The sequence below is a fragment of the Metabacillus sp. 22489 genome (assembly GCF_052044855.1).
Taxonomy (GTDB): domain Bacteria; phylum Bacillota; class Bacilli; order Bacillales; family Bacillaceae; genus Metabacillus; species Metabacillus niabensis.
On record NZ_JBQENT010000002.1, the window covers coordinates 1 to 57,082 of the forward strand.

61 protein-coding genes (1 of these 61 cut by a window edge) are annotated in these 57,082 nt (G+C 35.5%); 20 read left to right on the forward strand and 41 right to left on the reverse strand.

Annotated elements, in window-relative coordinates; genetic code table 11:
- Nucleotides 1-156: 156 nt before the first annotated feature.
- Complete coding sequence (locus tag ACTJJ9_RS01150; RefSeq protein ID WP_145581691.1) at nt 157-1,683, reverse strand: multicopper oxidase; 1,527 nt, start codon at nt 1,681-1,683, stop codon at nt 157-159.
- Between the two features lie 133 nt (nt 1,684-1,816).
- Nucleotides 1,817-2,755 carry a hypothetical protein gene (locus tag ACTJJ9_RS01155; RefSeq protein ID WP_145581690.1) on the reverse strand — a complete coding sequence of 313 codons (939 nt, stop codon included), beginning with the start codon at nt 2,753-2,755 and terminating at the stop codon, nt 1,817-1,819.
- Between the two features lie 274 nt (nt 2,756-3,029).
- Between ACTJJ9_RS01155 and ACTJJ9_RS01160 the strand changes: the two genes are divergently transcribed.
- Genes ACTJJ9_RS01160 through ACTJJ9_RS01175 form a run of 4 tightly spaced genes read left to right on the forward strand, consistent with a single transcriptional unit; the run spans nt 3,030 to nt 6,911 of the window.
- Entirely contained in the window at nt 3,030-4,016 is a 987-nt protein-coding gene (locus ACTJJ9_RS01160; RefSeq protein WP_440768362.1) for an iron-hydroxamate ABC transporter substrate-binding protein, read from the forward strand.
- A gap of 20 nt (nt 4,017-4,036) precedes the next feature.
- Nucleotides 4,037-5,044 carry an iron ABC transporter permease gene (locus ACTJJ9_RS01165; protein WP_145581720.1) on the forward strand — a complete coding sequence of 336 codons (1,008 nt, stop codon included), beginning with the start codon at nt 4,037-4,039 and terminating at the stop codon, nt 5,042-5,044.
- Nucleotides 5,037-6,068 (forward strand): iron ABC transporter permease, encoded by a 1,032-nt coding sequence (locus ACTJJ9_RS01170; RefSeq protein ID WP_145581688.1) that lies wholly within the window; start codon nt 5,037-5,039, stop codon nt 6,066-6,068. The genes ACTJJ9_RS01165 and ACTJJ9_RS01170 overlap by 8 nt, the downstream gene beginning before the upstream one ends.
- Nucleotides 6,069-6,116: 48 nt before the next feature.
- Nucleotides 6,117-6,911: an alpha/beta hydrolase-fold protein gene (locus tag ACTJJ9_RS01175; protein WP_255451859.1), complete on the forward strand. Its 795-nt coding sequence runs from the start codon at nt 6,117-6,119 to the stop codon at nt 6,909-6,911.
- Between the two features lie 150 nt (nt 6,912-7,061).
- On the opposite strand, the gene ACTJJ9_RS01180 is transcribed toward ACTJJ9_RS01175, so the two are convergent.
- Both ACTJJ9_RS01180 and ACTJJ9_RS01185 read right to left on the reverse strand, forming a co-directional pair.
- Nucleotides 7,062-7,616 carry a DUF1697 domain-containing protein gene (locus ACTJJ9_RS01180; protein ID WP_145581687.1) on the reverse strand — a complete coding sequence of 185 codons (555 nt, stop codon included), beginning with the start codon at nt 7,614-7,616 and terminating at the stop codon, nt 7,062-7,064.
- 121 nt (nt 7,617-7,737) lie between these two features.
- Entirely contained in the window at nt 7,738-9,207 is a 1,470-nt protein-coding gene (locus ACTJJ9_RS01185) for an alpha/beta fold hydrolase (RefSeq protein ID WP_186324185.1), read from the reverse strand.
- A 447-nt stretch (nt 9,208-9,654) separates the two neighbouring features.
- On the opposite strand from ACTJJ9_RS01185, the gene ACTJJ9_RS01190 reads away from it, so the two are divergent.
- Nucleotides 9,655-10,794, forward strand: coding sequence for a YibE/F family protein (locus ACTJJ9_RS01190; RefSeq protein WP_440768363.1), 1,140 nt, complete (start codon nt 9,655-9,657; stop codon nt 10,792-10,794).
- Nucleotides 10,791-11,567: a YibE/F family protein gene (locus ACTJJ9_RS01195; protein ID WP_145581685.1), complete on the forward strand. Its 777-nt coding sequence runs from the start codon at nt 10,791-10,793 to the stop codon at nt 11,565-11,567. Before ACTJJ9_RS01190 ends, ACTJJ9_RS01195 begins: the two co-directional genes overlap by 4 nt.
- Before the next feature lie 104 nt (nt 11,568-11,671).
- Here ACTJJ9_RS01195 and ACTJJ9_RS01200 read toward each other — a convergent pair whose 3' ends face one another.
- Both ACTJJ9_RS01200 and ACTJJ9_RS01205 read right to left on the reverse strand, forming a co-directional pair.
- Complete coding sequence (locus ACTJJ9_RS01200; protein WP_145581684.1) at nt 11,672-12,289, reverse strand: histidine phosphatase family protein; 618 nt, start codon at nt 12,287-12,289, stop codon at nt 11,672-11,674.
- Between the two features lie 38 nt (nt 12,290-12,327).
- Nucleotides 12,328-14,271 carry an elongation factor G gene (locus ACTJJ9_RS01205; protein ID WP_145581683.1) on the reverse strand — a complete coding sequence of 648 codons (1,944 nt, stop codon included), beginning with the start codon at nt 14,269-14,271 and terminating at the stop codon, nt 12,328-12,330.
- A gap of 159 nt (nt 14,272-14,430) precedes the next feature.
- On the opposite strand from ACTJJ9_RS01205, the gene ACTJJ9_RS01210 reads away from it, so the two are divergent.
- Nucleotides 14,431-15,324 (forward strand): 3-hydroxyacyl-CoA dehydrogenase, encoded by an 894-nt coding sequence (locus ACTJJ9_RS01210; protein WP_440768364.1) that lies wholly within the window; start codon nt 14,431-14,433, stop codon nt 15,322-15,324.
- A gap of 84 nt (nt 15,325-15,408) precedes the next feature.
- Here ACTJJ9_RS01210 and ACTJJ9_RS01215 read toward each other — a convergent pair whose 3' ends face one another.
- The 3 genes from ACTJJ9_RS01215 to ACTJJ9_RS01225 form a co-directional block, all read right to left on the reverse strand.
- Complete coding sequence (locus ACTJJ9_RS01215) at nt 15,409-16,824, reverse strand: DUF4179 domain-containing protein (protein WP_145581682.1); 1,416 nt, start codon at nt 16,822-16,824, stop codon at nt 15,409-15,411.
- Nucleotides 16,817-17,347 (reverse strand): sigma-70 family RNA polymerase sigma factor, encoded by a 531-nt coding sequence (locus ACTJJ9_RS01220; protein ID WP_145581681.1) that lies wholly within the window; start codon nt 17,345-17,347, stop codon nt 16,817-16,819. Before ACTJJ9_RS01220 ends, ACTJJ9_RS01215 begins: the two co-directional genes overlap by 8 nt.
- Before the next feature lie 146 nt (nt 17,348-17,493).
- The gene (locus ACTJJ9_RS01225) at nt 17,494-18,600 is read right to left on the reverse strand and encodes an SGNH/GDSL hydrolase family protein (RefSeq protein ID WP_145581717.1); all 1,107 of its coding nucleotides are present in this window, start codon (nt 18,598-18,600) and stop codon (nt 17,494-17,496) included.
- A 181-nt stretch (nt 18,601-18,781) separates the two neighbouring features.
- Between ACTJJ9_RS01225 and ACTJJ9_RS01230 the strand changes: the two genes are divergently transcribed.
- Together ACTJJ9_RS01230 and ACTJJ9_RS01235 are read left to right on the forward strand one after the other, a co-directional pair.
- The gene (locus ACTJJ9_RS01230) at nt 18,782-19,471 is read left to right on the forward strand and encodes an ABC transporter permease (RefSeq protein ID WP_145581680.1); all 690 of its coding nucleotides are present in this window, start codon (nt 18,782-18,784) and stop codon (nt 19,469-19,471) included.
- The gene (locus tag ACTJJ9_RS01235; protein WP_145581679.1) at nt 19,471-20,397 is read left to right on the forward strand and encodes an ABC transporter ATP-binding protein; all 927 of its coding nucleotides are present in this window, start codon (nt 19,471-19,473) and stop codon (nt 20,395-20,397) included. The genes ACTJJ9_RS01230 and ACTJJ9_RS01235 overlap by 1 nt, the downstream gene beginning before the upstream one ends.
- A gap of 189 nt (nt 20,398-20,586) precedes the next feature.
- Here ACTJJ9_RS01235 and ACTJJ9_RS01240 read toward each other — a convergent pair whose 3' ends face one another.
- The 8 genes from ACTJJ9_RS01240 to ACTJJ9_RS01275 form a co-directional block, all read right to left on the reverse strand.
- Nucleotides 20,587-21,489 carry a sensor domain-containing diguanylate cyclase gene (locus tag ACTJJ9_RS01240; RefSeq protein WP_145581678.1) on the reverse strand — a complete coding sequence of 301 codons (903 nt, stop codon included), beginning with the start codon at nt 21,487-21,489 and terminating at the stop codon, nt 20,587-20,589.
- Nucleotides 21,490-21,726: 237 nt separating this feature from the next.
- Complete coding sequence (locus ACTJJ9_RS01245) at nt 21,727-21,882, reverse strand: hypothetical protein (RefSeq protein ID WP_170944277.1); 156 nt, start codon at nt 21,880-21,882, stop codon at nt 21,727-21,729.
- A 468-nt stretch (nt 21,883-22,350) separates the two neighbouring features.
- Nucleotides 22,351-23,202, reverse strand: coding sequence for an aminoglycoside 6-adenylyltransferase (gene ant(6), locus ACTJJ9_RS01250; protein WP_145581677.1), 852 nt, complete (start codon nt 23,200-23,202; stop codon nt 22,351-22,353).
- 148 nt (nt 23,203-23,350) lie between these two features.
- Nucleotides 23,351-24,097 (reverse strand): tyrosine-protein phosphatase, encoded by a 747-nt coding sequence (locus tag ACTJJ9_RS01255; protein WP_145581676.1) that lies wholly within the window; start codon nt 24,095-24,097, stop codon nt 23,351-23,353.
- Nucleotides 24,098-24,118: 21 nt separating this feature from the next.
- On the reverse strand, nt 24,119-24,913 hold the full coding sequence (locus ACTJJ9_RS01260) for an ABC transporter permease subunit (protein WP_145581675.1): 795 nt from the start codon (nt 24,911-24,913) through the stop codon (nt 24,119-24,121).
- Nucleotides 24,914-24,937: 24 nt separating this feature from the next.
- Entirely contained in the window at nt 24,938-25,735 is a 798-nt protein-coding gene (gene phnE, locus ACTJJ9_RS01265; protein WP_145581674.1) for a phosphonate ABC transporter, permease protein PhnE, read from the reverse strand.
- Complete coding sequence (gene phnC / locus ACTJJ9_RS01270; protein ID WP_170944275.1) at nt 25,728-26,540, reverse strand: phosphonate ABC transporter ATP-binding protein; 813 nt, start codon at nt 26,538-26,540, stop codon at nt 25,728-25,730. The genes phnE and phnC overlap by 8 nt, the downstream gene beginning before the upstream one ends.
- Entirely contained in the window at nt 26,540-27,475 is a 936-nt protein-coding gene (locus ACTJJ9_RS01275) for a phosphate/phosphite/phosphonate ABC transporter substrate-binding protein (protein ID WP_145581673.1), read from the reverse strand. The genes phnC and ACTJJ9_RS01275 overlap by 1 nt, the downstream gene beginning before the upstream one ends.
- Nucleotides 27,476-27,925: 450 nt before the next feature.
- On the opposite strand from ACTJJ9_RS01275, the gene ACTJJ9_RS01280 reads away from it, so the two are divergent.
- The gene (locus ACTJJ9_RS01280) at nt 27,926-28,573 is read left to right on the forward strand and encodes a GntR family transcriptional regulator (RefSeq protein ID WP_145581672.1); all 648 of its coding nucleotides are present in this window, start codon (nt 27,926-27,928) and stop codon (nt 28,571-28,573) included.
- A 221-nt stretch (nt 28,574-28,794) separates the two neighbouring features.
- Here the strand turns inward: ACTJJ9_RS01280 and ACTJJ9_RS01285 are convergent, their stop codons facing one another.
- Both ACTJJ9_RS01285 and ACTJJ9_RS01290 read right to left on the reverse strand, forming a co-directional pair.
- On the reverse strand, nt 28,795-29,529 hold the full coding sequence (locus ACTJJ9_RS01285) for a hypothetical protein (protein ID WP_145581671.1): 735 nt from the start codon (nt 29,527-29,529) through the stop codon (nt 28,795-28,797).
- Nucleotides 29,492-30,040: an RNA polymerase sigma factor gene (locus tag ACTJJ9_RS01290; protein WP_095299336.1), complete on the reverse strand. Its 549-nt coding sequence runs from the start codon at nt 30,038-30,040 to the stop codon at nt 29,492-29,494. The genes ACTJJ9_RS01285 and ACTJJ9_RS01290 overlap by 38 nt, the downstream gene beginning before the upstream one ends.
- 441 nt (nt 30,041-30,481) lie before the next feature.
- Here ACTJJ9_RS01290 and ACTJJ9_RS01295 point away from each other — a divergent pair, with 441 nt between their 5' ends.
- Nucleotides 30,482-31,237 carry an AAA family ATPase gene (locus ACTJJ9_RS01295; RefSeq protein ID WP_145581670.1) on the forward strand — a complete coding sequence of 252 codons (756 nt, stop codon included), beginning with the start codon at nt 30,482-30,484 and terminating at the stop codon, nt 31,235-31,237.
- Nucleotides 31,238-31,311: 74 nt separating this feature from the next.
- Here the strand turns inward: ACTJJ9_RS01295 and ACTJJ9_RS01300 are convergent, their stop codons facing one another.
- The 3 genes from ACTJJ9_RS01300 to ACTJJ9_RS01310 all read right to left on the reverse strand — a co-directional run bounded on the left by ACTJJ9_RS01300 (nt 31,312) and on the right by ACTJJ9_RS01310 (nt 33,423).
- Nucleotides 31,312-31,455: a hypothetical protein gene (locus ACTJJ9_RS01300; RefSeq protein WP_186324184.1), complete on the reverse strand. Its 144-nt coding sequence runs from the start codon at nt 31,453-31,455 to the stop codon at nt 31,312-31,314.
- Between the two features lie 27 nt (nt 31,456-31,482).
- Nucleotides 31,483-32,364, reverse strand: a complete 882-nt coding sequence (locus ACTJJ9_RS01305; RefSeq protein WP_145581669.1) for a helix-turn-helix domain-containing protein — start codon at nt 32,362-32,364, stop codon at nt 31,483-31,485.
- Between the two features lie 153 nt (nt 32,365-32,517).
- A complete protein-coding gene (locus tag ACTJJ9_RS01310; RefSeq protein WP_255451858.1) occupies nt 32,518-33,423 on the reverse strand; it encodes a hypothetical protein in 906 nt (301 codons plus the stop codon).
- Between the two features lie 190 nt (nt 33,424-33,613).
- On the opposite strand from ACTJJ9_RS01310, the gene ACTJJ9_RS01315 reads away from it, so the two are divergent.
- Together ACTJJ9_RS01315 and ACTJJ9_RS01320 are read left to right on the forward strand one after the other, a co-directional pair.
- Entirely contained in the window at nt 33,614-33,871 is a 258-nt protein-coding gene (locus ACTJJ9_RS01315; protein WP_255451857.1) for a hypothetical protein, read from the forward strand.
- A gap of 274 nt (nt 33,872-34,145) precedes the next feature.
- Nucleotides 34,146-34,793: a hypothetical protein gene (locus ACTJJ9_RS01320; RefSeq protein WP_145581668.1), complete on the forward strand. Its 648-nt coding sequence runs from the start codon at nt 34,146-34,148 to the stop codon at nt 34,791-34,793.
- 355 nt (nt 34,794-35,148) lie between these two features.
- Here the strand turns inward: ACTJJ9_RS01320 and ACTJJ9_RS01325 are convergent, their stop codons facing one another.
- Entirely contained in the window at nt 35,149-36,009 is an 861-nt protein-coding gene (locus tag ACTJJ9_RS01325; RefSeq protein WP_440768428.1) for a metallophosphoesterase, read from the reverse strand.
- Between the two features lie 208 nt (nt 36,010-36,217).
- A complete protein-coding gene (locus ACTJJ9_RS01330) occupies nt 36,218-36,610 on the reverse strand; it encodes a DUF3997 domain-containing protein (RefSeq protein ID WP_174879519.1) in 393 nt (130 codons plus the stop codon).
- 1,172 nt (nt 36,611-37,782) lie between these two features.
- Here ACTJJ9_RS01330 and ACTJJ9_RS01335 point away from each other — a divergent pair.
- The gene (locus ACTJJ9_RS01335; protein ID WP_440768365.1) at nt 37,783-37,935 is read left to right on the forward strand and encodes a hypothetical protein; all 153 of its coding nucleotides are present in this window, start codon (nt 37,783-37,785) and stop codon (nt 37,933-37,935) included.
- Nucleotides 37,936-38,157: 222 nt separating this feature from the next.
- On the opposite strand, the gene ACTJJ9_RS01340 is transcribed toward ACTJJ9_RS01335, so the two are convergent.
- Both ACTJJ9_RS01340 and ACTJJ9_RS01345 read right to left on the reverse strand, forming a co-directional pair.
- Nucleotides 38,158-38,418: a YolD-like family protein gene (locus ACTJJ9_RS01340; RefSeq protein WP_440768366.1), complete on the reverse strand. Its 261-nt coding sequence runs from the start codon at nt 38,416-38,418 to the stop codon at nt 38,158-38,160.
- Nucleotides 38,419-38,420: 2 nt separating this feature from the next.
- The gene (locus ACTJJ9_RS01345; protein WP_440768367.1) at nt 38,421-38,639 is read right to left on the reverse strand and encodes a hypothetical protein; all 219 of its coding nucleotides are present in this window, start codon (nt 38,637-38,639) and stop codon (nt 38,421-38,423) included.
- 114 nt (nt 38,640-38,753) lie between these two features.
- Between ACTJJ9_RS01345 and ACTJJ9_RS01350 the strand changes: the two genes are divergently transcribed.
- From ACTJJ9_RS01350 to ACTJJ9_RS01365, 4 genes are all read left to right on the forward strand, one after another.
- Nucleotides 38,754-39,095: a YolD-like family protein gene (locus ACTJJ9_RS01350; RefSeq protein WP_440768368.1), complete on the forward strand. Its 342-nt coding sequence runs from the start codon at nt 38,754-38,756 to the stop codon at nt 39,093-39,095.
- Nucleotides 39,092-39,451: a hypothetical protein gene (locus tag ACTJJ9_RS01355; protein WP_440768369.1), complete on the forward strand. Its 360-nt coding sequence runs from the start codon at nt 39,092-39,094 to the stop codon at nt 39,449-39,451. The genes ACTJJ9_RS01350 and ACTJJ9_RS01355 overlap by 4 nt, the downstream gene beginning before the upstream one ends.
- A 105-nt stretch (nt 39,452-39,556) precedes the next feature.
- On the forward strand, nt 39,557-40,009 hold the full coding sequence (locus tag ACTJJ9_RS01360; protein ID WP_440768370.1) for a DUF6978 family protein: 453 nt from the start codon (nt 39,557-39,559) through the stop codon (nt 40,007-40,009).
- On the forward strand, nt 39,999-40,784 hold the full coding sequence (locus tag ACTJJ9_RS01365; RefSeq protein WP_440768429.1) for a DUF1829 domain-containing protein: 786 nt from the start codon (nt 39,999-40,001) through the stop codon (nt 40,782-40,784). Before ACTJJ9_RS01360 ends, ACTJJ9_RS01365 begins: the two co-directional genes overlap by 11 nt.
- Nucleotides 40,785-41,051: 267 nt before the next feature.
- Here the strand turns inward: ACTJJ9_RS01365 and ACTJJ9_RS01370 are convergent, their stop codons facing one another.
- On the reverse strand, nt 41,052-41,297 hold the full coding sequence (locus tag ACTJJ9_RS01370; RefSeq protein ID WP_440768371.1) for a helix-turn-helix domain-containing protein: 246 nt from the start codon (nt 41,295-41,297) through the stop codon (nt 41,052-41,054).
- Between the two features lie 237 nt (nt 41,298-41,534).
- Between ACTJJ9_RS01370 and ACTJJ9_RS01375 the strand changes: the two genes are divergently transcribed.
- The gene (locus tag ACTJJ9_RS01375; RefSeq protein ID WP_440768372.1) at nt 41,535-42,404 is read left to right on the forward strand and encodes a DNA-processing protein DprA; all 870 of its coding nucleotides are present in this window, start codon (nt 41,535-41,537) and stop codon (nt 42,402-42,404) included.
- A gap of 30 nt (nt 42,405-42,434) precedes the next feature.
- Entirely contained in the window at nt 42,435-43,574 is a 1,140-nt protein-coding gene (locus ACTJJ9_RS01380) for a phosphoribosyltransferase (protein WP_440768373.1), read from the forward strand.
- A gap of 99 nt (nt 43,575-43,673) precedes the next feature.
- Here the strand turns inward: ACTJJ9_RS01380 and ACTJJ9_RS01385 are convergent, their stop codons facing one another.
- From ACTJJ9_RS01385 to ACTJJ9_RS01450, 14 genes are all read right to left on the reverse strand, one after another.
- A complete protein-coding gene (locus tag ACTJJ9_RS01385; protein ID WP_440768374.1) occupies nt 43,674-44,438 on the reverse strand; it encodes an N-acetylmuramoyl-L-alanine amidase in 765 nt (254 codons plus the stop codon).
- A gap of 49 nt (nt 44,439-44,487) precedes the next feature.
- Nucleotides 44,488-44,733, reverse strand: coding sequence for a phage holin (locus tag ACTJJ9_RS01390; protein WP_440768375.1), 246 nt, complete (start codon nt 44,731-44,733; stop codon nt 44,488-44,490).
- A 13-nt stretch (nt 44,734-44,746) separates the two neighbouring features.
- A complete protein-coding gene (locus ACTJJ9_RS01395) occupies nt 44,747-45,019 on the reverse strand; it encodes a hypothetical protein (RefSeq protein WP_440768376.1) in 273 nt (90 codons plus the stop codon).
- A 27-nt stretch (nt 45,020-45,046) separates the two neighbouring features.
- The gene (locus ACTJJ9_RS01400) at nt 45,047-45,238 is read right to left on the reverse strand and encodes a hypothetical protein (protein ID WP_440768377.1); all 192 of its coding nucleotides are present in this window, start codon (nt 45,236-45,238) and stop codon (nt 45,047-45,049) included.
- 33 nt (nt 45,239-45,271) lie between these two features.
- The gene (locus tag ACTJJ9_RS01405) at nt 45,272-45,409 is read right to left on the reverse strand and encodes a CD1375 family protein (RefSeq protein WP_174879919.1); all 138 of its coding nucleotides are present in this window, start codon (nt 45,407-45,409) and stop codon (nt 45,272-45,274) included.
- A gap of 3 nt (nt 45,410-45,412) precedes the next feature.
- Nucleotides 45,413-45,712 (reverse strand): hypothetical protein, encoded by a 300-nt coding sequence (locus ACTJJ9_RS01410; protein WP_440768378.1) that lies wholly within the window; start codon nt 45,710-45,712, stop codon nt 45,413-45,415.
- 16 nt (nt 45,713-45,728) lie between these two features.
- Nucleotides 45,729-49,409 carry a phage tail spike protein gene (locus tag ACTJJ9_RS01415; RefSeq protein ID WP_440768379.1) on the reverse strand — a complete coding sequence of 1,227 codons (3,681 nt, stop codon included), beginning with the start codon at nt 49,407-49,409 and terminating at the stop codon, nt 45,729-45,731.
- Complete coding sequence (locus ACTJJ9_RS01420; protein WP_440768380.1) at nt 49,406-50,839, reverse strand: distal tail protein Dit; 1,434 nt, start codon at nt 50,837-50,839, stop codon at nt 49,406-49,408. Before ACTJJ9_RS01420 ends, ACTJJ9_RS01415 begins: the two co-directional genes overlap by 4 nt.
- Before the next feature lie 6 nt (nt 50,840-50,845).
- The gene (locus ACTJJ9_RS01425) at nt 50,846-54,934 is read right to left on the reverse strand and encodes a phage tail tape measure protein (protein ID WP_440768381.1); all 4,089 of its coding nucleotides are present in this window, start codon (nt 54,932-54,934) and stop codon (nt 50,846-50,848) included.
- A 205-nt stretch (nt 54,935-55,139) separates the two neighbouring features.
- A complete protein-coding gene (gpG, locus tag ACTJJ9_RS01430; protein ID WP_440768382.1) occupies nt 55,140-55,487 on the reverse strand; it encodes a phage tail assembly chaperone G in 348 nt (115 codons plus the stop codon).
- Between the two features lie 62 nt (nt 55,488-55,549).
- On the reverse strand, nt 55,550-56,128 hold the full coding sequence (locus ACTJJ9_RS01435; protein ID WP_440768383.1) for a major tail protein: 579 nt from the start codon (nt 56,126-56,128) through the stop codon (nt 55,550-55,552).
- A 1-nt stretch (nt 56,129) separates the two neighbouring features.
- Complete coding sequence (gene gp17, locus ACTJJ9_RS01440; protein ID WP_440768384.1) at nt 56,130-56,504, reverse strand: tail completion protein gp17; 375 nt, start codon at nt 56,502-56,504, stop codon at nt 56,130-56,132.
- Nucleotides 56,501-56,932: an HK97-gp10 family putative phage morphogenesis protein gene (locus tag ACTJJ9_RS01445; protein WP_440768385.1), complete on the reverse strand. Its 432-nt coding sequence runs from the start codon at nt 56,930-56,932 to the stop codon at nt 56,501-56,503. The genes gp17 and ACTJJ9_RS01445 overlap by 4 nt, the downstream gene beginning before the upstream one ends.
- Nucleotides 56,932-57,082 carry the 3' end of a phage head closure protein gene (locus tag ACTJJ9_RS01450; protein ID WP_440768386.1) on the reverse strand. It continues 170 nt past the right edge of the window, so the window shows 151 of its 321 coding nt (coding positions 171-321); its start codon lies beyond the right edge, outside the window; it ends in the stop codon at nt 56,932-56,934. The genes ACTJJ9_RS01445 and ACTJJ9_RS01450 overlap by 1 nt, the downstream gene beginning before the upstream one ends.

Here is a 57,082-nt window from a genome sequence, read left to right on the forward strand (position 1 = left end):
TGTGGTAACTTAATTTTAACAGAAAGTGTCCTTTTTTAAATGCAAAAATTAAAGCCGATGACATTTTACTTTCGTAAAATGCCACCGGCTTTTTCATTTGAAAAGGTAGGGTTTTGTCCCAGCCCCTTTTCTTCTTATATTTGCTAGTCGGAACAATTAATCGATTATAAGATATGGCCGCATCATATCATAATCCTCATGCTCAAGAACGTGGCAATGCCACACATATTGACCTGAATAAGGAGCAAAACGGACAATAACACGAGTTACTTCACCAGAATGTGCAGCAACTGTATCCTTATATCCCCGTTCATTAAGTTCCGGAGGTCGAGCTGGCCCTGTATATTTGATTTCTCCAGTCTCATTATAATGCGCCAAATCAAATGGTATCCGATCTAAAATTTGAAATTGAATTAAATGGAGATGTATTGGATGAGTAAAGCCCATGATATTAATAAATGACCATATTTCTGTCGTACCTAAACCTGGCTTTTCTGTAACTGGATCCGCCCATTTTTTCCCGTTAAGCAATGGAAGTGGACGACCATATTCATCCGTTGTTCCAGTTAACTTTAAATTCCGATGTGCAGTAATTCGATTTCCCTTAAGTGAAGGGATGTAAGATAAACGCTTTGGAATGTTGTTAGTACCCTCTTCTGAAAGAGGTAGGCTAACTTTAAATTTCATCACATCAAATGTTTCATCCGCAGGATCTGGATTTGGACCTAAATCATTTTTCAAAATAATCTCTTCACCAGCATAATTTGAAAAATCAATTAGTAAATCAGCTCGTTCCGCTGGCTCTAGTGTGAACCTATCAAGCTTCACAGGCTTACGCAATAACCCTCCATCTGTACCAATTTGAAAAAAGGATTGGCCTGAATCAAGGTATAATTGATAGGAACGGCCATTCGATGCATTCAATAGGCGAAATCGGTATAAACGGGGTTCAACCTCAAGATAAGGCCATACCTTGCCATTTACTAAAAGCGTATCACCTTGAAAAAACGGAACAATCGATGGATTTGGCAGATTTTCCGAGGCATTATCAGGCTGGTTAGGATAAAGCAAAGACCCATCATCATGAAAGGAACGATCTAATAGAATGAGAGGAATTTCATACTCCCCTTTTGGAAGCTTCAAGCTTTCCTCCCTTTTATCACGTAAAATATACATCCCAACAAGACCTGCATAGACGTTAAGCCTAGTCATCCCCATAGCATGATCATGGTACCATAACGTAGCTCCACGCTGATGATTTGGATAATGATAAATCTCCCTTTTGAAAAACGGACCTACATGTTGAAAGTCCTTTGTAAACCAAGCTTCTGGATAGCCGTCACTATCAGGCTCCGTCTCCATGCCATGTAAATGTGTCACCGTTCGAACTTCCGCATCATGCCCGTCATGAAAAATAGAATGATCAACCGGGAGGAAATGGTTATCTGGAAGCTGATTTATCCATTTCACATCAACAGGCTCTCCTTGTTTAACATCGAACAACGGACCTGGGAACTGACGATTATACCCCCATAGTTTAGTTTCTTCTAAATCTCTATGCAGCTTTTGTGTAAACTCCTCCATCGTCACTTCATAATATGCTGTATGATTATCCTTCTTAAGAGGAGTAGCTACTGACATTTTAGGAAGCATATCAACAAATTTTTCAAGTTTTCTTGTCATCATACTCAACTCCACTCCATTATGCTCTATATAGTAGATGACAAAAATACCCATTTGTAGATAGGCTATTTCACTAAAAACACTTTATCGTAACGGCAAGAAATTTACGTTATTCTGTTTAGATGTATTTATCTTATAAACTGATTATCATCTCGTTCTTTTCTAATTGAATATTCTTTAATTCACTTTCCTTTTGGTCAATTTGGTTCGATAACTTTATTAAAATTTGATTTACTTTTTCATAATGCTCTCTTGTTTGTTTTAGTGATTCAGTAATCTTCCCTTGAACCATATAATCAGTGATAAATCCATCAAAGAAGAAATCAGCGAACTTTAGCATCTCAGATATATTTACTTCCACTTGAACAGCTTCTTTGACATCTAATAGTTCCTTTTGGAATTGGCGCATTCTTGTTTGAGCTTCATGTAAATCCTTTTCAGCTTGATCAATATGCTGATGCTTTACAAATCCTGATATTGTCCCCCCGCCGAACATGTCTAAAGCTCCCCAATTTTCTGCGTTTTCCAGCGATGTAATTGCTTGTTTAAGAGAGTGCTTAACCCGCTCTCCAGCGATTTTTGCTTCTTCAAGCTCTGCTATGTATGCTTTTAAATTACCTTCCTTTTCACTTAATTCAAACACATCATTCGCATAAGACAACGAACTCGCTTTAATAAGAGTTTCTTTTTGCAGCAATAACTGTTGATATTCGTATTCCGTATTTTTTAAATGGAATAGCTTTTGCTTGAGCGTTTGTATTGCTTCTTCAATTTCCATTTTCGATTTTGCCGCCTCTTCAAGCTTATGCTGGGCAGCAAGCAAATCCTGTTTTTCCTTTGATAATTTATCATGCTTCGTTCCAGATAATGTTGCAAATAAGTTCGTTAAACTAAAGCCTTCTAGCTTCTCAACATCTACCTGCTCTTCCTCAAATTGGATTCTAAGCTCTGATAATCGTTCATCAAGTAGTTCTGCTTCCTTATAATAATCTGCTAGTTGGAGCTCATACTTCTCTTTCTTCCGTAAATCCCCTCGTATTTCAACTAGCCTTTCATTTATTTCTGTGAACATGGAGATCCCTCCTATTAGTACTAGTAATTAATACGCAAATAGGGGAAAAAGGTTTCATCAATCGTCAGCCTTATTTCCTATCAATCTGCTATTCTTAATAATTTCTTTATTAAACATTTCACAATTTCATATTGTGTAAGTTTTTCCAATAGTTTATCATTGATAATGATTATCGATATCACTTAGAGAGTTACTTCTCATATTTATTACCGTTACCAACTAGTTGGAACCTAACAATCAAAAAAATAAAATCTTTATGCGACGGAGGATGAAAATGAAAGGGAAAAAATATTGGCTTATAGGTGGAACAGCATTACTAGCAATTAGCTTATCAGCATGTAGTGATAACAAGGAGACCACTCCTGCGACAGCAAAGGAGGATGTAACAACAGAAAAGGAAACAAAAGAGGGTCAAGCTACTGAACAGACTACTTCCTACTTAGGAGAAAATTATACGCTACCAGCGGAGGTTAATAATATTGTCACTGCTAGCCTTGAATCAATGGAGGATGCAGCAATTTTAGGGGTGAAACCAGTCGGTGTACTAGCGATTGCCAACGAAATTCCTACATATCTAGCAAATGAATTAGAAGGTGCAGAGTTAATCGGTGATAAATTCGCTCCAAATAACGAGGCTATCCTTGCATTAAAACCAGACGTCATTATCGGCTCATCAAAGTTTCAGGAGGAAGTTGTAACTCAATTAAATAAAATTCAAACGATGATCCCTTATTCTCATATTTCATCAAATTGGAAAGACAATTTAAAGCTATTAGGACAGCTTTCTGGAAAGGAATCTGAGGCTGATAGCATCATTGCTGATTATGAAAAAAAGGCAGCTGAGGCAAGAGAAAAAATAGAAGGCTCAATAAAGGATAAGCAAATCCTTATTATTCGTGTACGCCAAGGTATTATGAACGTTTATCCTGCAAATGTTTATTTAAATCCAGTACTATATGAAGATTTAGGTGCGCAAATTCCAGAGGTTATTAGCAACACAAAGGCACAGGCAGAAATTTCATTAGAGGCTTTAGCAGAGGTCAATCCAGATTATATCTTTTTACAATTTGAGACAAGTGAAAACAGTGAAAATCCAACTGCACTTGATGAATTAATGGAAAATCCAATTTTCCAAAGTATTGAGGCCGCAAAAAATGATCATGTTTTCGTAAATGTCGTTGATCCGTTAGCACAAGGTGGAACTGCTTGGTCAAAAGTTAAATTTTTAGATGCTGCCATCGAAAGCCTCTCAAAGGAATGACGAAGGTGTGAAGAATGGTCATGACGAAAAACAATTGGCTTGCAACGATGATTCTCGTCATTTCTCCATTATTCATTGTTTTAGCGATTATCGTTTCTATCTCATATGGTGCAAAGGATATTTCTCCTTTCACTATTTGGGAGGCGCTAACACATTTCAATGGAAATAATGTCGATCATAATATCATTTCAACAGCCCGATTACCTCGTGTAATCGCCGCATTATTAGTAGGGGCATTTTTAGCGGTTTCCGGTGCAGTCATGCAAGGAATGACGCGAAATTACCTTGCCTCACCTTCAATTATGGGAGTAAATGACGGATCAGCCTTTGTTATTACGTTGGCAACCGTCTTTATCCCCGGGCTTTCAAATGTACAGATGATTTTATTATCAATGGTTGGCTCTGCTATAGGTGCTGGCTTAGTTTTTGGCTTTGGCTCCCTTGTAAAAAAAGGGCTCTCACCTGTCCGCCTCGCCATTATTGGAACGGTAATTGGGACCTTTTTAAGCAGCATTGCTCAAGCGATCGCTATGTATTTCCAAGTTTCCCAAACGATTAGTGTTTGGTATAATGTAAAGCTTCAAACAGTAAACCCAGATTTATTGCTCGTATCAATTCCTTTTGGGATAGTCGGTCTTCTTCTCGCTTTACTCATAGCAAAATCAGTTACGATCGCTTCTTTAGGAGAAGATGTTGCTCTCGGATTAGGCTTACGAACAAAATGGGTGAAAGCAATTAGCATACTCTCTGTCATTTGTCTGACCGGAACAGCTGTTGCATTAGTTGGGAAAATTGCCTTTGTCGGACTTGTCATCCCACATATTACCCGCTTTATTGTTGGCGTTGATTATCGTTTAATCATCCCGTGCTCAGCTGTGATTGGCGCGGTTTTCCTAGCGTTTTGCGACATATTTAGCCGATTCATTAATTATCCTTTTGAAACCCCAGTCGGTGTTGTAACTGCGATGATTGGCATTCCCTTCTTTCTTTATTTAATAAAGACAAAAGGAGGAGGACGCCATGGGTAAGCAAGCACTAGGTAGATTTATCATTACAATGCTCGTTTTTTTAGGATTAACCTTTATCGCCTTTTATTTTCATTTAACAAATGGCGCGTTTGATATGTCTGTTGCCGACGTTATCAAAACAATCCTTCACATTGATGCAAATGAACATCACCAATTAGTTATTTTTGAATTTCGCTTACCGCGAATTATCATTGCTGCAATAGTTGGAATAGGGTTAGGGATTGCCGGAACTGTCATTCAAGGAATCACGCGAAATGGCTTAGCCGATCCTGGAATATTAGGTATTAATGCCGGCGCTAGCGCTTCAATTGTTTTGTTTATGTTTTTCTTTCAATTCGCTTATACAAACATGAGTGAAAACAATTGGACATCGATCTTGATGATGCCTCTTTTTGGCTTTGTTGGCGGTTGCCTTGCCGCACTAATCATCTTTCTTTTTGCCATGCGTCGAGGCGTTCTAGATATGCAAAGGCTCATTCTTACAGGAATAGCCATTAGCAGCGGCTTTAGTGCAGTTACTCTTTATCTATCATTAAAAATGAATGAAAAGGATTACGAAATGGCTGCTGTTTGGATATCTGGAAGCATCTATCATGCGAATTGGACCTTTATCATTGCCATTCTCCCTTGGATTATCCTATTAGGATCAATCATTATAAGAAAAAGCTATTTACTCAATTATTTTCAATTAGAAGAAACAAGTGTAAGAAGCTTAGGAATTTCGGTAAATAAAGAAAGGGCGATCCTCTTACTATGCAGCATTGGCATTGTAAGTGCATGTGTCTCTGTATCAGGTGGAATCGGATTTATCGGTTTAATCGCCCCACATATTGCGAGAAGATTAGTCGGAATTGATCATCGCTTCATTGTCCCAGCAAGTGCAATAATTGGGATGTTCTTGCTCATTGTCTCAGACTTTTTTGCGAAAACATTATTTGAACCATCAGAGCTCCCAGTAGGAATTGTTATTTCAATTGTCGGCATCCCGTACTTTTTATATTTATTAGCTAAGGCAAAGGCATAAAATTTCCGGCTATCTATAGGAGGATAGTCTAAAAGAGGTGATATTTCTTTGAAAACTAACGTTCAGTTAGCTCAAACAGAAGCATGGGAAATCTACTCGCAAATCATGGACTACACATATGAGATTAAGGTTTATCTTCCAGATGAGGAGCCACCTGAAAAAGGATTTCCGGTTTATTACCTGTTGGATGGAAATGATTATTTTCAATTCGGACGTGACATTGTTAAGCTACAATCTCGAAACACACAAAAAACAGCGATTTCTCCTGCCATCGTCATTGGTATTGGACATAAGCATCTTGAGGAAAGGGTAAAAATGCGGTTTTATGATTTTACACCCCCTGCACCACAATATGTTTATCCTGATCGGATAAAGGAAAAGAACTTACACTTAGGAAAACACGGTGGAGCAGAAAAGTTTCTCACCTTTTTAGAAAGTGAATTACTGCCAATCATTTCGAAAACCTATCACATCGCTCGTGAAAAACAAGCATTATTTGGTCATTCACTAGGTGGCTTATTCGTACTTTGGACGCTATTTACTCGACCAGAGCTTTTTCAAGTCTATTTGGCCTCAAGCCCTTCAACATGGTGGAATGATTATGAAATAAGAAAGTACGCAGAGAAATTCTGTGAAAAGAAAATAAACGTTGATCGTAAGCTATTTGTGTCAGTTGGCAGCGAGGAAATGTTTATGGTGGAAGATGCGAAACAAATTGTTTCAAGCTTAAATGATTATAACATCGAAAAATTACATAAAAGCATCTATGTGGCACCGGATGAAAATCATGCATCTGTCGTGCCAACAATTATGAGTCGGGCCTTTCGCTTTGCCGCCTTTTGATAAAGCAATTTAATGAGAAAAGAGGGTGACTCAAAAGGGTCTGACCCACTTGTATATTGAGTTTGAGGGGTCTGAACCTTTGGTTTTGAGCGACCCTCTTTTTTTAGAAAGCTTTATTTAGATACAATGGATGTGATAATGAAATGATCCTCAGGAGAACGAACTGTTTTGCGCTTGCATCAGTTCATAAATTTTGCGAGCAGTGTTGACATTTCTCACCGTAACTTGTTTGTATATCTTTGTACCAATGATTTTTGACTTTCCGCTTTTGGTTACATTTTGCTTATCGACTGACCAAAGGATTGCACCTGGGACATATTTGACTGTGTCAATATTCGGTTTAATGACAAGATTCTCAAGAACAGATTCATCATCGATTTCATCCCATAAAAACATGACATCACTTGACATGTCTTTGTCATTTTTCCATATGTCAGGAATCGCGTTAATTATTCCCCCGACATCATCGATACTGCGAACTACTACTTTAATTTGCAATCCGAAATCACGCTCGATTGCCTCTTCCAAAATGCCAGATAGTTCCGTCTTTGATAGGTCTTTATTTGAAAAAATAATATTACCTGTATTGATGTATGTTATAACATCTTTCATTCCGGCTTGTTCAAACGTTTGTTTAAGCAGCTTCATGTCAATTTTATTTTTTCCACCAACATTAATCCCCCGAAGCAAAGCAACATAAACCATACCCATCCACCTTTCAACTTTTTACATATAAATCCATTATATTATTAGTGATGATACTTGTCATACTAATCCTTTGACTCTCATCTCTTCATTTTATTCTAGTAATTAATAGATCAAAATATCATTCCTCTATAGAATGGAAGCGAACCTCGGGATAGTTAGCGTTTTGCTTATATATTAACCTTCCATCTATCCCTTGCAAATGGATAGAAAAGAAATCGACTACATATTTGTTTATAATTTCGGTACCTCGTTTTCCATCGATTGAGCCTGTATAGCCAATTAAGCTTAATAGATTAGAAAAAAGCTGGAAGTCTGTAAAATTATAATGCTTCGTTCCCTTAATAGACATCATTACCCCTCGTGAAGCGAGAGATTGATTAATTACTTCAAATTCTTTTCGCTTATAATTCATTAATTCATTCCATTCTTCCTCTGTCATATTACTTGTATTTGTCACTTGATTCTTTTCAATTTCTTCCTTCTGAACGATAAATTCTTCAGGCTGAATGAACATAAATGGTTTTGTTGAACTAGGTATACTATCCATGTTATACAGCGTACCATCCATATTGATCCCTGCCTTTATTCGTTCATTTGTAGCTACCGCATTGAAAGCTGTTGCTCCTCCAAACGAATGCCCCATCATGCCAATATTGTTTAAGTCTAGCTTTCCTTCAAATTTACTTCGAATTGCTCCGTTATTTATTTTCTCTAGATTATCAAGAACAAATTGTAAATCCGCCATCCAAACTTCTCCGTATTTCTTGCTAGTGCCAAAAAAGTCGGTTAGCGCATCCTTTGCTTTAAATCCAGTGACTGTTCCATCAGGAAAAGCAGTTGCTGCTGTAAAATACGTATGATCAATTGCGATCGCAATAAAGCCGTTGCTGGCAAGATTCTCAGCCTGAGTTGTATGCAATACCCTACTCGTACCACCACCATGACTAATAAGAACAACCGGAAGCGATGTCTTTGTATCTATTAAACGTGCATCCTCATAAGCATTGCTTTTTATATATTTCCAATAGTCGAGCATAAATGAAGGAACCCCTAATGATTCTGCAAAAGCCTTTTTATACTTTTGTAAAATTTCTTTATTCTGAGGAATCAGATATTGCCTTTTTCTCTTATTAACATTTTCTGCTGGATACCAAACCTGTACGATAAGCTCTCTCTTTCCATTCTCGCTTTTACTAAATGGATCCACTCTTTTTTCATCAATAAAATGAAATGTCTGTGTACCTACTTTATATGGTCCCTGAACCTCTGGCAGGTTAAACACTGGAAAAGATAAAGATAAAAAAATGGAGACCGCTATGAGCAGTACTGCAAAGAAATGGCAGCAACCCCTTATAAACCTCACCTTTATTTTTAATCGAAGGAACGAAATAATTATTAGCAGGAAGGTGAGAAAATAAAGAAACACCATTTGCCAACGATAGCCTTCAAAGATGAGCTGACAAACGAATATTCCAAGGCTAAAGCATATTGTCGCTATCCTTATGTTACGGCTAATCTTCATACGAAACCAAACATTTACTAACAAGCTTATACATGATAAAACTAGTAGCAATTCTAATATTCTCATCTTTTCATTCTCCTTATAGGAATTCTCCATTTACTTTGATATCAATCATAATGTCCCGAGTTTAAAAACGACTCCTAAGTTTGGTTAAAATTCGGTTAAATAGCTAAAAAGGCAATAGATAAAGTGGTAACCTCCACCATCTATTGCCTTGCTTTTTTGTAGATTTTAAAGTTTGCCATTGTAAAGCCCAGACTACTACTCTCCTTCGCTAAGAAGATAAGCGACAACTGCATAACTTCACGTATTGCTCACAACCCACTCTGCTAAAAAGCTCAATCTCATTAATTACATTCTATTAAAATTCATCAATTGTCTACATTTCTGTTACATAGCTCCCTTGACGGTTAAAGGATATTCTTGTTATTCTAAGTCATTGTTATTAGTTAATCTAGTTAACAATTCATATCTTTGATCTTCCTAAAATCGGTTTTACGTGGAGGTTATCACTTGAAAATATTCATAAATTATCTAAAAGGAATGTCCTATAAGCGTGTTGCTTTTTATATTCTTTTAGGTCTTTGTTTCGTTATTTCCGTATATTTTGTTCACCACAACCATTCTTTTTATGACCGGACAATTGCGGAGGTCATCAAAACAAATGTTGAAAAATCATCAGAAATACGAGATGAACATCAAAATCATGACAAGCTTTATACTCAGCATATCGTTGCGAAAATAAAAAATGGAGAAGATAAAGGAAAGTTCATTCATTTAACGAATGAATTCACATCATCTGGAGCCTATGATCAGGAATACGTTGTCGGGAATGAGCTATTTGTTTCAATCGATAAAAAAGCTGACGGAACGAAGGATTTAACTGGAACAATAAAAGATGTTAAACGAGATAAATATGTTTTAACGGTAGGATGGATTTTTATCTTCATTTTACTTTTCGTAGCAAAAAAGCAAGGGTTATTTTCGATCATTAGCTTAGTTGTTAATGCGATTTTGTTATCGTATGCTTTAGACATTTACTTAAATACATCACATATTAGCCTGCTTTTCATTTGCAGTATAAGTGCGATTTTGTTTACAGTCATCTCTTTACTACTCGTTAGTGGTTTTAAAGAAAAAACCTATGCAGCTATTATTGCTACATTGCTAGGAACCTTCATTACGATGGTCATCACCTATTTTGTGATGAAAATCACGATGGGAAACGGCCTTCGCTATGAAGAAATGCAATTTTTAACTCGTCCACCTCAAGTAGTATTTATAGCCGGAGTATTAGTTGGTTCATTGGGAGCAGTGATGGATGTTGCGATTACGATGTCATCTTCCTTATTTGAGCTATATGAAAAAAATAACGATATACCAGTTAAAGCGTTGAAAGCCTCAGGAAGGGATATTGGAAAAGATGTGATGGGAATCATGACGAATATTCTATTTTTCGCCTATATAAGCGGATCTATTCCAATGCTTATCCTTTATTTTAAAAATTCCTCATCATTGTCGTTTACTCTATCGATGAACCTTTCTTTAGAAATAGCACGGGCCCTTGCAGGGGGAATCGGTATTGTCTTAACGATTCCAATCGCTTTATATACGACTATTTTTTTCATTAATCGAAAGAGGGAAAGAGTATGAATGTACTAGTTATCCTAACAGCTATTTTATTTATATCGATGATTTGTATCGGTGGTAAAGAAGGAGCTCGGTCTTTTGTTGCAGTTTTCATAAATTTTGCGGTGCTTTTTTTAACGATCCTTTTCATGGCGGATCCAAATGTTGATCCAATATTGTTAACGATAATCGCATGTATTATCATTAGCTGCACCAATTTATTTTACATTAACCAAGTGAACAAAAAAACAACGATCGCTTTCCTATCTACCATAATTACGACTTCTATTTTAATCCTCATGATTGTGATTATAACTGAGAAAGCAATGATTCAAGGCTTCGGGGAAGAGGAGGCTGGTGAGCTGGACGCATTCTCCCTGTACATTGGAGTTGATTTTGTTAAAATAGGTGCTTCCATGATAATTATGAGTACAATTGGTGCGATTACCGATGTTGCCATTTCGATTACTTCTCCTATGCGTGAAATTGTGCTTCATAATCCAGAGATTAGTAGGAAGGCATTATTTAAATCTGGAATCAGTATTGGCAAAGATATTTTAGGCTCTACGACAAATACATTATTTTTTGCTTTCTTCGGCGGCTATTTAGGTTTACTAATATGGTTCAAGGATTTATCTTATTCATTTGGAGATATTGTTAATTCAAAAGTATTTAGTGCCGAAATGATAACGATCCTTTTTGGTGGAATTGGTGTAGCGTTAGTTATTCCGATTACATCATGTATCACAGCATATTTTATCTTAAATACAAGAAATACTAAAAAGTTGATGAAATAATTCTAACGGAGCTGACCGAATCATCCTAAAGTCAGCTCCGTTTTCTATAGCTTATGAGGAATAAATACGAGGAGCTCTTTTTCGTTCACTTAAACAAGCGGCGCCTAATACGCGTCAGAACGGTGAGAAATATCTCCTTCCAATTTTATATCTACCTTACCATCGTTCACCTCTATAATCGTCAAACTAGTATCATGTATAAATGGCGGTGCCCACAATTGTTCGATAGGAGCGTTTTTACAATGTGCCAACAATGCCTTTATAAAAACAGAGTGTGTTACAAGTAATACATTCCCTTCCTCATGCTCTCCCATAATCCGAGTTAACACCTTTTTCGCTCTAGCTTGCAGCTGATAAAAGTCTTCACCAGACTTTGTCTTATAAAGATGTGGCGTATTCCAAAAAGCATGGTATTCTTCAGGATAAGCTTCTTCTAAGTCGTTATGTGTTCGCCCCTCCCATTCGCCTAAATTGATTTCTCTAAGGTTTTCTTCTTCTCGTATGATTAGCTTTCTATCCCCTTTAATTAACTCTGCTGTCATCCTCGCCCTTGTACTAGGACTCGCATAAATCATATCGAACTCTGTATCCTTTAACCTTTCTCCCAATAATTTTGCATTTTCAACCCCATTTTCAGTTAAGGCAGAATCCTTCCATCCTTGGAGCCTTTTTTCTGTATTCCATATTGTTTCACCATGTCTTGTAATATAAAGGTTCAGCATCAAATTCATCTCCCCGCAATTTATCAATCTATCACTCTTTATAAGCAATGCATCATCGCTTCGGCCTCATCCCATTTGACAGTAAAGCCCTGCCCCTTCGCACAAAAAATCGAGGACGATGTATACTCTGGATCTGCATTCTTATCATAGCCAATTCGTTCGATAACCTCTTCTTCATTATGGCAACGATGATAGCCTCCAAACGTTAAACTTATCCTCCCTTTTCCATGTGTAAAGGAAGCAAGAACTGTACTATAGTCCATAAACGTAGCAACAGGAGCAAATCCGGTAATTATCGCTTTATCTCCTTCCGTTTCCGGTGCTTCAAACCGTCCATTTGCAGCCTGAATATCTGATAACACCCTACCCATTTGGTCTAAATCTACCTTTATCTTAAACTTGTAAAATGGTTCGAGCAAAATATTACTTGCTTTTTCCAAGCCTTGTCTTAACGCGCGATATGTTGCCTCGCGGAAATCGCCGCCGTGTGTATGCTTATTATGGTCTCTGCCTGTTAGCAATGTGACCTTTATATCCGTTACCTGTGAACCTGTAAGCAAACCGTGATGCTCCCGTTCCAATACATGCTGACCGACTAAGTTTTGTAAGCCAACCGATAAGTTATCCGTATGGCATGTGCTTTCAAAAACAATGCCGCTATTCCGTTCCCCAGGCGTTAATTTCAGATGCACCTCAGCATAGTGTCGCAATGGCTCAAAATGTCCGTATCCAACTACTTCATTTTTAATCGTTTCCTTATAAAGAATCTCTGGCTGTTCAAAATGAATTTTTAACGAAAAACGTTCCAACACCATTTGTTCTAGTACCTCTAATTGGATCGTGCCCATTACATGAAGCTGAATTTCCTGAAGCCGTTCCTCCCAAGTAACATTTAAGGAAGGGTCCTCCGCTTCAAGAATGCGAAAATACCTTAAAGCCTCTTTTGCGTTTACTCCAGGCTCAAAAACAACCTTCGATTTTAAGGCTGGAACCATTTCATACATGGAGGCTTCCTTTAGAACACCGACCCCATCTCCAACTACAGCATTCGAAAGACCTACCACAGCAATGAGCTCACCTGCATTTGCTTGATTCACTTGCTGAAATTGCTTGCCATTATATTTGCGAATTTGTGTAACCTTTTCGATATCTCCATTACCATATACTAAATCATCTCTAACCTTCAACGTTCCACATAATGCTTTTATATACGTTACTCTTGTACCGGCTTCATCATAGCGAATTTTATAGACACGGCCACCAAACGGCTCACTTGTCGAATAATTTGTGACAGTTAATAAGTGAAACTTCTCTAGAAATTCCTTTACACCAATATCTTGTAATGCTGAGCCGCTTGAGCATGGATAAATTTTCGACGACTTAATCATTTCTTTCATTTTCAATAGCCATAGCTTAGAATCATAGCCATTTTCTATATAGTAGGCAAGCAGCTCTTCATCTCGCTCAGCGATAAATTCAATTAATTCTTCCGTCATTTTTTCATCTGAAAAGCCTTCGGAAAGATCAATCATATTTTCTGTAAGCTGACTCCGAATTTCGCCCAAGACCATCTCGACATTTGCACCAGTACGATCTGTTTTATTTATAAAGAAAAAGGTCGGAATGTTATGTTTCTTTAATAGGTTCCAAACCGTTTCTGTATGTCCCTCGATTCCTTCTACTGCACTTACAATGACTATCGCAAAGTCCATCACCTGAATAGCCCGCTCCATTTCAGGGGAAAAGTCGACATGACCAGGAGTATCGATTAAATAGTATGTACAGTCCTCATATTGAAACATTCCTTGGTCAGCAAACACCGTAATGCCACGCTGTTTTTCGATTTCATGGCTGTCAAGAAATGCATTTTGGTGGTCGACACGTCCGCGCGTTTTAATACTTTTCGTATGATAAAGCAGTTGCTCTGAAAACGTTGTCTTTCCTGCATCTACATGTGCTAATATCCCAATCGTTTTGTTCATTGTTCATCTATTGCTCCTATTCTGTAGCTTGTTACTTATCAGTCATTATACCAGACTAATAGCATATTACGCTTACAAGAGATAGTAATAATCACTCCTCATGTATTTAAGATGAATGTACATAATAAAGGAGACATTCAGTAAAAAAGGAGGATAAAAATGAATTATCAGCATATTACAGTTGCCGGAAGTGGTGTTTTAGGCAGTCAAATTGCCTTTCAAACTGCTTTTAAAGGATTTGTGGTATCAATTTATGACATTAATGATGATGCAATTGAACGTGCAAAGGAAAGAATCACAAAGCTTAAAAAACGTTATCAGGAGGATCTAGGAGCAACAGGTGATGCAGTTAATGATGCTTTTAACCGAATTTCCTTTCATAGTGACCTAGCTAAAGCCGTTGCTTATGCTGATCTCGTTATTGAAGCTGTTCCTGAGGTTGTAAATATTAAAACCAATTTTTACAAACAACTTGCAGAAGTTGCACCTGATAAAACAATTTTCGTTACGAATTCCTCGACAATGCTACCTAGTCAATTTGCAGAAGCAACAGGCCGTCCTGAGAAATTCCTTGCTCTCCACTTCGCAAATGAAATTTGGAAAAACAATACAGCAGAAATTATGAAGCATCCTGGGACAGATATGGATGTTTTTCAAGACGTCATCGAATTTGCAAAAGCAATTGGCATGGTCGCTTTACCATTACAAAAGGAGCAGCCAGGCTATATTTTAAATTCGCTATTAGTTCCACTTTTAGAGGCAGCCCAAATGCTATTAATAAATGAAGTAGCCGCCCCTGAAACAATTGATAAAACATGGATGATCGCAACAGGCTCTCCTAAAGGTCCATTTGCCATTTTAGACGTAGTTGGAATTACTACAGCCTATAATATCGCTAACGGTAAAGCTCAAGCAGGCAAAAAAGAATTCGAAAAATTAGCTGCATACTTAAAAACGGAATATATTGATAAAGGAAAGCTAGGAACTGCATCTGGTGAAGGATTTTATACTTATCCAAATCCAAGCTATATGAAGCCTGACTTTTTACAATAAAACAGAAAAGGGCATGGAGATGAGGAATCCCTCATCTTCATGCCCTCCTTCTTATTGTAACTTCATCAGGTTCGTTCATTTCATTTATCTTTGATTTAATTCAATAGTAAATGGTCTTAACTGCTTTGCTTCAATTAAGGATGTAAAATCTACTTGTACAACCGTGTTTTCCAACTTAAATTGTTTGATTTTTTCTTCACCATTAAGCTGAAATTCTGAGCGAAACCTTGCATTCTTTTTATCTATTATTTTAACCGTATTTCTTGACACACTGTGGTTTTCAGGTGGAAATGGGTTATCCTTATCTATTTCATCTACGTACTCCTTGTCAACTAACGTAAACATATAACCTAAATTATGTGATACTAAATCTAGCTTATGTTTACTTAATGAGTATGGTAGCCCTAATAACTGATAATCTAACGTTAACTTATCACCAACATGCTTAACCTGATTAACCTTTAACATCAAGTCTGTTCTCTCGCTTTTTAATGTAAAGGAATTAGTATTGAGTAAATGTTCAACTTTTGGATCTGCAATTGATAATTGTGGATAGAAGGTAAGTGCTGTAATATCTTTATCGATTTTTTTAGTCGTTCCTCGTAATGTTTTATGGTACTTTTCGTCTTGATACCCTTCAGATAAGATGGTTCCTCCTTCTATCCCCAATATCCGTCCTTTATTGTCTATTACTTTAACAAAGTCAATTGCATCCTCTTTATAGGTCGTAATCGTTTCATATACGAGAGAAGAAGATGCTTGGGCTATGCTTACCTCTTTTACACTGATCGCTGCCCCTTCTTCTTGGTATGTTATGGCATCTTCATCGAAGGAAATCAAATTAGATTTCTTTTGAGAAATAGGAATCGTAAAATTCCATTCACCTTTGATCCCATTAATCGAATGGATTGAAATTGGAACTGTTAGGTTTTCGCTAATCTCTTTATAAGGATATGCCATAATCCATTGAAAATCATATCCATCTTTATTAGGCTTTACATCTGTACTTTTCCCATCTAGCCATGGATCTTGATCACCCTGATTATTGTCAAAGTTGACATCAAAGCTTATTTCACCTGGCTCATTATGTCCTTTCTCTAGCTCACCTTTAACATGTCCAGTTATTGAAACCACATTCCCATCAAAATAAGCACTCGTCATTTTTACTGTTACACCATTTTTTGTTAACGCTTGGTTAAGCTCTGTTACCATGTTCTGATTGGCAAGATTGATTCCTAAAGAATCCCCAAAATCGACAAATAGTTGACCTATGAAAGGAGCCTTTGCAAGAACTTTATTCATACTAGGATGGACAAAACCAGAAATGACTGTTCCTCCAATTAATAATAATGCTGCGACTGAACTAATAAGGAGCTTTCTATTATTGGATAATTTTTTTTGTTCATGCCCCCTCCTAAGACCCCTATCTATTGCTTCGAATACCTTATCTCTCGGAACTGGTATTTGCTCCATTGCATGTTTTATCTCTTTTTCACCCATAGCTTTCTTCCTCCTGTAAATACTTTTTTAACATTGCCTTGCCTCGACTTAGATTTGTCTTTACCGTACCTTCAGGAATCCCCATAAACTCACTAATCATTTTTATCGAATAATCATGATAGTAGAAAAGAATAATTGTCATTCGGTAATTCTCTTTCAATTGTCTAACAGCATCCAAAATATGAATGGAATCATCATATTGAATAAGTTGCTGTTGAAGTTGGTTTTGCACCTCTTCTGACATTTGTACAACATTCGTTCTTTTCTTTATTATCTTCGATGAACAACGGATAACAATTTTAGTGAACCAGGTAAGAAAATACTCGGGTTTCTTTAAAGTATGAATGGATATGATTGCTTGATATGTCGCCTCTTGCACAGCATCTAGAGCATCTGCCTCATTATGCACATATAAAAAAGCCGTCCGATAAATTTGTTCATAATGCTCTTTGATTAACTTTTCAAAGGCCTGTCGATTACCCTTAATCGCTTTTTTTACTAAACGCTGTTCTTTTTCTCTCATTACTTTTCCTCCCTTCTTCTTATTAGTGGATAAGATGGAAAGAAAAAGTTTCAATAAAGGATTATTTTTTTCATAAAAATAACCCGGAGTTCGAAACGACTGCCTTCTCAAACTCCGGGGATGATACAAAACGAGCTATGTAACGACTATTTTAAAAACTCCTGCAAATACGCTGACAATTCAGCTGCTGCTTTTTCATGTGCTAGCTTGCCTGGATGACTTCTTGCACCTACTGTTTCGTCCGTCATATTTGGAAGCTGAAAAACTGAAACCATAAGGTCCCCTGTTGTCCTCTTATACGAATCAACAGCACGGTATATCGACGGAATCATCTTGTTACCTAACATGCCATAGGCCCAAACAATTTGTGCTTTTTTGTTATAGGCTCGTAGCTTAGTAAGAAACTTCTCTGCTGCTGCTTCAAACCGTTTTACGTCCTCTTCATTGAACGTACCATCTTCATTCAAACGTTGCTTATAAATCTTTCCTGTCGCTTCATCCTTCCATTCTGGTGAATAGAAGGCTCCGCAGTCATTTGTTCCTAGATTTACAACAACAATATCAGGCTGCCACGCATCGAAATCATGTTCCTGTAAAGCTCCTAATCTTTCATTTTTCTCTCCAGTAAGCAGACCACATACTTTTTCATAGTAGTCAGGTAGATTATAGTTAGGGTTGTTATCCCAGCTTGTTAAAACTCCCCATCCACTTTGAGAAATGACCCGATAATCTGCATTCAACGCATTCGCTGTTAAAGCCGTATAATTGTCGATGGCACTAAACCACATGGAAATCCAGTCTTCTTCAGCCTTTGCTCCTATTGTTCCTTCACCAGAAGTAATGCTATCTCCGATAAATTCAATCTTATATTGTTTATCTTCAACAGGTAAAAATTGCCCATCAAATTTCACAGCATGTATTTGTAATGAAGAGATTGCATCTCCGTTCATTGCTTGGACATCTCTTATAACGCGAATATTTTTTACAACGCTTTCATTCATTCCTCTAAAAAGACAAATCCAATATCTTCCCTTTGTTAGCATCTGTCTCCCAACAGGTGCCGAATTAATGATAATACTTATCCATGGCTCATATAAATCGTAATCTACCTCAACTTCCATCCAAAGCTCTGATCCTTTTGCATTTAATTCAAGTGCACTTCCTGTCCAAAACAATGTTAATGGTGAAAGTGAATTTGTTGTTCGACCATGGACCTTTAAATGTTCGATGTTCGCTAAAGCATGTATCTTCATATTTTGCAACGTATTCCACTCCTAAAGTTATCTGTCTATTTACTATTTATTATAATGAATCGATTTGCAAGTTGTACATATTCCTTAAACGCGTTTCCTATTTATTAAGGTTCTGTTAATATCCCCTTCATGTAGTGATAATCCACCCCCTATATAATAGGAAATGGAAGGAGATGTTAACATGACAGCTATTTGTTTACGAGAATTCAAGAGCCTTTTTAAAAGCGTTCGTTCTATTATCATTATTTTCATTTTGCTTGGCGGGACATTAGGTACAGCAAAGTTACTTAGCCAATTTAACTCAGAGTTAAAGGAGTTTGGTCTTGATAATGCCTATGTGGCGGGACTATTTTTTCTATTGTTAGTTCTCGGTCCATTATTTGTGACAAGCCTATCACATGATGTGATAAATAGAGAGACACATTCTCGAACAATAAGATTTTTAGTAACAAAGCTATCAAGAGATAAAATTGTCATTGCAAAGTTTTTGGGGATTTCCTTTTTCTGGTTTATCTGTATTTTCGTTTCATTACTATTGCTAATTCCTTTTTCTAAAACGTTTTACTTTTTTGATTTAATCGTAGCATTTTTATTCATTACCTATTTTATTGCCCTATCCTTACTTTTTTCGACTGTTATTAGCAAGCCTGGACTAAGTATGTTTATCGGTATTACACTATCAATCGCTTTTCCGATTCTCGGTTTTTGGGGGATGCTTTCTAAAGATTTAATTGTATTAAAAATCTTTAGTTACGTTACACCTTATTTTTACGTTGGACAGGAAGAAACCTTTTACGTATTTTTCATTCCAATATGGACGCTTTTATTTCTTATCACAAGTGTCATCATTAATAGAAGGAGGGATTTTTAATGTATGCGTTCGAAACAAATCAGCTAACAAAAACCTATGGATTTCGTACAGTTGTCAATCATGTTGATTTAAAAGTTACCCAAGGGCATATATTTGGCTTCTTAGGGAAAAACGGTGCCGGTAAGTCGACCTTTATTAATATGGTAACAGGTATTATTAAGCCAACCTCTGGTAGCTTTAAAATTTTAGGAATAGAAGGTACAGATGATAAAGTGAAGAAAAAAATTGGTGTTCTACCAGACTATTCAACCTTTTATGATGATTTAACAGGGATTGAACATTTGCGGTATTTCGGAAAAATATTAGGAGTATCCCATTCCCAAGCAGACTTAATCAAGCTGTTAGAAGCAACTGAACTAGGAGATGCCATAAAAACAAAAACGAAAAAATACTCGTTCGGTATGAAAAAAAAACTAGGGATTGCTCAAGCTCTTATCAATAATCCTGATTTAGTCTTTCTTGATGAGCCAACCTCTGGTGTAGATGCAAACGCCGTTCTAACAATTCACTCCTTAATTAAAAGCGTAGCAGCAAGTGGAAAAACAATATTTTTAACATCCCATAACTTAGATGAAGTCGAAAAACTATGTGATGAAATTGCAATAATGGATAAAGGGATGATACAAGAGCAAGGAAGCATGGCTCAATTAAGAAAAAAATATCAATCACAAGTGACAGTAAAAGTGAAACATCATAAAATTCCGAGCGAACAGAAAACAGTTTTAAGCGAAATCTTTAGCAAAATTGCAAGGGATATCGTATGGGATACAGAATATACGACATTAGTAGCAGATGAAGAATCGATTATCCCAATTATTCACCGGGCATTTGCTAGATTAAACATTGATGTATATCGGATAGAAGTTGACGAGCCCTCTCTTGAAGAAATATTCCTTAATCTAAACACGAGCAACAAAAGCGCTTAGTAAGTTATCAAAACATGAGGTTCAGTAAGAATATGTGGTGGTAAATCTTGTTGGGAAATACATTTACAGGTAGGCAAAATTGATTGAGATAAAAAGAAAGGTTCAAAACATACAAAGATCTAAATATGGTTAAAACGAGAACAAAGTCAACTCTTATAAAAGTTGACTTTGTTCTCGTTTTTTCGATCTTCATTCATAATACATATAAGAATTTTTCCCTCTTTGTTTCGAACGGTACATTGCAATATCCGCATGCTTTAATACTTTTTGCAATTCAGTTCCATCCTGAGGGAACTTAGCAATTCCTATGCTTACAGTTATATCAATTGGATATTTAAAGCTATCCCAGTTAGATAATGTTGTTAATATCTGCTTTGCAGCCACATCTATTTTTTTGTTATCTAATAAGTTTGGAAATAAAATGACAAACTCATCTCCCCCTAATCGAAAAGGGATATTGAATTGTTTGATTTTGTTTAATCTTTGACCAATCTCCATCAGGACTGAATCCCCTACATCATGGCCATAGCTATCATTAACTTGTTTAAACCCATCAAGATCAAGCAGCATAAGCGTCCCCTTATCTGCAATATAGTCAAAGTTATCAAATAAGTAGCCACGATTATATAGGTTAGTCAATGTATCAAGATTAACTCGCTTTTCTAATTCAATAACATATGAGAAAAGCTTAGAAAATCTCTCTAAAATTTTGATATCCTTTTCAGTAAAGTTTGATATTTTGGAGTCTATTGCACATAATGTGCCGTACATTTCACCATTTTGATAGAATACTGGAACACCTAGATAGGAACGGATGTTTAGTTCAGAAGTTAAGGGTAATTTGCTTGTTATTGGATGAGTACGAGTGTCGTTAATAATAAGAGGTGTTTGACTACCAAAGAAAATTTGCTGACAATACGATTCTTTAATATCCATTGATTGAATATCCGATATTGTCACTTCAGAATTACCTAAATTTATCGATTGAATAATCGTAAAGGTTTCTTCAGTCGTTTTCCCCAAGAAAAGGATCTTTCCATCGATCGTTAAATTGATTAAATTTAATAAATCATATGCTGCTTTATATGCCATTCATTCAACCTCACCTTTACGTACATCGTTAGACAAATGCAACAATATATATTGTATCATTTTAGGAAGGGATGACAAAGTTTTCTTATATAGGAAAATAGGTATGTTCATTTTGTGAAGGGCCATTTCCACGAGGATGTTCTGACCACTGTCTAATGGATATAGACTATCTAGAATAGTTAGCTTTTTTAGAAGTAGTGGCACTTCCTTCAGCAACTTCAAACTTCATGTTACTACCTAAAAATCATTCCCCTTCCTCAGCAGATATAGATAATCAGTTGCTACAACAACTGGTGTATCTGTTTCATCTGGACCATTTTCATTATCAACAATACTTACCGCATTTTGTGGAGCCATGACAGTAGGGTATATACAACAATTCCACCTATACATAACGGACTCCTTCTAGCTAAGAAAACTTGCAGTTAAGAAAACTACTAAATTAGCTTTTTCCTTCCCCACTTATTATTCTCACCCCAATCTTTTCAATTTTTGGACTAATAAAAAAGCGCCCGATCACTTTAAAAGGACTAATCCAAAATCCACACACTGAACGAAATATACCAAAAGCCCCTCTACAAAAACTCTACAAATATTTCTTTTTTCACATCTTTTCCTAAATTTTTCTCCAATACAACAACTTAAAGTATGATATTTTTTCAATAATAATAGTCAGAAAGTATTGTTTTCTCTAAAAAAGTAAAATCATTTATTTTTAAAGAAGTATGAATACAGGACATAATTTCAAGATTATAAGAGGATGCTGCTTCTATAAACAACATCCTCTTATAGTAGAAAAATCTTAATTCGTTATTATTTGTTCAAAAAGGGGATGAAGGTGGATGAATCATTATTACACCTCTAATACGATTGATAAATCTCTCGAGTATACTTTGTAATTGCTTCATCATAATGAGGATAAGTATATCCAAGCTCTCCTGCTACAGATTTAGCGTATTTTCTAAATAACTCATAGCATGTAAATAATGCTTGCCACGTATTTTTGTAGGAATTAACAGAATATGTTGAAAGCAATGTCTCCCAATCTTCTTTACATAAATATTGATTAATAAATTTATAGTTTTTGCCTAAACTAAATGAATATCCCTGCTCTAGGCCAATTTTCCAAGACATCATTCTTAATAAATTGGGCCTAGCAATTTCATTTAAATGATCGATGGCAAAAAGAATTTCCTGTCTCGCTAAGCCTTTTACTACATAGGTTGAAACCATCCAAAATTCATTGCAGCAATCATCAAACTCCCTCGCTGTCGGCTCTTTTATCCAATATTTTCTGTCATTAGCATGGATTTCGTTTATGACTAAACCATCTTTATCAAGAAGAACTTCAACTAACCCATCGCTGGTCGAAAAATAATTCTCAACCTCATCTATCGGAATTAAGGTTAAATCTAGCTTATTTCCATCCTCGAACAAAATTATATAGGAAAACCAATTGCCTAATTCAGGAGGGAAAAGCTCCATATCCTCAGGCTTTTGCATCATCATTCTTTTCCCAAAACAATCCAACCATTGATCATTTTCTTTAAAGGAATTCATATCTGTTACAAAAAAGGAAATATCATAATCTTGGAAGGAATCACGAGGTATGTTTTTATTCGTCCGTGATCCTTCCAACGTAACTAAGCGAATTCGTTCGTTATTTTTTGCAAATTCAACAAATAAACTCATCATTTCTCGTTCACTTCTCATTTTACTAGTCCTCCTTTTATCATCTGTAACCATCAATTAGCTCCTACTTCTTTATGATTAAGTGTAATCTATACAGGAAGACTAGAGAATGACAAAATAAAAAAAGAAGCACTAATTCACTAGCACTTCTTCTCAAGTCTTTAAAGCATTAATTGGATTTCACAGTTTCACTTAGTCCTAGTAACCGACCCTTGACACGATCGATTACTTCCTGTTCTACACCTTTTGCGATTAAATAATTGTCAAATGTTTGATACGTATTTTGAATATACTCATATGCCTTTAAAATGTAGTCTCGGTCAGAATACAAAAGCTCGATTGGAAATTTCCGATTCACGCTTCCCATCTCGTGAAACGATTCCAAGTTTGTATATGTAACTTCATAATTCGAGATAATATCCTTTTTCTCCACTCCTGCTAATCCTAGCAGTAGCATTGCCAAGACCCCTGTGCGATCTTTTCCAGCCATGCAATGAAAGACGATGCAGCCTTCTTCAGCCTGACCGATGACTTCAAAAATCCTTTTCACTGACTCACATTGCTCTAATAATTCAATGTAAAAATCCCCCATAAATATCGTTTCTGTCGAAAAAGTAATATCCGATACATTCTTAGTTAAAAATGGAATATTATAATAAGCACAAAAGCTCTCTTCTTTAAGCGGATTTTTATGAGTTTGTATCTCATCCTCTCCACGCAAATCAATGACGGTTTTCACACCGTACTCCTTTAAAAATTCGGTGTCATCTTTAGTAAGCTTGCTCATATCCGCCGATCTTAAAAAAGCGTGCCACATTGTTTGTTCACCATGCTTCGTATTATAGCCACCTAATTCCCGACAGTTTTCAATGCTATCTAGTGGCAAACGAACCCAATTTAATTTTGCATTTTTCATTAACGAACGTCCTCCTAAGGATCAAATGTTCCCAAATTTTATTTTGTTTTTAATTTTCGTAGCCATAAGCTCAATCATAAACATCAGCAAACAAATCATAATGATAATTGTCGTTGTTTGCCCGTAATTATACGTACTAATAGACTGTGTCAATAAAAGACCAATCCCTCCGACACCAATGATTCCTAAACCAATGGACTCTTCAACATTGCCCTCAAACCGAACTGTAATCCAGGAGACAAAAGAAGTTATACAAAGCGGAAGCAATCCATGAAAGATAATGCTTAACCAGGAGGCCCCGGTTGACCTCATCGCTTCAATAATCTCACTGCCAACCTCTTCTATACTCCCTGTAAAGCTTTTAAAAAGATAACCTACGGCTGGGAGCAGCATCGCAATAAAGCCCGACGTATAACCAAATCCTAAGCTTGCAATCACCATTAATCCCCAGACAAGGGAAGGAACAGCACGGATTATGGCAAAAAAACCTTTAATAAAAATCGCTAAATACCGATTTGGTGTAATCGTAGACGCAGCTAAAAAACTTAACAGCATCGCTACAAAAACAGCGACAACTAATGTTAAAAAAGCCAATGCTAGACTTGTCACAATACTTAAAAGTGCATCTGGAATAACCGACAAATCAATGGCCATCATATTACTTAGAACTCCAGGCACATTTTCTAGCCGTTCAAAAAATTTAGTCATATCTAAGTTAATTAAGCTTATAGCTGTAAAAAACACAGCTCCTAAAATAAAAACAAATAATATCGCTTTAATGACACTTCCCTTTGAAGTGACTCGAATATGATTCATTTTGATTCAATCCCTTACAATAAGTTAAATGAAACGTTTACGAATCGAATTAGTTACAAATTCTGTTAGCAGGATAATGCTGACAACGACAGCAATAATCGTTAATGCTTCACCATATTTAAATAGGTTTATGTTTGTATCGATTAAAACACCTATTCCTCCTGCACCGACTAATCCTAAAACAACGGAGGCACGGACATTAATTTCAAAGGAAAATAACGTCCAATTTATCCATGCAGGAACAAACTGTGGAATCACTCCATGGAACAAGATTTGAAAATAAGAAGCCCCATTGGCACGTAACGCTTCAAGCTTATCCCCGGATATTTCGTCAATTGATTCGGCATAGCTCTTACTTAAAAACCCGATCGTGACCAGTATTAATGCCAAAACACCAACAATCCCACCAAGACCGAAAATATAAACGAGTAAGGAGCCCCAAATAATAAAAGGAATATTTCGCAAAACCGATACAAAACCACGGGTCAATACCCTTAACGTTTTAAACTTATTCGTATTCTCAGAAATCAAGATGCCAAAAATAAACGCTAATATCGTAGAAAAATAGGTTGCGATAATCGCATAGCCAAGTGTATCAATTACTGATGGAATATATTGCTTTAAATTGTCCGTATTGGCTGGAAGAAATTTTTCAAAGAAAAACATCACAAATTGAGGCAGTCCCATAAGCATTTCTAAAACTGAGATTTCCAGATAAATGACGGAAAATAGTAGAGCTGCCATAATGATAAGCACAATCGCAACGATTTTTTTATAATCGTTTTGTTCAATTGGGATCTTATACACACTCTTTTTATTCATTGTTTTGCCCCACAGCCAATGACACCGGATGATTGTCAGCTTGGAGTGTCATTTGTGATTCTTTTCCTTCGTAAATGTTCCGAACCATCTCATCTGTTAATTGGGAAGGTGCTCCATCAAAGACAACCATTCCTTGTTTAATCCCAATAATTCTAGTTGCATACTTTTTTGCGTAGTCCACTTGATGAAGATTCACGATACACGTTAATTTCTTTTCGATTGAAATAGTATGAAGCTTCTGCATAACAATATTGGCTGATATTGGATCTAGCGAAGCAATTGGTTCGTCAGCAAGCAGCAGCTTTGGTCGCTGTAAGATAGCTCGACAAATTCCGACCCGCTGCATTTGTCCACCAGATAGCTCATCAGCTCTTTTATAAATTTGGTCCTCAAGGCCAACCTTTTTTAGCAGTTCAACTGCTTCCTTCTTATCTTCATATGGATAGAGCCCAAGTAAGCTCTTGTATAATGGAATATTACTTAATTGGCCATGGAGAACATTTTTTATTACATTTGTTCTGCCAACTAAATTATAATGCTGAAAAATCATCCCTATTTGTGCTCGCTGTTTTCGCAATTTCCTCCCACTCAGCTTCTCCATATGAAGTCCATCAAAAATCAATTCTCCCTCTGACGGATCCACAAGTCGATTAATACAGCGGATAAAAGTCGATTTTCCAGCACCAGATGGTCCTATTACGACAATAAACTCACCTGGATAAAAATCTAATGAGATTCCATTCAAAGCACGAGTATCTTTCCCATACACTTTTACTAAATTTTTAATCGATAATAATGGCTTCATTATTCTTGCACTTCCTCTAAAGCATTAATGGCATCAAGCATTTCAATTGCTGGATCGTAATAATCCTGCTCAACTGCAACAAAGCGCGTTTTTGGATCCTCATGAATCGCTTCAAAGTACTCTTCGTTTTCAAATGAAATGAACGCTTCCTTTAGAGACTCCTTGAAGTCATCAGGTAAATCACCACGAACAATATACGATGCATCGGGAATATCCGCTGTACGACCTACTTCCTTAATATCCCCTTCCTTAATATTTCCCGCTTCTATCATGCTATCGATGACACTAGCAGCAACTGCCGCTGCCTCAAAGTCACCCATCGCCACTCCCATAAGACTATTAGGATGTGATTCTGAAAAGGTTACATTTTCGAAAAAGTAGTCTGATTGTTCGACTAAATCTGGATCAAGGTCAAATTCTTGAACCAATGTTCCTTTTGGATAAAGATAGCCTGAGGAAGATGCCGCATTTACAAATGCAAAGTTCGTCCCTTTTAAATCTTCCATACTGTTAATCTTTTCATTGTCCCCTTGTGTAATAAAGGCCGTATAATAGTTATGTTTCTCTGATGATGTTTGAGGTGAAACGAGTAATTCTGCTCCCGCACGTTCTTTCGCTTGATAATAGCTCATTGGCGAAGCTAGCATCACATCTAAATTCCCGCTCGCCATCGCTTCAATTCCTACAGCATAGCTGCCTCCTTCTAGCTCATTTACTTTAATCCCTAATTCTTCTGAAAGATGTTCTCTAAGCTGAGTATGCAGAGAAGCCGCTTGTGGATTGTTTTCATTCGGCATTTGTACCAACGTAATTTCTTCTGGCCACCCTTTGTTTTCCGTATTAGCGGAAGCGGACGATGAGCTCCCTTCATTGCCACATGCCGCCAAAGTAGAAACTAGTCCAACAGTTAAAAAGAATTTTGATATTTTATTCATTGTTTTGTCAGTCTCCTTTTAAAATTTATCGAACAATCATGATTTGGTACTTGCTTCGATTAAGTTGGTTCCTATCATTCTATTAAGTATCGTCACATATATTTTCTTCTTCACTATCTTTACTAAAGGCTTCGTTTCTCCTCCTCTTAGTGGTATTCAACTTGTATACAACTCTCAATGAACAATATACACACCGATTATTAAGTGGATATTTTCCTTGTGTAAAGATTTAGAAAATAATTGTAAATTGATAATCGGCCCATCTTATTTAATAACTAAAATTGGAATTTTTTATAAAAACATCTTGTATACAACTAAAATAATGATAAGATTTTAAAGTAATTGTTAAATAATTTTTGTGCTTTTTTATAAGCTCCTATGGAGTTTTACTAATTTAGATTCTGTATATTTGAAGAAGAATTTATAAATTCATTGAAAGGAAATAAACGTATGCAATCGAAATCTTTGGCAGAAAAAGCATACCAGGAAATTCGTAAAAAAATTATTACCGGAAAACATCTACCAGGAGATGTGTTATCAGAGAACGGACTATCAAAGGAATTGGAAATGAGCAGAACACCAATAAGGGATGCTTTACTCCGTTTGGACTCAGAGGGTTTTATTGTTACATTAAAAAATCGAGGAATTCTTGTAAAGGAACTTTCTTACAAGGAGCTATTTGAAATTAACGAACTGAATAACTGTATGAGTAGTTTTGCTATTGATTTAGTAAATGAGGGAAATTCCACATTTAATTTAGAAAAGCTTCAGCTACATCTGGAAAATCAACTAAACGCGGAAAAGCACGACAACTATTATGAATATGTTCAGCAAACGATTCTATTTGGTCGGACGATAATTGAAGCAACAAATAATCATGTAATGCTACAAACCTACGATTCGTTCCGTGACAAAACGTTGCGAATTGCTATGGTTAACTGGAAGCTAAGGCCAAACGAAAAGCATTATTCTGCAAACGAAATCAATTCAAAAATATTTGAAGCAATCGTTGCAAAGAAATACGAGCATGCGAAAACAGTTATAAAGGAATATCACGCCTATAATTTAAAGCGATTTATCACAAGAGGAATCATATAGCCATAAATGAATTGGACCACGGTTTTTAACGAATACAAGGCCACTGAAAAAAGTCCATTTAAAAAAAGAATGCGGTCCAAAAGCCTCCCCACTGCGTGCCTGTGGGGTCTCCTTTGGACCGCTATTCTCACAAGGGGCAAACTATAGCATCAAAAATTCCCCTCTCACTTGTTCAGGTTTACGGCTGTATTTCACACCTACTTCTTTCTCATAGCATTTTATTAATAGAATGTAATCAATTCAGCAAGCCGAATTAAATCATCACTACTTTGTCCACCTTCAATGTAATAAATACATTCATCACCAACAATAACCAATTGCTGTAATCCATCATCCTCTGACTTAACAAGCATCGCCTGATGATCCGATATCATTAATTGCTGACCAGTATTAAAGTGCCTTCTCATTAAAGCTTCATATGCTTCTCTGGCAGTCCCCTCATGATTAAGCTCCGAACGAATAGATAGCTTCGTACCTCCCATAAGCAAATAATTGACATTTACTAAAACATGTTGATTTTCTTTCCTCGCGATAATCTCAGGTTTCTCCTCTATAGTAGGAATCCTTAACGGCACGGTTGCTTCTCCAGACAAAATCACTGTTTCAACCCCATTTACCGATTTCGTCAGCTCCTGCTCCGCTCTAGTGAAAAAAACCACTTGATCCTCTGCATCGAATGAAGATAGATCACTCTGGTATGAACCGTGTGAGGTTGTGTGTTCTTTAAAATCATCCTGCTTTATAAGAATAAATGCTATTCCTAATGCGACAGCACATGCACTTATTCGAACAAAGTAAGTAGACAAATAATATAGCTTTGATTTTATATGTCGTTTTTTCATATCCCTTACAAGCTTAAATTTCAAATCTTCACTATTCGCTTGTTTCCATACAATATCTGTTTCTAACCTACATAAATCAATGTCTAGCATACTTCTCTCGAATTGTTCCTTCATGAACATACCCCTCCTTCATTAACTGCTTTTCCAATGCTTGTATTGCTCTAAACAATGTTGACTTCACCTTGCTTGCTGACCACCCTAAAATTGCCGCTGTTTCTTCAATCGTGAATTCTTTTATTTTCCTTAAAATAATGACTTCCCTGTACGAATCCTTTAATCTCGCCAATGCTTCATAAAGCTCATACGAACTTTCTTTTATTTCGATCAATTCATCAGGTAATGGATGCTCATCTCTTTTTAAGAAAAAGACCTCTTTAAAAAACATGAGCGGCTTTCGCTTCCTAATAAAATCTATTGTTACATTATGTGCAATACTAAATAGCCACGTTTTCACTTGTGAGTTCCCTTTAAACGAATCATAATGAACAAATGCCTTGATAAATGTCTCATGCCTTAAATCCTCTGCTGACTGATAATCTTGAATCATCATAAAAATATACTTAAAGATTGGTTCATTAAAATCCTCATACAATTTTAATATTTCTTCATCTCTATTATCTGACACTCATATCCCCCATTTAATAAAATTTCAATGTTTAGACGTCCATCTCTATTAAAAGTTTTACTTTTTTTGCAATTTCTTCACATAATAAAAAAGACCCTTAAATCTCTAAAGGGCCTATAAAAAAATTTATTAAAATAGACTTTTCTATCCAGTACGTAAATATAGCATTAGCATTTTTCTCTTCAAATGTTTTCATTTTTAAATAATGATAATTTATAGTTAACTTCCATTATATTTTCTTATATTCGATTGAACTGTTCCATATATTCACCTGTTTTTTTAGTGATAAAAACAGTTGCCCTAGATATTGTTACCATCAGCTTATTATAATGATTAAAAAGGAATCTTCCTATCAATTTTTTCGATTGTTTCATTAATCCACGATCATAATATGTTATCATTTGGTAATAAGAGGAAATGCAACATAACGGAGGAGTTTCGATGGAGAATTCAAAGAGCCACTATATAAGAGGGTTAAGACTTGAACGTGAAAAAGTTCGTTCCTTTAATACATATCCCTTTCATTTACCGAGCATTAAAACATTGGATGAATTATCGCTTCATCCAAATGTAACCTATCTTGTCGGTGAAAATGGGATGGGTAAATCAACCTTATTAGAAGCAATTGCAATTGCTGCAGGATTTAATCCAGAAGGAGGGTCATTTCATTTTAACTTTACGACCTATGACTCTCACTCTTCATTAGAACAGTATATTAAACTTGTAAAAGGAATCCAAAAGCCAAAGGATGGATTCTTCCTTCGTGCAGAAACTTTTTATAATGTCGCAACGCACATTGAAGAATTAGATAGTGAACCAGCACCAGGTGGGCGAATTATTGATTCATTCGGAGGAGTATCACTTCATGAGCAATCACACGGTGAGTCGTTTTGGGCTACATTTATGAATCGCTTCCGGGGCAATGGCATTTATCTATTAGATGAGCCTGAGGCTGCCTTATCACCTATAAGACAGCTATCGATGCTAGCACATATCCATGAATTAGTCGGTCAACATTCACAATTTATTATTGCCACCCATTCTCCGATCATTATGGCATATCCAAATTCGAAGATTATCGAATTTACAGATGAGGGTGCAAAGGAAACAACACTCGAAGAAACGAGCCACTATCATATTATGAAGCAATTTTTCGATGATAGAAATAGAATCCTCCACCACCTATTCAATGAGTAACCAAATTCAGATAATACCCAGCCTGTAGAAGTCATACGCCAACTTGATTCATACAATTACAGGCTGAATCCTATTTAAAAACTATCAATTACTTTAAGAAAATAATCCCTTAAAAAACTGACTATTGCATTTCCAACAAACAACTTTGCTAGAAAGATACCCGCCATTATAAAGAGACCCAATCCGATAGTTACCACTTGTTTTCTATCAGTAGACATTATCTTACCCCCTAAACAATTTCATCTCTATTCCTCAAAAGATAAATTTGTCGGCTCATCTAGTAGGTAACCTGAAAAGTCTAAATTTGTAGTCGGAATCCGTTCATCAACTTCCTCAAACTTCAGTTCATCGATCCATACTTTTCCATTTCCTGAAAGCAATACGCCAAAAGCAATAACTGCACTATTTTCAGGTACATCTAAAACAATACTGTAATGATTCCATTCATTATTACCTACAATCGGCCGATCCCCCATGTTATCAAATTGCAATACATCCCCAAGAGAATCATCAACCCGCATCCAAAATCCACAAAATCCATTAACATCTTGTGATTTTAAAAAGCCTGATAATTTTAATCGTTTGCCAACGAATTTATCTGCTTTGAATTGCTGCATCATTGTGGCAAATTCATTATGAGATTCAACTGTAACTGATTTTAAAAATCCTGATGCCTTCCCTTTATGAAAGATTTCTCGGTCAATACCCATTTTATAATTAAATGGATGACTACCACTTAATTGCCAGCCGTTAATTAACTGTTCGTTTTTCAACATAACTTCCTCCCTTTGAATAGTTAATTTGCTCATAATTTTCCGATACTGTCCTGGTGGTAATTGATAATATTTTTTAAAGGAACGAGTAAATGATTCTTGAGATTCAAACCGATAATACAGAGCAATATCAATAATCTTTTCATCTGAATAAAGCAACAGATTGGCTGCATTTGCAATTCTTCGATAGCGAATATATTCAGATACAGTGACACCAACCTCTTTTTGAAAAATGCGGTGATAGTGAAACTTTGAAAATCCAGCATGCTGGGCAGTGTTCTCTAAGGTTAGTTCTTCATGTAAATTTTTCTCAATATATTCAATTGTCTCTTGTATGATGGGACTGTAACTCATTTCCGAACCTCCTTACCATTAAGATAACAAAAGAAACAAGTCTTTTTTTGATTTATCTTGCTTTGTTTAAACCTCTTCAAAATCAATCTTTCAACATAAAAAAAGAGAGGGGTACTCTCCCTCTTTCCTTGATAAACCACAGTCTTCAAGCGATTATACAAGTTCTCCACCATGCATGGAAAACAAGAAGAAATCCTCTTTATCTGTAATAAACCAGCCATCAAAATTAGAGCTTGCATGAAATACATCTAAAAATAGATTTCCAAATTGCACGATGAGAAGTGGACATTGTTCGAGCGCTTGAACATCTTCAATTTTTTTGCCAACTAGTAGATCTTTGATCGTCTTCCATTCTCTCTCGTTAGATTGAAGATCTGTTTCTCCTAACACTATTCCATCAGCATCACGAATTCTCCATGGGCATTCAATTTTAATTGCTCCTTTTTCCAGCTCAATGAGAAAATCGGTCTTTGTATCAATTGCGATAACTCTTTGTCCAATTATACGTTCAAAGGAAATTTCACTCATTTTCAAATGCCATAGCTTACGTGCATGTGCCATAATCATTTCATTCAAATTATCACTTGTATAGCCATGAATATTATCCCCATACTGGAAATCATCAATTATATCGCTAATTTCCTGCCACTTCTGCTGTTCCACAAATAACTCATTTTCAATGATGCATTTATAAATCTCTTTAACAATCGAAATAGCATGTTTATTCGGCTGTAGCAACTGTGAATGAAGCTGTTTCAAATGGTAGTCTAAGCATTGTTTTTTCGTAGGCGGTTCTCTAAGTAATGCCTTCATGGCAGCTGCAAACATCTCCTCTATTTCAAACAAATTGAGCTCCCGATTCATTCCCATACTAGCTAATTTATTAATCTCAAGTACATCCATATACAAATAAGCGATTGCCCAATCTACATAATCAGATGCCTGTACAGTATTTGTATATTTCTTATAATACAATTCTAATAATTCGATCTTGTTCCCCTCCTTGTATTTAAATACTAGACAGTTAGATTCAAAAAATTCATCTCTACATGTTGACAAACATTGAGACTCTTCATAATGATCCTTATGGTGTGTTTGATATATAATAGATGTAAATCTTTCACAAAAGGTGTGATTTACCTTGAACCTTCTTACTAATTTTATTGCCATCATACTCAGCCTGTAATGGTTTTATCGTTCTTTGGGGACTTTTACAGGCTGAGCCTTATCCCAAGGAGTGTGATGGTAAATGAAACCACATCATAAAAATCGAGGTCGTGCCTATTATCGGCACCATAGAAAACGAGTCATTCAGCGTAAAGCAAAAATCGCAAAACAAAATGGATGGCGCTCTCGTTTCCCTGGATATTTTGCGAAAGGGAAAGTACATTGTTCCTGCCAGATGTGTTCGCAAAAGACAAATACAGATGGATTTCCACATTCACAACTGATTCAATTGGAACGATTAAATCGCCAATTATCCGATTATTTTAGTAAAGAGGAATAATTCCCATTATGAAGAGCTAGGTAGCTTCCTGCTCTTCTACAGGTTTATTTCGACTCATAAAAGCCAGATGACACTACTCTCCTCATCACTTTTTCTATCAACATCGTCAACTTTACTACTTTATTAGAATATACACAGATTCTATTCTCTAAATCAACAAAATTCCAAATATAGTAAATTTCATATTTAAGTTTAGAGAAAAGTATAAGATAATAGAAAATAGAATACCATACCTCGCAAACAAAATATCCCTTAAAATAAGGAGACCTCTAACATGAGAAACAGATTCTTTAAAGGAGCTTTCATTCTAACGGGCTTTCTTCTCGTAGCTGCATGTAGCGATAAAGGCAAAGAAATCGAGACGAAACCAGTTGAACTCCCAATCATTAAAGGAAATGAAGTTGAAGTTGGAAATAAGCCGTTAATTGAAGCAAACTATCAGCTTATTGTGATAAAAAATGTATCTTATAAGCTCATTCATGAGAAAGACTCAGCAATCATCCGAATTCTAGATACCGAGATTTTCGACATCAACACTCCAGATTTTTATAAAACAGCCGAATATTATGAGCAAATTGGAGACAATAAAACAGCCTCCTACTATAGACATCAAAAGGTTTATGAAAAAGCCGTAAAAAAATTTTCCAACATCGTAGAGGCGTTAGCTACCCTACCAGCTAAAACAAGCATCGAAATACAAGCCCACTTACACAATATGGATGCTCCATCAGAAAAGATTAATGAAATAACAGAGGCAAGAGCAAAAAAATTGTTAGAAAGATTTTCTAATGAGGAGAAATTAAGCCACATTTCCTTTTCAGCAAAAAGCTTCGGGGATACTGCACCAGTTTATCCAAACAATGATGTTGAATTTAGAATAAATAACAGTCGGATTGATTTAGTTGTGACGCGGGAAAAATAGGATTCTCTATTTAAATAGGTTTCCTATTTAACGGAAAAAGACCATTCGGCTCAAATATAACATTATTATTTTGGTGTGTATTATTTAAACAAAGGCTATGTTAAAGATTACAGATGATTTATAGGCATTTTATTCGAGATATGAGACTCCCGAATAGAGAAGCTTATCAAAGGGATACGTTATAGAAAAGGAAATGCTAAAGGTGGAAGAGCAAAGGGAATTTTAAAGGTGGACCAATTTATATTAGTAAATGGAAATCTATGAATTTAACTTTTGACTGTCAGGTTTTTCCTGGGCAGCTTTCCTTAGTTAACGTATCCGTTTAGCTCAAAAGTTCGTTCATTACTTAGACTAATTATTTACCAGAACTCAATATCACTACAACAATTTCTGGTCGATTAAAAATCCTGAATGGTATAATACTGTTTCCAAGTCCTCTATTTACAATCATTGTCGTATTATCTGATTTGTACTTCCCAGATGTATACTTTGGAAATAATCCTTGGTCAGGAGCAATTAAACCACCAACGAAAGGAATTCTATATTGTCCACCGTGTGCGTGACCTGAGAAAACAACATCAAATCCATATTCACTATAAAGAGAGAATCTTTCTGGTCTATGTGATAATAGAATTTGATAATTAGTTTCTTCATTTATTCCCTTTATTGAATTCGTGATATTTTCCTCCATTTTTGCACCTTCTGCATACGATTCATCTACATTGACTGGATCATCAATTCCTATAAGTTGTATTTTTTCAGTTCCTATAGCAATTTCTTTTGCTGTATTTCGCATCACTTGTACACCGATGCTTTTTAGCTTCTCTTCTAATGTATTGAATTTCCCTGACCACCATTCGTGATTACCTGTCACATAATATACTGGTGCAATTTGAACCAATCTTTCCATCAAAATTAGACTAGGTTTCTCCTCATATCTGTCTGAATCTATTAAGTCACCTGTAAATACAATCAAATCTGGTTCTATCTTTTTCACTTTTTTAACTAATTCACTTTGGTTGTTTCCAAAAGACTTACTATGTAGGTCGGATAATTGAACAATTTTATATCCATTAAAGTTATTTGGAAGTTTATCTGATTTAATGGTATATGTACTTGTTACAATTGAATTATTTTGAAAGTAAAAAAAGAAAATTAACAAAACTATTACAATAAAAAAGTATAGACTTTTCTTTTTAGGTATTTTCTTCAATATTTATCTCCTTTAATTTTATTAATCCATAAATTATTGATAAGCAATTTTCCATTCTTAGTTCAATAATAAAGTTCATTCCAAACACAAACTTCTGCATTAAATATCAAAAACTTGTTTGTACTCTAATTAAGCAGGCATTATTCAGGTTTTTGAACACTCTCGAGAAATCAAAATTCCCCCTTAATTTTTACAAGTCTTATCAGCATAATTATCTATACTCTTCCAATTTTTTTATCTCTATATTATCGAGTAATAATTCTTTAGTTCGTAATTCATAATCAGCTTTTGAATATGGACCTATTGTTTCTTGCGTTTTAATGTTAATAATCCAATATTTCATATTATCAGTTTCCGAGATTTCTTGTTGTATAGCTACAATATACCTATTGTCCCACCCAACATGGGTAACCTTTGTTGGAACAATCGGTGTCCCCCAAACATTGTCACCTTCATATGGGGAAATATTTACTTCATTTGCTGACAATCTATTAATAGATAAATTACCTGGAAGATCTATTTCATAATCTGATGCACCAGCACAACCAGAACAAATACATAATAACAACAATAGACATACCCATATGTATTTTTTGCTAATCATATAATATACCACCTCAAAAATTCTCTTTTGACTAATACATATAATCATATTTTTCCAATTAGATATTTACTAAAACAAGCATATTTTCGAGGAGGAATTAAGGGTAACATAATAATGTTGGTTTCCGTTGTAGGAATGTCCTTAGTTTGGATATTTTCATCCATTATACCATTTTCTTCCTTATTATAAATATATTTATAGAAAAGCTCTTATAATTATCTTCATATACCTACCTTGTCTAACAAGCTTCAGATTTTTTTCAATTCCGAAAGGAAAAATTCGACATATTATAAAATTTGTAATGTATAGGATTACAGGTAGAAAAAGAAAAAAACTATCAAAGAATCTAATGAATTCTTTCTGGTTGGATTTTGGATGACATTAATAACAATCCCCCTAGTCATTGATTGTAGTCAATTTTTAATTTTATAAAATAGAATTATATCAATATAATATATTACTTATAGTTCCCTACACTCAATATATTAAAATCCCTTTTAAAAAGCTACAACCTCTTATTCTTTTCAATCCACAATTAAGCTATATGAATATAAATTTAAGTCAATCTCTTCCTATTATTAAACTCTTACTAAAGACCCCTTCCTCACCGATCATTTCAACGTTTGAATTAAAATAAAAATTTTGCTCCGAAATCCTATATGGAACATTTTTAATGAAAAAAATAGCCGTTTCCCACCTATTTTTCACATTTTTTCCAGAGTTAAATAGGAAAACCGAGTAAAGATAAGAAATCGGCATGAAAAAGACCCCGAAATCTGAAAAGTTTATTTTCAAAAATCGGGGTCTTAATAGGAAATGTTTATTTTCGGGCTACACCTTCAACACTAACTTCGCAACCGCCTCAACATGCGCCGTATTTGGTTTTATCTCTATACAATTACAAAACCTTTTATTTTTACTAAGTGAATCTTATTAAATAAACTATAGCTATATATAAAATCTATAAAATTATATATTGTTATTGCTAATACGTGGTCAATTTGGTGGTCAGTGGTCAATAATTTATTTACTCTCTATCTTTATCTTACCATTGTTTTAAATTCACCATACCAGTCTATCACAATTAATTTGTGGAAGGAATAAACAAAAAAATGTGGAAATGTTAACATAAGGAGAAGGTAAATGTACTTTACGAAAGAGTGGGGAAAGCTATGTCAATAAATAAGTTCCGCAAATTTTTGTACGGATTCGCAAAGCTACTTGGAGATGTTAATGCAGTACAACGAGGAACTATAGGAAAACGTGTTGCTCGTCGTGCAGCTGGTAAAGCAACAGGGAAATTATTAGGCAAATTATTCAAGTAATAGACCGCCATTTTTAGGAGGTCTTTTGTTTTATTACCTTCAATGTCCTAGGCTGTCCTGGTTCCCATGTAACAAACCCAGTTTTTAGGTTTAGGTATTGAGGATGTTAGTACATACATGTCTGAACGTGGAATTATTCATTTTAGAGCAAATAATGAAATACAATCAATTCTAAATTAATCATTAAATATAAAAGAAGCCCTTCTCAAACGAGTTGGGCTTTTAAACTCTCTGAACAAATAAAATGTCCATGAAAGGCACTTTGATTGTTTCAGTAAAATTTTCTATATGAATCAATTTAGTATTGCCATCCATCTTTACTATTTTACCTCTTACAGGATCTTCTCTCTTCCACACAGTTAATCTAAGTTCACTTTTATCCTCTAACGCTTCTGTTAAAGTATTAGCAATCTCTTCTAATTCGAATTCATCCCTAGTTGGTCTTGCTGGTTTCTTAACCTTCTTTGGTTTTGCTAACATCATAATTATGCACCTCTCCTTACTTTACGTACAAGTCCAATTGATAAAATGTTACCTAACTTGAAAGTGCGTTGCTGGTTACGAGTGAAGCAATAAGCACTAAACGATTCATCGCTAAGTTTGAGAATTTTAATCCTACGTTGACTAATTTCTCCTTTTCTATTTAGATAAAACATTTCTAAAACTTCACCATTCACAACAGCTCTTTTAAGTAAACCTTTCATCAATAAGACCTCCCTTTTTAGATATATTATATACGAACAATAGTTCGATTTCAATTGAAAACGCGAACATATTTTCGTATAATAAGACCACGATAATGATAAAGGGATGATTTTATGATTCGTGATCGAGGTACGAAAAAATGGACTGCGTTTATGATGCCTGAACATGTAAAGAATTTAATAGATTTTGATATAAGCCTTAATAAAGTTGAAAAACCTGAATTAGATGATACTCAATTGGAAGAAATAAATACAATTATTTGCGAAGCAATGGAAAATAACAAAGAAGTTGTTTTTACTTACTATGAAAAAGGAGATATTAAACTGTACATTGGATTTATTCATTACGTGGACCCCACCAGAAAAGAAGTAAGACTTAAAGATATTCGCAATGATGTTTTTATAATTAAGTTTGAAGATGTACTCAGAGTAGATTTTCACGAGTGTGATAAATGAAAGCTCCCATTACCAAGGAACAAGAGGACTTAGTACATGAGTATATTGTTAATGAATACTTACTTCATATTCTTGAAGAGGATCTTGTGATAATAAACAATGCAAACTTAAAACTCAAAGACCCTTACATTAAGTTAGTTGAAAGTGTTCTTAGGACAATAAGAATAAAGTTAAGGAATATGAAAGCCGAGATGAAGAAACAAGAAATGAAAGTATTTGGTCCTGTTAGGGATGATATTATGCTACAGTACGATTATTATGTACGTGGATATCATGCTTTTTCGAGGTATTGGGATGCTGCTCTTAAGATGCATGGAACAAAGTTATTAGATGAATATTTTAGGTTTTTACAATAGATTTACTTCTTAAATGAATAGAATTAAATTTTTCGACATTATTATACATTTTTCAAAAAGGTAAACTGCTATAATTATCATTAATAATTTTTGGCGGTGATTTAATTGCTTACACAATCTGAAGCTGATTCTCTAATTACATCTTTAAAAACACTTCTTTTAAAGAAAAAAATAATAAATTTCCCTAACCCTGGGGAATCACTTTTATTAGAATGTAAAGATGGTAATAATAATAAATATCTTATTGATGTCACTAGAGGAAGAAGAAAGCCAACTAAGGGGACTTTTCAAACTAGGTTTAATAAGTCTACAATCTTAATACGTGTCGATATAGACGGTCCACCTCATGATAATCCAGATGGTCAAGAAGTAGAATGTCCTCATATTCACATTTATACTGAAGGCTTTGACGACAAATGGGCTTATCCCTTAGACCAAAAACTAAAAACTAATCCAGATGATTTAATTGAGGTATTAATTGACTTTTTTACATATAATAATATTAGTAATAGGCATGAAATTCATATTCAGGGAGGTGGTTTACTTGATGGTAGCTAAAGAAAATCTAAAACAACGATATATTGATTGGTTAAATACTAAAATTGCATATAAAGACTTAGAAGCTGGTACCATTGAGATTACAACTCCTTTTCTAGATAGACATAACGACCGATTGCAAATTTATGCCATCCCATTACCAAATGGAGAAATTAAACTCACGGACGATGGATATATTTTATCTGATTTAATGCTCAGTGGTTTTGATTTAAGTGGTTCAAAGAAACGGAAGCAAATATTTACAACAATTATAAATGGGTATGGTGTTTCACTAAACAATGAATTTAATGAACTATATGTTGTAACTGATTTGAAAGATTTCCCAAGAAAAAAACATATGTTAATTCAATCTATGATGACTGTTAATGATATGTTTATGACTGTAAAGTCTACTGTTTCGAGTTTGTTTGCAGAAGATGTAGGTTTATTCTTGGAATCAAATAATATTAGATTTTCCGAAAATATATTTTTAGCAGGTAAAAGTGGATATAATCATAACTTTAATTATTTAATTCCACACTTTAAACATATACCAGAACGAGTTATCCATACTATGAATAATCCTTCAAAAGGTACATTATCAAATATTATCTTTTCTTGGAGTGATACTAGAGAAGCTCGGAATAAACAAACATATAAATCAGACTTATATGTTTTTATTAATGACCAAGAAAAAGACATAGATGGAAACATAATTAATGCATTTAAAAATGAAGAAATAGTTCCAGTGGTTTGGAGTAAAAGAAATGAAGTAGTGGATATTTTAAGTGCATAAAAATAACCCCTCTTTTAAGAGAGGTTATTTTTTATTTCTCAAATAACTTAGTAAACGTCTTTTGAGACCTATATATCCATCAACGATAAAACTTATTATTACTCCGAAATTCTTTAGTTTAGTTGCATCCTCACAACCACTCTCATAGTATCCATCAAATTCTTTAGAGTCAACCCCTAACTATAGAGAAACCCTTAATATTTTCCATGACATTCCCATTTTCAAGCAGAGGGGAGAATCCCTATAAAGATAAGCAAGAAAGAAATATCAACCATCATATGGTCGATATTTCTTTCTTGCTTCTTCAAGCTCTTTCCTTTTTTGTACAACATCATGACGGATAAACAAACTTTCACCCCTTAGTTTTTTTACTGGGGTTAATTTGCCACTTGAAATTAATTGACTCATTCTTTGTCTAGTTACATCTAACAATTTAGCAGCCTCGGAGGTTGTGAGGACTTCGTTTCTCACAAAGGCCTCGACCTCTTGACGATTTTTCAAATGATATTCCAACAGTTTCATCCCCTTAAGTTCTTTATCTAGCAAATATAATATGTCAGGGTTACAGAGTTTACAAGGTGTTTTTATACAAGATTTTTGCATAGCCAATTGATAATGTTCATATTCTAATAATTATTCTTAATGATAAATAGTACAATAACTCGTGAATTTTTATGGTAAAGTAAAGAAATAAAGATACAAACTACCGGGAGCTTTTTTAAATGGATGATTTGTTAAGAGGAGGTTATTATGAACAAAAAAGAGTTAATTTTTGTTCTTTACGATATAGGTATTTCTCTACCTACACTTAGTAAATTGTACAAAGAAGCTAATATAGAACAATTAAACCAGCTGCTAGAAGGAGAATTTTTAGAAGTACAATTCTCACTAGGAGTTTTTAATGACAATGATCTTGGATTACTTTCTTCAATAGACTTAATAAAAAAAAGTATAACAAACATATCTAGGACTTTAACCGAATTTAAAGAAAATGATATTGAATATTTTATGTACTATGAAAATGGTTATCCGAACTCCCTGAGAAGTATTCCATCACCTCCTTTTTTTATCTTTACGAAGGGAAATACTAATTTATTGGAAAATAAATTTATTTGTTCTATTGTTGGTACAAGAAACCCATCAGATCAAACTTTGGAGCAAATAGAAAGTACAGTTCAAGAAATGGTATTGGCAGATATTTCAATTGCAAGTGGTTTAGCATTAGGTACTGATATCCAAGCACATAAATCTACGTTAAATAATAATGGAAAAGCTATAGCAGTACTTCCAAGTCCCGTGGACAATGTAACCCCAAAAAGTCATAAACCTTATGCAGACGAGATATTGGCAAAAGGTGGCTTATTAATAAGTGAGTACTATAAAAATGAATTGTTTAAAAAATCAAATTACATCCACCGCAATAGAATTATTTCTGGTATAAGCAATGCAGTAATTATTGCAGAGTGCTCAGAGAAAAGTGGTACAATGCACACTGCTCGATATGCTTATAAACAAAAAAAGCCACTATATTGTTTCAATAATAATTCTACTGGTGTCCTAAAAATATTGTCTAGTAATAGCGCTAGAATATACAAAAACCTAAACGATCTTGTTTTCTAATTTATTAATTAAAACAGGGGGCAATCTAAAATGGAGAAATTAGTTGTTTTAACTAGGTTAACAGTTTTTGATGAAGACTTTAAGATGTACCAGGGTATTAAGGAATTATTCATTAATTTAAATGATGACGGACATAAGATAGCTGTTATAACGCATGATACTAATAGTTTAAAAATCATGAAGGGAATTTTCAAGGAAGCTTTTGATTTTAAAGTGATTTGTACATACCGTAAAACAATAAGAGAAACTGTTAATGAAGAAAATGCGAATAAATTAGTTTTAGTAGGTAGCAGTGACGATGATTTATATTTAGCATCTAACAAAAGAATATTGATTATTAATCCTGGATGGAGTGTGATACAAGAGGAAAAACCAGCACGATATGGTATTACTCTTGAAAGTCCTAATCTGTTATTTGAAGCTATAAGGCTTATTGCTAATCAAAGCAGATGGTATTTTAAATTAGAAGTAGATCAAAACACTACTGTTCTAGCATTGACTTCCGCAAACACATTTAATCGAGTTGCAACGGAAAGAGAAATTTTAGAAGGGTTTGAGAAATTATTAAAGTCTGGGGATAGAAAATACTTTAATACTCTTTATTTCCACTTGATTTCAGGAGTAATGAAAGATTCAGCATTACGAAATATAGATATTTGGGGTGTTTTCCCTACTTCAAGTGGTGATGTAAATGAGGAAATGGAAGAGCTAAAAGAGAGATGCCGGTACTTAACAGGCAAAAGAATGAAGGAGCCTTTATTTATTAGACATACCGCAGTAAATAAAAGTCGAGAAACGCACCATGAAGTACGTCTTAGGGAAGGTTGTTCGAAACACTTTGATTCAATTGTTTTAAATCCATACTATTCCAAAAGAATTAAAGATAAAGTTGTTTGTGTAATGGATGATTATGTTACAAATGGTATTTCATTTGAGGCTGCTAGAAATTTATTGATTAAAGCCGGTGCGAGCAAGGTGATATTATTAGCACTAGGTCGATATAAAAGAGGACAACATGGAGTATATCAATATGAAGTTTATGATTTAGATAGAGACGTTACTAAAAGAGATTTTCAATATAGACTTTCATCAAAACAAAATTTAATTGGTGAATATGATGACCTTGCGAGAGAAGAAGTCCGTCGCATTCACGAAATATTAAATGGGTAATATCGGTTTCATTGGATTGAGCAAAGGCTATCTTAAATTCAATAAGGATATGAATCTTTCTAAAAACTTCCCTCTCTAATAAAAGAGAGGGTTGCTTCTTTATTTAATAATTTCATACCACCAATTACGATCTTTTAACCACTTTTCAAATTCATTTCTTGATACAGGAGATAAACCACCTGTTAATGCTCTTGGATTTTTACCATCAGTTGTGAACTGAACTTCTGCCCACCATCCTTTTTGTTTGAAGTATTTCGATACTTCCTCTACCATTTCAGGAGTTAATCCACCTGTTTTAATTTGAACAGATTTTGTTTGTTTTGATGCTTTTACTTTCTTTACTTGCTTACCAGAAATTGATTCAGCAATTCCTACACAAATTTCATTGAATTTTTCATTGTAAATATCAACATCGGCTTTACTATCTACAAAACATACCTCAATTAGAATCGCTGTTTCTTCTGTACCATTAAGAAAACCAAGGTTAGTTCTCTTTTTGGCACCCCGATTTTTAAGACCACTTGCTTTTGCAATTGCTGCTGCTACTTTTTCAGCAATTGCCCGTCCACTTTCAGAAACATAAAGGACTTCTACACCGCGTGGATCATCTGTCTTGTTTGCAGCATTAAGATGCACTGAAACATCTAAATCTCGTTCCTTAGAATTGTGGAAGGTAACAATACGATTAATGTTGTCCTTTTGAGTTTTTGATGTATTATCGTGATATTCAGTAACATTACATCCACACTCTTTTAAATATTTAGCTACCTGAGAAACTATTTTACGTGCTTCATTTACTTCATCAATATAAGAACTTGCACCTCGTACATATAAACCATGACCACTTGATATTACTATATCCATAACTTTTTCTCCCCTTAAATAAAATTACAAAGCCACTCTTATGAGCAGCTTATTTTTTAATTAACCCTTGAGCTTTTAGAGCATTTTCTTTAAATTGTTGAGCTTTTTTAGTGACAAATGTGTTCTTCCACACTGCATAACCATTAATAACAAGAGCAATGAATGCACTTATTAGGACCACGAAAGCATTAATACTATCCGTTGTGAACCAATCGAATGAGATACCAATTGTTCCAAAAAACATAAGTAAAGCTGTCAAAAATCCCCCGATTAATGTTGCAATATCCTTTTTCATATTAATTCCTCCATTATTTTAAGTAATTTAATACACCAAATAAAAAAGTGACTGCAACAGCTGCGCCACTTATCCATAAAGCTATATTCGAACGTTTGTTGTTTTTTGTTTCGCTCATTTCTTTTTCAATTTGACCAAATCGTAAATCTGCTTCGGACCTGGGTATAAAGTTAGAACTATATGCATCTAACTTAATTTCAATCCGTTCAATTGATTTTGTTAAATTTAAAAGTTGGGTTTCTAATGCGGTAATTCTTTCTCCTTCTTTTTGCTCCAAATTGCCCACCTCCTTAAAGACAAAATAAAAAAGCCCTTATTCAGCGCTTTGATGATTTTTATTTGTTTGTTCTTTTTCTTTTAACTTGTACTCATTAATCAGTCTAACTAGAGCACTCTTTGTTGCTGTTTCAATAGCAAGTGTTTTTTCTAATTGAGCTACCTTTTGAGTCAATGAATTTATTACTTCCTCAAAATCTAAGCTTATGTTTATTTTTTCATTTTCCATCTAAATCACCTCATTAGTTTTTTATGCTTAAATTCATTCAGTTAAATGTTCTAAGCCTTCTGCTTGAAGAATTTCCTTAACTTGTGATTTAAGCAATTCTGGGACATTGGAAAATGTCCATTTTCCTTTCATAATATAAGTCGCATACAACATTGCTAACACATCACTCACTCCTTATCCTCCTAAAATTATGTTTGAAAGCTCTAAGATAGCCATTCCATTCATTTCTTCACCCGGGATTTGTTGTTTCTGATCATTTATCTCTTGCTCTCTAATAGCAACTTCTTCTGGAGATAATCCTTCAATCCATAAACTATTTTCATAATCCCATTTAGGAACAAATAGTCGTTGATTCCAACTTTCCTTAATTACATTTCTTTCTAGTACGTCGTAAGGTAAAACAAGGATATACTCTGAAATATACCCTTGTTCATCTACTACGAAAGCGTTAATTTTTGTAGAAAAGTCTTGCACATATAACGCCTCCTTGTTAGTTTTCTGCTTTAAATATTATTCCACTAAGAGACACCCAACCTGTACCACCTGAGCGAAGTATTACATACCCATTACTTTGTACGTCTATCCTACCTTCTCCACTGCTAGTTTGAACTGGGAATACTTCTGTTTTAAAAGGTCTACATCCCACGGGAAGTGTTCCTATTACCGTACCAACTGCGCCACTTGTTACCATGCCTCGAAGCTTTACGAAGCCGTCTGCCGATTTCGTATAGCTTGCTCCGATATAATTAACAGTATCGTAATCTGTCCACCCATTATTTTTCGGTAAGGCTGCGTGAGCTAACGAATTTATTGGTGTATCTAATGTTATTGCTCCGTTAATGTTTGCTCCTTTGTACGCTTTTAATAATCCGTCTACACGGAAGTTTTTTCCGTTGTATACTCTTACGTCGGCAGTGTCGGTCATGTAGATTCCACCACCATATGTTTCGTTAAACCATCCAGTAGAGCCTGTTGAACGAACCCAGTTTTCGGCATATATCGTTCTAACTACTACCTTACTAGAGCCTGCATTACTGTAGAAAGAAGCTATCGCTGTATCGTCGCTGCCTCTTATTATGAAGTATTTCCCGTCTGACTCGGATTTTAGCACGAGCGATGTACTAGCATCGGTACCTTCCTGTTTGAACGCCCACGGTCTAGCCGTATTAAAGCGAAGCATTGGCGTGTACTGATCTAGTGCCTTAACCTCTAAACTACCGTACATAATTGTTTCGTCTGCGTGCATGTGTGCTTTTTCTAGGTTTGTGAATTCCTCGGGTCTACTGCTTGTTACTTGACCATTGCCTACGTGAAAATCTAGGTTGTCTATGACCTCACCGCTAGCCCCTGCACCTCCGATAAATGCTAACTTTCCGTTACCGACTATTGCACCGCCTTCGAAGGTTAGTTGTGAGCCGTACACATCTGTATTAGATATTCTTAAACTATAAGCCTTTATGTCACCGCTAAAATTTCCCGTTGCTGATTCTAGCGTAACTGCTTTTAGTGTTCCTGCTGTAACCGTACCTAAGTTTGCGCTAAGTGCCGATAGACTCGTAACATTAATCTTGTCGGATGTTATTGTCTTACTTCCGATACGGTCGGCGCTTAGTGTTCCTGCGTTGATATTGCTCGCATTAAGGTTAGTTATCGTGACTTTCGCAGCATCTATACTTCCTGCTGTAACTGTACCTAAATTAGCTGTAATTGCTGCTAAGTTACTAACGTTAATCTTGTCTGCTGTAATAGATCCATCTACGATAAGTTCGCTAGAAGTCATACGGTGTACACGAATGTTATCTACTACGAATACGTTAGAAGTCTCCGCATTGTTCGCAAAACTTACCCATAGTCGGATATATCCGTTATGCGGTACTGTATATACACCACTCTTCTTTGTAAAGGAAGTTTCTTTAGATGTACTGCCCCAACTAGCTACGCTATCCCAATTACTAAGCATGTTCTTGTTCTCATCATATCTATTGAAGCCAATACGCCCGTAACCCGTTCCTGCGGTATTGAGATATCTAGCCTCTGCCTCTAAGTAGAATTTTTGTCCTGCTTTTACAGGTATTAGATTTGTACCGTAAATGTCCGAATTACCGTTATTTCTTGCGTTTAACCCTAACGCTTTGCTAGAGCCGTTACCATTCTGATAAGTAGATATGTCTAACACTTTCGCAAGTGCTGAATCTGCATAACCTTTAGGTGTGCTTCCGACTGTATCTCCCTCGAAATCGGGGTTTTCACAAAGGTTAGTAAAGTCGCCAATTACTAATTTATCAGCAGTAATCGAGCTTGTAGCAAGTCGTGCTGTATCTAAAGTACCCGATTTAATATTTGCTGCGTTAAGGTTGATTATATTTACAGTTGTACCGTTAATGGTTCCACCATAAATAAAATCTGCTGACATATTGCCTGACACAATATTAGAAGCATTTAGATTAGTAATATTAACTACAGAACCGTTTAACGTTCCACTGTTGATATTACTTGCGTTTTTAGCGAAGTTTTGCGCATTAGTTTGGGCTGCTGCTGCTTGTGAGTCTGCGTGCTTTTTCGCTGCTGACTCTACTGTAGTGCCTACGCTATCTGCGTGAAGTTTAGCTGCTTTTTCTGCATTCGCAGCTACGCTATTAGCATGAGAGGTCATAGCAGTTTCTATCTGCGTTTTGACTCCGTCCGTATAATTCTTTGCGTCTAGTTCTGCCTGTGCTGCTGCGTCGTCTGAGTATTTCTTTAGTTCTACTTCTGCGGTCGCTATGTTGGTTTCTATCTGTAACTTCACTGCTGCTATCGCTGCCGTTTTTGCTTCTTCTGCCTTTGTCTCAGCATAAGACTTAGCGTTAGACTCTGCTGCATTAGCCTTTTGTGTTGCGTCTGTCGCTGCAGTATTAATTGCTTCTGTTTTCGCATTATCTGCTTTTTGTGTTGCATCCGTAGCTGCTACTTCTACAGCTTCCGTTTTAGCTGTATCTGATACAACATCAGCATAACGTGTGGAATCTTCATAATTTACCTGGTCTTGTTGATCAACATATTCACGAATAGCTGTTATCTCACCGGCTGATACCTTTTGTTGAAGAATAGCTTGAAGCTTTTTAAATCTAGCCATAATATCTTCTTCACTGTACTCAATAAAGTCTCCGAGAACATAACTTTTTGCAGAAGGATCAGAAATAGAGCGATCAACTTCAATTACTCTTGCTTCCACATATAGCGCAGGTTCAAAGGATGTATCCTTAATTCTTGTTGTATCACCAAGTCGAACTTTCTCATGTTCATATCCGAATATATGTTCAATACTTGCAGTATCAGCTGTATATTCTATCAGTGAGTTAATTCTCTTATTTAACTCGTTTCTTCCTAGTTCAGTTAATCTTTCCTCGGTAACGTCCTGGTCAACTTCTGGTTCGTAAACATCCCATAAATGCCGATTGTCTTTATCAGCCCAACGTTGAAGTGCATCTTCGTCCTTAACTGTAACAATTGTACGTGTACCATCTTCTTTCTCTGGACCAAGTACAATCAATGCGGTTACAATTTCATCTGTGTTTTCTTTACGAGTAATTCCAATTAAATCCTTACCTAACTCAATTTCCTTGCCATTCTTGCCTCCAACTTGCTGCAGGAAGTCTACATATCTACCTATTATTCGGTTTCCTTTTACCTCAACTCGAAAACGCAACTCACAATCAAATGCCGAAGCAATGATCTGAAGAGCACTTAAAGCATCTTTGTAATTCTCAAATACTATTTTTCTTGTTCCCGATATCTCAATTATCCCTAGCTGATAACTAGTATCTGATAAAACGAATTGCCCTGCATTAGAGATTGTTTGATTATCTAATGTAGTTGGTTCAATTATTTTTTGTTTCTTTAAATCAGTATAAGAACCATTTGTATATACTTCTTTGGTAAGGTCAGAATATTGTTTGGCTTCAAAGATAATAAATTCGCGAAAAAAACCATCCTCATCTGGTATGATGATGCGGTTTCTTTTGCTAACAAATTCAGACTCTTTCACATCAGCTTGCATAGTGAAATTGAATGTTTCAAGATTATCTTTTAATGATTGCTTATGGCTATCCTCCCAAAAAAGTGAGGTTTCTTCTTTATTTTCAAGAGTACCAACTATTCTCTCTGTTTTGTAATCAAGAATGTGTATCATAAATACCTTGGCCTCCATTCAACTTCTACATTTTCTAGGGAAGAATAAGGTGATATTTGAACAGTATTAGTACCTGATTTGAGCGAAAAAAAAGAAGCACCAAAATCTTTTAGGTCCTTCCGGTCTTCTCCGTTTATTAATATGCTATTTTTAGCATGATTTATTTCAATTACATCGCCAGCATCTGCAATATAAGGTATTTGTTCATCTGAATGACTATTAATTCTAAAAACTTTTAAATCATATATTCCTAATGTTGCTGGGCTATATGAGCCATATTGTGCAACATGAACAGCAATTTGTGAAACGGTTTTATTATATGTTCCTTTAACATCTAAGTAAGATACTGTTCTCCTAGTGTGATGTAAATTGGTATCTGTATCAATTTTCGCTATATAAGCTGTCCACTTTTTACCGATACGCTGAATTCTTAACATTCCGTAAAAATCATTCCAGGATCCCTTTTTATCCCCGTATTCATTTATCAAAAATTGTTTACTAGTAGAACCACCAAGTCTTGCTTCTCCATATGCTAATGCAATACCTTTGTGAGTATCCTTCAAAGCCATCTTTGCAACAACTGCATTACTACTATCTAGTAAATAGATTTCTACTCTACCAGCCTTTATCGCTTGACGATTACCTAATTCTACGAGGGCATCCACTCTGAAATCTGTTAATGGTCCATTAGGAATAGTAATTCTTTTTGCTGGTCCGTGCCAGGCGGATCCATTACCGTAACTTGAAGCGATGAACTTATACCCATCAGTTACCATTGAACCGGCAATCACTCCGCCGTCTACTGCTGTAGCTTCTGACCATCCAACCATAGTACTCATCTCTTGCCATAGCAACCTTTCTTCTTTTTTAAACGCTACCTCACTTTCAAGGTCAACAGACTCTCCGATGCTCATGTATGCATCTTCAGTTACAATATCTAATAATGTGATAGGTTCCTTTACAGTTGCTCGAAATATAGGATACGTTTCAGTTGTTCCGGAATTTGTTATTGATGCAATTTCAGATTCAAAAACTCCCCGATGTAAAGGACCATATTTGTATGGATCGGCACAAATAAAACTAATTACACCTGTACCAATGTTAACAAATTCTTCTAAATCTAGTGAACCGTCGACCTCTGCATAGTAAATTCGATTTGGTTCATCGTCAAACACTAATGGTGCAGCTTCATCAGTAATTAACCAAGATGCTAAATCCTCTTTAACCTTTTGTATATCAGCTATATTTTCGGCTTCGATCAAAACAGGAACATTAATTTGTCTAACCTTTACCTTTTTACTTTTTTTGTATGCACCTGCTCGACCAGGTATTTCAATTAATTCTTGTTCAATAGGTGCCCATGATGGGCGTTCTCTTCCTTTTAAAATAGTGAGGTAAGACCGTCTTTCATTATTAAATGTCATTCCCATTTTGTCTTACTCCCCTCTAAAGGTTTTCTTCACTTTATTATCTCTTTCTTGATATTCAACATCGTATTTCCATGTACCTCTAGACAGTTCTCTAGCATCCAATGTGCTAGTGAGATTAACTGTTAATGCAATAGGTTTATCAAAAAAGTTCTCAATTGATTCGAAAAGTGCATTAAATTGAGACATCAATCCTGATGGACTACTGTAATTTCTACTTGGTACAGTTGGTACATTTGGAATCATTGGTACTCCCATTGCCTGCCCAGCCTCAGCCCACATAGAAAGGTTATTCCGACGGTATCTTGGCTCTGATGTAATTACCCACTCTTTCCACCTATTTTCTCCTAACATTGCTAATTGTGGATGATTAATCTCCCCTCCCGTAGCGTAACCTTTATAAGCTCCGCCTGTAGCCATTGATTTTATCCCTGGAACATTAAACACATTCCCATAACGTGCTTGAATGTAACGAATTGCTGCAACAGCATTATGAACAGGATTAAAAATGTCATTTAGTCCAGGCATTTTATATGCTTCGAAAGTAGGTGGAATAGTTTGCATTAACCCCCTTGAAGCAATTCCGCGTTTAGCATTTATATCCCAATTGTTGTATGCTTTTGGATTTCCACCAGACTCTTTCATAGCTATAGTCAAGAGTGAACTTGCCCAATTGGCTGGTACACCTGTAATAGCCATTGCCTGAGTAATCCAACTTTTCACATTTCCACTAGCTGTAGCACCAAAATTAAAAAACTCATCAATTTTATTTTTAAAAAAAGCTAATGTTTTATTGTTAAGAAAGTTCATGATTCCTGTCCCAAGTGTTTCAAATGCCCCACCAGGAGTTTCCATACTAACACCAAATTTCTTCCATACGTTATCCATTAGTGTTTTTGGTCCTTTTAATGCCCAATCAAAAAAGTTACCGACACCGTCCTCATAGCCTGGGAATCCGTAACTTTTTAATAATCTCTCCGTTGGTTTGTTAGGTAGTACAGAAGTACCTTTAGGGAGATTACTATGGTATTCAGCTCCTCTTGTCCCAAGGAGGGTTATACCTTGACCAGGAATATGAGCTAATTCACGACCTTTTTCCCCAACAATCGCTGGTCCCCCTGGATGTCCACTCGATGGAGTACCTTTAGCATATAGCTCCATATTTCCGGTTGCGCGTCTAGCTGAGCTTGGAAGTGAGTTTTTCTTACTGTTATATCCTTTAGGTTCCCACATAGGTATTTTTGTTTTAACACCTATTTTATCTAAGACCCAGTTAATACCTGAACTCATAGCGTTAATTGTCTTGGCAGATCCACGAAGCATTAAGTCCCAATTACTTAACACTTCACCAGAAGTCCAATCAATCTTATCGACCTGTCCTCCAGCTTGTGCTTTAGCTTGTTCAACAACACCGTTATGCATTTCAGTTGCAGCACTTACTGATTTATCCCGTTGAAGCCGAGCCTCTTTGATCATTTTTTCAGCTTGTTGAGCAGAAATTGTTCCTGTTTCATCACGTTCTCGAATTATTGCTGCTACTGTTTTATTGTATTTATCGTTTGCCTCTTTAACAGCTCCGTTTTTTGCTTTTAAACTATTCTGAACTGTTGTTGCAGCTTGTTGTGCGGTAATATTAGCTGATTCATTTTTCAACCTTTCCATAATGACTTTTTGTTCTACTTCGCTTTTTGACATTGTTTGAATTGCAGTTGTCATCATTTGATTTTGGATCATGTTGATTTCATCTTTTTCAGCTTGTGTTAAGGCTCGTTTTTCTTGGCTGGCTGAGTCCATTATTTGTTTTATTCTATTTTCAGAATCTTGAACAGCTTTTTGTTGTTCCTCTTGTTTAATTTTCATATTGTTTAATATTTCCTGTTGCTCAGATGCGCTTAAAACCTTGCTATTAGCGAGGAATGTACTAAGGTTTTTATAACTTTCGTCAAAATCCAACTTTAAACTTTCAGAAATTTTATCTCCCATTTGACCAAACGTTGAAGTTAATTTTTCTGCAGTCTCTGCAGTAATTTTTTCACCTGACCACATCAATTCATTAAGTTGAGTAGTAGCATCATCATTTAATTTTTTATAACCAAGTACCGCTTTTGAAGTTGAATCAGATACCTTATTCCCAAAGTTTTCTATAGTAGGAATGCTCTCTTCTTTTAAATGCTTATACAAATTTACTCCACCTTGAATTAATAGTGGAAGCCCCACAGTAGCTAATGCACCCACTGGACCACCTAAAGCTCCTACACCAAGACGTGCTACACCTAAAATTTTGGAAAGACTTCCAATATTCTTAGTAGTCTTTAATACAGTTCCTCCCATGCCAACCAATTTACCTGAAGTAGTACCTATTGCTGTATTGGTACCTTTTAACTTTCCTCCAGCAACTGTTGCCGAATTACCTAAATTACTTACAGATGTAGTTGTAAGCATTGCACTTGTACGATATTTTCCAAACACTCCTATTCCAGTGCTTAATGCTTTTGATACAGCACCAACACCCCTAACAACAAAACCAAGACCTATTGCTACGGGACCAAGTGCTGCAGTAATGGCTGCTATAGCAACAACCGTTTTCTTTCCTGTTGGAGATAAACTTTCCATCCATTCGGTAAATGCTTTTATATGCTCTGATGCACTTTCAAATGCTGGCTCTATTGTATCCAATAATATATTCCCTAAAGGAATTAAGGCTGCGCCTAGTTCACGTAAATGTTGTGTTGCTCTATCCCCTAAATTATCTTTCAGTGCCTTTCCAGCCTTGTTTGTTGCACCTGCTACTTCACCAAGTACATCTTTAGTTGGATCCATGGCTCCAATAACATTCTTTTGCAAATCTTCCCATTGAGTTCCGAATAAAGCAACTCCAGCTTGTTGTTGCTTTAGTGGATCTTTCATTGAAGTAATGGCTGCAACTGTAGCCATGAAAGCCTTTTGGGCTGAATCCCCACCTTGTGCCATTTTCTTAGCCATATCATCAGCATTAAGACCAATCGATTTAAAACCTTCTTCGGTCGTTTTTGAACCGTCAACAGCACGAACTGCGTATTCTTTAACAGCATCCCCTACTTTATCAAGGTTCCATGCGCCATTTTGGGCACCTTGAATAAGGATATTAAACATTCCATCTATGTCCATTCCAGCTGTTTTGAATTGGACACTATATTCGCTAATAGTATCAAGAAGTTCGTTAGAATAATCTCCACCCTTTTGTGCTGCAACCGTTATATAATCCATCGCCTTAGAAGCATCAACTCCAAATTGATCAACTAATGCTTTTGCTGCACGTGTGGATTCCGGAATTTCATAACCGAAAGTATCACGAAGAATAAATGCTTGTCTTGATACCGACTCTAACTCTTTACCAGTGATATTTTGAAGGTTTTTCTTAACCGAAATAACACCTTCTGAAACTTCATTCATATCATTGCCAAAACCATCTTTCCAGACTTCTTTAGCAGTCTCTCCCATGGCCTTCGCTTCTTCTTTAGTAAGATTTAAAGCTGCTTGCATTTTACCCTGAGATTTTTGGAAATCCGATGCTGATTTCATTGCAAGTCCACCTAGAGTAGCTAGGGGCAAAGATACGCCGACAGTCAACCCTTTACCTAAGGATTGTAAAGTTGTTCCCGTCTTACTTGCTCTATCAGAAAAAGAAGCTAAAGACTTTTCAGCCTTTGCCCAGGAAGACTCTTGATATTTCGTTTCGATGGTTAATTCCTTTAATTCACTAGATACATTTTCTACTTCTTTTCCTAGACGATTATAAGAGGCAATTTCGTAGTTTAAACTTTTAGCAACTTTCAGAGCTGCCTGCGACTGACCTTGCCCACTTTTTACAAGGTCATCATATTGTTTCCTTAATTGCTTTACCCGTTCCCCCTGCAATTGGTATTGCTTGGATAAATTATCATACTTAATTTTTAACCCATCTACAGTATTTCCAAAGTTTTCAAATGAGGAGGAAGAAGCTTTTAGTTCACTCTGAGCAAGCTTCATTTTTGCATTGATATTTTTAACGCCTTTTTCAAAATCAGTCCCATCTAACCCTACGCGAACTATCATACTACCTAAATCATCATTTGCCATGTTGCTTCCACCTCCTAGAAAACATGATTTATAGGTGTTAAGTTTCCTCTTGCTTTTGCTTGCTTTAATCTTGCTCCTGGCTTGCTCATTTCGTTTTGATATGCTAATAATTCAAAGAAATAATGACTATCCATTTCATCTATTTGTTGGACGGTCCAAAAACGTGGAGCACCCATTAAATCAAGATAAAGATCTTTAATTTGTTCTATTTTTTGGTCGATTGTGACACGTTTTCCTGAAGCTCTGTTAGGAACTTTCCCATATCTTCTTTATCCTCAATAGAAACATAACCCAACACACCCACGCCAATAATGTTATAGAAAACTTTTTCATGGTTAATAGCATTAAGCCCGTCTTCTAATTGCTCTTTTGTAAATTGTTTATCAAATATCTCTACCAATAGGTTTTCTCTACGATCCAATAGTTCTACCTCATCCATATCCTCAGATTTGGCATATTTCTCAACTTCTAGTGCTTTCCGATGAATTTTCATTGGAACAAATTCTTGGGTGAATGTTTTTTCTTTTCCGTCAATTTTCAATGTGATTTCCATATCAAATTACCTCCTAAAATAAAGGGAGGCACCTTTTAAAAGTGCCTCTAACATGTTTAAAGTTATACTGTTGGTGCATCTAATGCTGCAGGATCAAATACTTGATTAAAGAATGTATCTCTAAATGGAGCAAATGCTTCGTCAGCAGTATCTCCTACAATTTTAAATACCTCATCTGCATCACGGCCGATAAACGTTCCTGTAATTTCTGGATTTTGAAATTCCGGTGAGTCCGTCTTTGTATTAATATTTGTAGATGGTACAGAGAACTTCCCTTTGGTTAACCAAACAACCTGCTCCGTATCATCATCTTTGTCTCCAATAAACCCTAATGCAACATAAGGTGCTTTTGCTGTTTGTTTATAAATGACAACACCTTTTTTTAGTTCCATACCAAGAACATCCGAAAGTACCTCTTGGCTTAATTCGTCTGAAGTTAATGTTAAAGTTGTTTCTCCAATTTGTGTAACCACTTTGACAGGTCGGTTATCTGCATAATTTGTTGCACTATTTGTTGCTGTTTCAACGTTTGCTGTAATTGCTTTTGCAAAAGGTTTCGGTTCTTCATATGTGGGAGTACCACCTAGTGGATCTGTTAACAATTTTGCGTATACTAATTTCCTTAAACCTACATATGCCATATTAAAATTCCTCCTCTATTTTCACTTTTGTTCTATATCTTATTGATTTTCGAATTGCTCCTGTCTCTTCTTCAAAAAAAGGAGTCACTCCTGTTCTTCTGAACTGAAGTGACTTCATAACAGCATCTATGGATGATTGAAGGACTCCTGGATCGTCTTTAGTCCAGAAGTCAACTTGGATATCAATGTCGCTCGTTCTAGCTTTATTGTCTGCATAATCATTATCAGTATTATCTAACTCTGCGACACGGATATAAGGATACTTATCCGCAAATTCTGAGGGAACGCTCAATCTGAAAATCTTCTGATCAACTAATTTTATAACCTCTTCATCTGCTTCAAGCGCATCAATGACTGGAACTTCTAAATCTATCATAGTCCCAGCTCCTTTTTGTATATATTTTTCATTATTGCTCTTGCCCTATCTCTAGATAGTCTAAGAGAACGTTTCATAAATGGGCGTGGAGCCATTTTAACAGTCCCATATTCATGAAATTTAAGGTAAAAGTAATGAGAAGTATCTACTCGGGAAATCCCAACTTCAACAACTTTTGAACCATTCAACCTTTTTACACTACTGGCTGTAATATGATCTGCAGCATGTTCACCTGTTCTCCAACTTTGTGTTCCATCTGTTGGCTTTCTTGGTTTATCACTGCGAGGTGCTTGTTCACTAATCTCAGCTCGTACTATTTCTGCCCCAGCACGTAACGCTTTATTTTCTATACGTTGACCTTTTTTTCCTAATTCGATAATTTTATTTTGAATTTGAGAAAAACCATCAACATTTAAATAAGAACCCATTAAATCACCTCTCTACATTGAAGAGCATCGAGGTTTTCCTTTCTTGAACCATACTTAATATTTTCGATTTTAAATGTACGATCTTTGTATTTTACAAGCATATCCGGTTTAATCCCTTTTTTGGATCGAATGTTAAACCATGTTACATAT

What these genes read in the sequence shown, in the direction of transcription:
- ACTJJ9_RS01305 (WP_145581669.1), bottom strand. Translation starts at nt 32,364, where the DNA reads ATGAGTTACAGTCCCATCATACAAGAGACAATTGAATATATTGAGAAA.
- ACTJJ9_RS01320 (WP_145581668.1), top strand. Translation starts at nt 34,146, where the DNA reads ATGAGAAACAGATTCTTTAAAGGAGCTTTCATTCTAACGGGCTTTCTT.
- ACTJJ9_RS01155 (WP_145581690.1), bottom strand. Translation starts at nt 2,755, where the DNA reads ATGTTCACAGAAATAAATGAAAGGCTAGTTGAAATACGAGGGGATTTA.
- ACTJJ9_RS01150 (WP_145581691.1), bottom strand. Translation starts at nt 1,683, where the DNA reads ATGACAAGAAAACTTGAAAAATTTGTTGATATGCTTCCTAAAATGTCA.
- ACTJJ9_RS01420 (WP_440768380.1), bottom strand. Translation starts at nt 50,839, where the DNA reads ATGGGAATGACATTTAATAATGAAAGACGGTCTTACCTCACTATTTTA.
- ACTJJ9_RS01380 (WP_440768373.1), top strand. Translation starts at nt 42,435, where the DNA reads ATGGAGAAATTAGTTGTTTTAACTAGGTTAACAGTTTTTGATGAAGAC.
- phnC (WP_170944275.1), bottom strand. Translation starts at nt 26,540, where the DNA reads ATGAAGCCATTATTATCGATTAAAAATTTAGTAAAAGTGTATGGGAAA.
- ACTJJ9_RS01295 (WP_145581670.1), top strand. Translation starts at nt 30,482, where the DNA reads ATGGAGAATTCAAAGAGCCACTATATAAGAGGGTTAAGACTTGAACGT.
- ACTJJ9_RS01365 (WP_440768429.1), top strand. Translation starts at nt 39,999, where the DNA reads ATGGTAGCTAAAGAAAATCTAAAACAACGATATATTGATTGGTTAAAT.
- ACTJJ9_RS01210 (WP_440768364.1), top strand. Translation starts at nt 14,431, where the DNA reads ATGAATTATCAGCATATTACAGTTGCCGGAAGTGGTGTTTTAGGCAGT.
- ACTJJ9_RS01355 (WP_440768369.1), top strand. Translation starts at nt 39,092, where the DNA reads ATGAAAGCTCCCATTACCAAGGAACAAGAGGACTTAGTACATGAGTAT.
- gpG (WP_440768382.1), bottom strand. Translation starts at nt 55,487, where the DNA reads ATGGAAATCACATTGAAAATTGACGGAAAAGAAAAAACATTCACCCAA.
- ACTJJ9_RS01425 (WP_440768381.1), bottom strand. Translation starts at nt 54,934, where the DNA reads ATGGCAAATGATGATTTAGGTAGTATGATAGTTCGCGTAGGGTTAGAT.
- ACTJJ9_RS01260 (WP_145581675.1), bottom strand. Translation starts at nt 24,913, where the DNA reads ATGAATCATATTCGAGTCACTTCAAAGGGAAGTGTCATTAAAGCGATA.
- ACTJJ9_RS01435 (WP_440768383.1), bottom strand. Translation starts at nt 56,128, where the DNA reads ATGGCATATGTAGGTTTAAGGAAATTAGTATACGCAAAATTGTTAACA.
- ACTJJ9_RS01160 (WP_440768362.1), top strand. Translation starts at nt 3,030, where the DNA reads ATGAAAGGGAAAAAATATTGGCTTATAGGTGGAACAGCATTACTAGCA.
- ACTJJ9_RS01350 (WP_440768368.1), top strand. Translation starts at nt 38,754, where the DNA reads ATGATTCGTGATCGAGGTACGAAAAAATGGACTGCGTTTATGATGCCT.
- ACTJJ9_RS01215 (WP_145581682.1), bottom strand. Translation starts at nt 16,824, where the DNA reads ATGGGTGAAAAAGAGATAAAACATGCAATGGAGCAAATACCAGTTCCG.
- ACTJJ9_RS01415 (WP_440768379.1), bottom strand. Translation starts at nt 49,409, where the DNA reads ATGATACACATTCTTGATTACAAAACAGAGAGAATAGTTGGTACTCTT.
- ACTJJ9_RS01225 (WP_145581717.1), bottom strand. Translation starts at nt 18,600, where the DNA reads ATGAAGATACATGCTTTAGCGAACATCGAACATTTAAAGGTCCATGGT.
- ACTJJ9_RS01300 (WP_186324184.1), bottom strand. Translation starts at nt 31,455, where the DNA reads ATGTCTACTGATAGAAAACAAGTGGTAACTATCGGATTGGGTCTCTTT.
- ACTJJ9_RS01180 (WP_145581687.1), bottom strand. Translation starts at nt 7,616, where the DNA reads ATGGTTTATGTTGCTTTGCTTCGGGGGATTAATGTTGGTGGAAAAAAT.
- ACTJJ9_RS01205 (WP_145581683.1), bottom strand. Translation starts at nt 14,271, where the DNA reads ATGAACAAAACGATTGGGATATTAGCACATGTAGATGCAGGAAAGACA.
- ACTJJ9_RS01240 (WP_145581678.1), bottom strand. Translation starts at nt 21,489, where the DNA reads ATGGCATATAAAGCAGCATATGATTTATTAAATTTAATCAATTTAACG.
- ACTJJ9_RS01385 (WP_440768374.1), bottom strand. Translation starts at nt 44,438, where the DNA reads ATGGATATAGTAATATCAAGTGGTCATGGTTTATATGTACGAGGTGCA.
- gp17 (WP_440768384.1), bottom strand. Translation starts at nt 56,504, where the DNA reads ATGATAGATTTAGAAGTTCCAGTCATTGATGCGCTTGAAGCAGATGAA.
- ACTJJ9_RS01340 (WP_440768366.1), bottom strand. Translation starts at nt 38,418, where the DNA reads ATGATGTTAGCAAAACCAAAGAAGGTTAAGAAACCAGCAAGACCAACT.
- ACTJJ9_RS01390 (WP_440768375.1), bottom strand. Translation starts at nt 44,733, where the DNA reads ATGAAAAAGGATATTGCAACATTAATCGGGGGATTTTTGACAGCTTTA.
- ACTJJ9_RS01185 (WP_186324185.1), bottom strand. Translation starts at nt 9,207, where the DNA reads ATGAGAATATTAGAATTGCTACTAGTTTTATCATGTATAAGCTTGTTA.
- ACTJJ9_RS01245 (WP_170944277.1), bottom strand. Translation starts at nt 21,882, where the DNA reads ATGTATAGGTGGAATTGTTGTATATACCCTACTGTCATGGCTCCACAA.
- ACTJJ9_RS01255 (WP_145581676.1), bottom strand. Translation starts at nt 24,097, where the DNA reads ATGAAAAATGCAAAATTAAATTGGGTTCGTTTGCCACTAGATAGCATT.
- ACTJJ9_RS01220 (WP_145581681.1), bottom strand. Translation starts at nt 17,347, where the DNA reads ATGAGAGAAAAAGAACAGCGTTTAGTAAAAAAAGCGATTAAGGGTAAT.
- ACTJJ9_RS01275 (WP_145581673.1), bottom strand. Translation starts at nt 27,475, where the DNA reads ATGAATAAAATATCAAAATTCTTTTTAACTGTTGGACTAGTTTCTACT.
- ACTJJ9_RS01230 (WP_145581680.1), top strand. Translation starts at nt 18,782, where the DNA reads ATGACAGCTATTTGTTTACGAGAATTCAAGAGCCTTTTTAAAAGCGTT.
- ACTJJ9_RS01285 (WP_145581671.1), bottom strand. Translation starts at nt 29,529, where the DNA reads ATGAAGGAACAATTCGAGAGAAGTATGCTAGACATTGATTTATGTAGG.
- ACTJJ9_RS01235 (WP_145581679.1), top strand. Translation starts at nt 19,471, where the DNA reads ATGTATGCGTTCGAAACAAATCAGCTAACAAAAACCTATGGATTTCGT.
- ACTJJ9_RS01195 (WP_145581685.1), top strand. Translation starts at nt 10,791, where the DNA reads ATGAATGTACTAGTTATCCTAACAGCTATTTTATTTATATCGATGATT.
- ACTJJ9_RS01445 (WP_440768385.1), bottom strand. Translation starts at nt 56,932, where the DNA reads ATGGGTTCTTATTTAAATGTTGATGGTTTTTCTCAAATTCAAAATAAA.
- ACTJJ9_RS01335 (WP_440768365.1), top strand. Translation starts at nt 37,783, where the DNA reads ATGTCAATAAATAAGTTCCGCAAATTTTTGTACGGATTCGCAAAGCTA.
- ACTJJ9_RS01400 (WP_440768377.1), bottom strand. Translation starts at nt 45,238, where the DNA reads ATGGAAAATGAAAAAATAAACATAAGCTTAGATTTTGAGGAAGTAATA.
- phnE (WP_145581674.1), bottom strand. Translation starts at nt 25,735, where the DNA reads ATGAATAAAAAGAGTGTGTATAAGATCCCAATTGAACAAAACGATTAT.
- ACTJJ9_RS01200 (WP_145581684.1), bottom strand. Translation starts at nt 12,289, where the DNA reads ATGCTGAACCTTTATATTACAAGACATGGTGAAACAATATGGAATACA.
- ACTJJ9_RS01330 (WP_174879519.1), bottom strand. Translation starts at nt 36,610, where the DNA reads ATGATTAGCAAAAAATACATATGGGTATGTCTATTGTTGTTATTATGT.
- ACTJJ9_RS01375 (WP_440768372.1), top strand. Translation starts at nt 41,535, where the DNA reads ATGAACAAAAAAGAGTTAATTTTTGTTCTTTACGATATAGGTATTTCT.
- ACTJJ9_RS01170 (WP_145581688.1), top strand. Translation starts at nt 5,037, where the DNA reads ATGGGTAAGCAAGCACTAGGTAGATTTATCATTACAATGCTCGTTTTT.
- ACTJJ9_RS01280 (WP_145581672.1), top strand. Translation starts at nt 27,926, where the DNA reads ATGCAATCGAAATCTTTGGCAGAAAAAGCATACCAGGAAATTCGTAAA.
- ACTJJ9_RS01315 (WP_255451857.1), top strand. Translation starts at nt 33,614, where the DNA reads ATGAAACCACATCATAAAAATCGAGGTCGTGCCTATTATCGGCACCAT.
- ACTJJ9_RS01345 (WP_440768367.1), bottom strand. Translation starts at nt 38,639, where the DNA reads ATGAAAGGTTTACTTAAAAGAGCTGTTGTGAATGGTGAAGTTTTAGAA.
- ACTJJ9_RS01165 (WP_145581720.1), top strand. Translation starts at nt 4,037, where the DNA reads ATGACGAAAAACAATTGGCTTGCAACGATGATTCTCGTCATTTCTCCA.